Origin of the sequence: Erysipelothrix sp. strain 2 (EsS2-7-Brazil) (assembly GCF_016617655.1) — a bacterium.
Taxonomy (GTDB): domain Bacteria; phylum Bacillota_I; class Bacilli_A; order Erysipelotrichales; family Erysipelotrichaceae; genus Erysipelothrix; species Erysipelothrix piscisicarius.
Map to the genome: position 1 here is coordinate 114958 of NZ_SCFT01000003.1, position 41191 is coordinate 156148.

The 41191-nt window shown below is 37.5% G+C and carries 41 protein-coding genes and 2 tRNA genes (1 of these 43 cut by a window edge); 24 read left to right on the plus strand and 19 right to left on the minus strand.

All coding sequences use genetic code 11. The features are described from left to right. The 7 genes from atpD to EPJ90_RS02485 form a co-directional block, all read left to right on the plus strand. Positions 1-1016 carry the 3' portion of a F0F1 ATP synthase subunit beta gene (gene atpD / locus EPJ90_RS02455; protein ID WP_161637038.1) on the plus strand. Its footprint begins 382 nt before the window's first position, so 1016 of the gene's 1398 nt are visible here — the last part of the coding sequence; its start codon lies off the left edge, out of view; its stop codon occupies positions 1014-1016. After that, positions 1009-1407: an ATP synthase F1 subunit epsilon gene (atpC, locus tag EPJ90_RS02460; protein WP_125164204.1), complete on the plus strand. Its 399-nt coding sequence runs from the start codon at positions 1009-1011 to the stop codon at positions 1405-1407. The genes atpD and atpC overlap by 8 nt, the downstream gene beginning before the upstream one ends. Further along, positions 1404-2744: a TrkH family potassium uptake protein gene (locus EPJ90_RS02465; protein ID WP_161637039.1), complete on the plus strand. Its 1341-nt coding sequence runs from the start codon at positions 1404-1406 to the stop codon at positions 2742-2744. The genes atpC and EPJ90_RS02465 overlap by 4 nt, the downstream gene beginning before the upstream one ends. A 12-nt stretch (positions 2745-2756) precedes the next feature. Continuing rightward, positions 2757-3431, plus strand: coding sequence for a potassium channel family protein (locus EPJ90_RS02470; protein WP_161637040.1), 675 nt, complete (start codon positions 2757-2759; stop codon positions 3429-3431). Between the two features lie 113 nt (positions 3432-3544). Next, on the plus strand, positions 3545-3856 hold the full coding sequence (gene trxA, locus EPJ90_RS02475; RefSeq protein WP_161637041.1) for a thioredoxin: 312 nt from the start codon (positions 3545-3547) through the stop codon (positions 3854-3856). A 62-nt stretch (positions 3857-3918) separates the two neighbouring features. Further along, positions 3919-4221 (plus strand): rhodanese-like domain-containing protein, encoded by a 303-nt coding sequence (locus EPJ90_RS02480; protein WP_161637042.1) that lies wholly within the window; start codon positions 3919-3921, stop codon positions 4219-4221. Then, entirely contained in the window at positions 4218-4466 is a 249-nt protein-coding gene (locus EPJ90_RS02485) for a metal-sensitive transcriptional regulator (RefSeq protein ID WP_003775485.1), read from the plus strand. Before EPJ90_RS02480 ends, EPJ90_RS02485 begins: the two co-directional genes overlap by 4 nt. A gap of 29 nt (positions 4467-4495) precedes the next feature. On the opposite strand, the gene EPJ90_RS02490 is transcribed toward EPJ90_RS02485, so the two are convergent. Continuing rightward, positions 4496-4933 carry a hypothetical protein gene (locus EPJ90_RS02490; protein ID WP_202606000.1) on the minus strand — a complete coding sequence of 146 codons (438 nt, stop codon included), beginning with the start codon at positions 4931-4933 and terminating at the stop codon, positions 4496-4498. Between the two features lie 214 nt (positions 4934-5147). On the opposite strand from EPJ90_RS02490, the gene EPJ90_RS02495 reads away from it, so the two are divergent. Further along, a complete protein-coding gene (locus EPJ90_RS02495) occupies positions 5148-6593 on the plus strand; it encodes a benzene 1,2-dioxygenase (protein ID WP_161637044.1) in 1446 nt (481 codons plus the stop codon). Positions 6594-6617: 24 nt separating this feature from the next. Here the strand turns inward: EPJ90_RS02495 and EPJ90_RS02500 are convergent, their stop codons facing one another. The 4 genes from EPJ90_RS02500 to EPJ90_RS02515 are packed head-to-tail and all read right to left on the minus strand — an operon-like array spanning position 6618 to position 9340. After that, a complete protein-coding gene (locus tag EPJ90_RS02500; RefSeq protein WP_125164828.1) occupies positions 6618-7034 on the minus strand; it encodes a gamma-glutamylcyclotransferase family protein in 417 nt (138 codons plus the stop codon). Next, complete coding sequence (gene pcp / locus EPJ90_RS02505) at positions 7034-7675, minus strand: pyroglutamyl-peptidase I (RefSeq protein WP_003775477.1); 642 nt, start codon at positions 7673-7675, stop codon at positions 7034-7036. Before pcp ends, EPJ90_RS02500 begins: the two co-directional genes overlap by 1 nt. Before the next feature lie 25 nt (positions 7676-7700). After that, on the minus strand, positions 7701-8654 hold the full coding sequence (locus tag EPJ90_RS02510) for a DUF979 domain-containing protein (protein ID WP_161637045.1): 954 nt from the start codon (positions 8652-8654) through the stop codon (positions 7701-7703). Between the two features lie 2 nt (positions 8655-8656). Further along, positions 8657-9340, minus strand: a complete 684-nt coding sequence (locus EPJ90_RS02515; protein ID WP_161637046.1) for a DUF969 domain-containing protein — start codon at positions 9338-9340, stop codon at positions 8657-8659. A gap of 399 nt (positions 9341-9739) precedes the next feature. On the opposite strand from EPJ90_RS02515, the gene EPJ90_RS02520 reads away from it, so the two are divergent. The 3 genes from EPJ90_RS02520 (at position 9740) to EPJ90_RS02530 (ending at position 12651) form a co-directional block, all read left to right on the plus strand. Next, a complete protein-coding gene (locus EPJ90_RS02520; protein ID WP_161637047.1) occupies positions 9740-10972 on the plus strand; it encodes a DUF349 domain-containing protein in 1233 nt (410 codons plus the stop codon). 61 nt (positions 10973-11033) lie between these two features. Beyond that, complete coding sequence (locus EPJ90_RS02525) at positions 11034-12113, plus strand: hypothetical protein (RefSeq protein WP_161637048.1); 1080 nt, start codon at positions 11034-11036, stop codon at positions 12111-12113. Then, positions 12106-12651: a sugar O-acetyltransferase gene (locus EPJ90_RS02530; RefSeq protein ID WP_275065477.1), complete on the plus strand. Its 546-nt coding sequence runs from the start codon at positions 12106-12108 to the stop codon at positions 12649-12651. Before EPJ90_RS02525 ends, EPJ90_RS02530 begins: the two co-directional genes overlap by 8 nt. Before the next feature lie 22 nt (positions 12652-12673). Here the strand turns inward: EPJ90_RS02530 and EPJ90_RS02535 are convergent, their stop codons facing one another. The 9 genes from EPJ90_RS02535 to EPJ90_RS02575 all read right to left on the minus strand — a co-directional run bounded on the left by EPJ90_RS02535 (position 12674) and on the right by EPJ90_RS02575 (position 18246). Next, positions 12674-13420 (minus strand): phospholipase D-like domain-containing protein, encoded by a 747-nt coding sequence (locus EPJ90_RS02535; RefSeq protein ID WP_125164823.1) that lies wholly within the window; start codon positions 13418-13420, stop codon positions 12674-12676. 129 nt (positions 13421-13549) lie between these two features. Then, positions 13550-13930 carry a hypothetical protein gene (locus tag EPJ90_RS02540; protein WP_161637050.1) on the minus strand — a complete coding sequence of 127 codons (381 nt, stop codon included), beginning with the start codon at positions 13928-13930 and terminating at the stop codon, positions 13550-13552. Between the two features lie 14 nt (positions 13931-13944). Next, complete coding sequence (locus tag EPJ90_RS02545) at positions 13945-14469, minus strand: ClbS/DfsB family four-helix bundle protein (RefSeq protein WP_161637051.1); 525 nt, start codon at positions 14467-14469, stop codon at positions 13945-13947. Between the two features lie 17 nt (positions 14470-14486). Beyond that, entirely contained in the window at positions 14487-15203 is a 717-nt protein-coding gene (locus EPJ90_RS02550) for a B3/B4 domain-containing protein (RefSeq protein ID WP_161637052.1), read from the minus strand. Positions 15204-15338: 135 nt separating this feature from the next. Then, the gene (locus EPJ90_RS02555) at positions 15339-15806 is read right to left on the minus strand and encodes a DUF7000 family protein (RefSeq protein WP_161637053.1); all 468 of its coding nucleotides are present in this window, start codon (positions 15804-15806) and stop codon (positions 15339-15341) included. A 107-nt stretch (positions 15807-15913) separates the two neighbouring features. After that, positions 15914-15996: transfer RNA gene (locus tag EPJ90_RS02560), tRNA-Leu, on the minus strand. A gap of 125 nt (positions 15997-16121) precedes the next feature. Beyond that, positions 16122-16889 carry a LiaF transmembrane domain-containing protein gene (locus EPJ90_RS02565; protein ID WP_161637054.1) on the minus strand — a complete coding sequence of 256 codons (768 nt, stop codon included), beginning with the start codon at positions 16887-16889 and terminating at the stop codon, positions 16122-16124. Then, positions 16889-17326 (minus strand): LytTR family DNA-binding domain-containing protein, encoded by a 438-nt coding sequence (locus EPJ90_RS02570; RefSeq protein WP_125164819.1) that lies wholly within the window; start codon positions 17324-17326, stop codon positions 16889-16891. The genes EPJ90_RS02565 and EPJ90_RS02570 overlap by 1 nt, the downstream gene beginning before the upstream one ends. Positions 17327-17412: 86 nt before the next feature. Further along, positions 17413-18246, minus strand: coding sequence for a deoxyribonuclease IV (locus EPJ90_RS02575; protein ID WP_161637055.1), 834 nt, complete (start codon positions 18244-18246; stop codon positions 17413-17415). Between the two features lie 117 nt (positions 18247-18363). Here EPJ90_RS02575 and EPJ90_RS02580 point away from each other — a divergent pair, with 117 nt between their 5' ends. Both EPJ90_RS02580 and pflB read left to right on the plus strand, forming a co-directional pair. Continuing rightward, positions 18364-18885, plus strand: a complete 522-nt coding sequence (locus EPJ90_RS02580) for a type 1 glutamine amidotransferase domain-containing protein (RefSeq protein ID WP_161637056.1) — start codon at positions 18364-18366, stop codon at positions 18883-18885. Between the two features lie 449 nt (positions 18886-19334). Further along, positions 19335-21572: a formate C-acetyltransferase gene (pflB, locus tag EPJ90_RS02585; RefSeq protein WP_161637057.1), complete on the plus strand. Its 2238-nt coding sequence runs from the start codon at positions 19335-19337 to the stop codon at positions 21570-21572. A 101-nt stretch (positions 21573-21673) separates the two neighbouring features. Here the strand turns inward: pflB and EPJ90_RS02590 are convergent, their stop codons facing one another. Continuing rightward, positions 21674-22636 (minus strand): lactonase family protein, encoded by a 963-nt coding sequence (locus tag EPJ90_RS02590; protein WP_161637058.1) that lies wholly within the window; start codon positions 22634-22636, stop codon positions 21674-21676. Between the two features lie 157 nt (positions 22637-22793). Between EPJ90_RS02590 and EPJ90_RS02595 the strand changes: the two genes are divergently transcribed. After that, positions 22794-24173 (plus strand): 6-phospho-beta-glucosidase, encoded by a 1380-nt coding sequence (locus tag EPJ90_RS02595; RefSeq protein WP_161637059.1) that lies wholly within the window; start codon positions 22794-22796, stop codon positions 24171-24173. Positions 24174-24239: 66 nt separating this feature from the next. Continuing rightward, on the plus strand, positions 24240-25025 hold the full coding sequence (locus EPJ90_RS02600; protein ID WP_161637060.1) for a Cof-type HAD-IIB family hydrolase: 786 nt from the start codon (positions 24240-24242) through the stop codon (positions 25023-25025). 11 nt (positions 25026-25036) lie between these two features. On the opposite strand, the gene EPJ90_RS08680 is transcribed toward EPJ90_RS02600, so the two are convergent. Next, positions 25037-25897: an SIS domain-containing protein gene (locus EPJ90_RS08680; RefSeq protein ID WP_161637061.1), complete on the minus strand. Its 861-nt coding sequence runs from the start codon at positions 25895-25897 to the stop codon at positions 25037-25039. Positions 25898-25967: 70 nt separating this feature from the next. Here EPJ90_RS08680 and EPJ90_RS02610 point away from each other — a divergent pair. Beyond that, positions 25968-26055, plus strand: a tRNA-Ser gene (locus EPJ90_RS02610). A gap of 81 nt (positions 26056-26136) precedes the next feature. On the opposite strand, the gene EPJ90_RS02615 is transcribed toward EPJ90_RS02610, so the two are convergent. Together EPJ90_RS02615 and EPJ90_RS02620 are read right to left on the minus strand one after the other, a co-directional pair. Next, positions 26137-27510 carry an MBOAT family O-acyltransferase gene (locus EPJ90_RS02615; RefSeq protein ID WP_161637062.1) on the minus strand — a complete coding sequence of 458 codons (1374 nt, stop codon included), beginning with the start codon at positions 27508-27510 and terminating at the stop codon, positions 26137-26139. A gap of 8 nt (positions 27511-27518) precedes the next feature. Beyond that, positions 27519-28661 (minus strand): DHHW family protein, encoded by a 1143-nt coding sequence (locus EPJ90_RS02620; protein WP_244660368.1) that lies wholly within the window; start codon positions 28659-28661, stop codon positions 27519-27521. A gap of 225 nt (positions 28662-28886) precedes the next feature. Between EPJ90_RS02620 and EPJ90_RS02625 the strand changes: the two genes are divergently transcribed. From EPJ90_RS02625 to EPJ90_RS02640, 4 genes are all read left to right on the plus strand, one after another. Beyond that, complete coding sequence (locus EPJ90_RS02625; protein ID WP_161637063.1) at positions 28887-29960, plus strand: pyridoxal-phosphate-dependent aminotransferase family protein; 1074 nt, start codon at positions 28887-28889, stop codon at positions 29958-29960. Next, complete coding sequence (locus tag EPJ90_RS02630) at positions 29960-30664, plus strand: NTP transferase domain-containing protein (RefSeq protein WP_161637064.1); 705 nt, start codon at positions 29960-29962, stop codon at positions 30662-30664. Before EPJ90_RS02625 ends, EPJ90_RS02630 begins: the two co-directional genes overlap by 1 nt. A gap of 180 nt (positions 30665-30844) precedes the next feature. Continuing rightward, positions 30845-31498, plus strand: coding sequence for a sugar transferase (locus EPJ90_RS02635; protein ID WP_161637065.1), 654 nt, complete (start codon positions 30845-30847; stop codon positions 31496-31498). Positions 31499-31636: 138 nt separating this feature from the next. After that, positions 31637-34894: a glucosaminidase domain-containing protein gene (locus EPJ90_RS02640; protein WP_200542531.1), complete on the plus strand. Its 3258-nt coding sequence runs from the start codon at positions 31637-31639 to the stop codon at positions 34892-34894. A 60-nt stretch (positions 34895-34954) separates the two neighbouring features. Here EPJ90_RS02640 and EPJ90_RS02645 read toward each other — a convergent pair whose 3' ends face one another. Continuing rightward, entirely contained in the window at positions 34955-36700 is a 1746-nt protein-coding gene (locus EPJ90_RS02645) for a M3 family oligoendopeptidase (protein WP_161637067.1), read from the minus strand. Positions 36701-37013: 313 nt separating this feature from the next. Between EPJ90_RS02645 and EPJ90_RS02650 the strand changes: the two genes are divergently transcribed. The 4 genes from EPJ90_RS02650 to EPJ90_RS02665 all read left to right on the plus strand — a co-directional run bounded on the left by EPJ90_RS02650 (position 37014) and on the right by EPJ90_RS02665 (position 40913). Next, complete coding sequence (locus tag EPJ90_RS02650) at positions 37014-37967, plus strand: ABC transporter substrate-binding protein (protein WP_161637068.1); 954 nt, start codon at positions 37014-37016, stop codon at positions 37965-37967. A 300-nt stretch (positions 37968-38267) separates the two neighbouring features. Beyond that, on the plus strand, positions 38268-39224 hold the full coding sequence (locus EPJ90_RS02655) for an ABC transporter substrate-binding protein (RefSeq protein WP_161637069.1): 957 nt from the start codon (positions 38268-38270) through the stop codon (positions 39222-39224). After that, positions 39224-40150 (plus strand): ABC transporter permease, encoded by a 927-nt coding sequence (locus EPJ90_RS02660; RefSeq protein WP_161637070.1) that lies wholly within the window; start codon positions 39224-39226, stop codon positions 40148-40150. Before EPJ90_RS02655 ends, EPJ90_RS02660 begins: the two co-directional genes overlap by 1 nt. Continuing rightward, positions 40134-40913, plus strand: a complete 780-nt coding sequence (locus EPJ90_RS02665; RefSeq protein ID WP_125164804.1) for an ABC transporter ATP-binding protein — start codon at positions 40134-40136, stop codon at positions 40911-40913. The genes EPJ90_RS02660 and EPJ90_RS02665 overlap by 17 nt, the downstream gene beginning before the upstream one ends. The last annotated feature ends 278 nt before the right edge of the window (positions 40914-41191 follow it).

Consider the following 41191-nt stretch of genomic DNA (forward strand, 5'->3'; position numbering starts at 1 on the left):
AAACAGGTATTAAGGTTATTGACTTACTTTGTCCGTACCCACAAGGAGGAAAAATTGGTCTCTTTGGTGGAGCGGGTGTTGGTAAGACGGTTTTAATGCAAGAATTAATTCATAACATCGCAATTGAACACAGTGGTCTTTCTGTTGTTGCGGGTGTTGGTGAACGGACACGTGAAGGGAATGACCTCTATCACGAAATGAAAGATGCGAAAGTTCTTGAAAATACAGTTCTTGTTTATGGTCAAATGAATGAGTCACCTGGAGCTCGGATGCGCGTTGCGTTGTCGGCTTTAACCATGGCTGAAAATTTCCGTGATCAAAACAAACAAGATGTTCTGCTTTTCATCGATAATATTTTCCGTTTTACTCAAGCAGGATCAGAGGTATCCGCGCTACTTGGGCGTATGCCTTCTGCTGTTGGATACCAACCAACTCTTGCAACTGAAATGGGTCAATTACAAGAACGTATTACGTCGACAAAATCAGGATCGATTACATCGATTCAAGCAATTTATGTACCAGCGGATGACCTTACGGATCCAGCTGCTGCCATTACGTTTACGCACTTAGATGCAAAAACGGTATTGGATCGTAATATTGCAGCGCTTGGTATTTATCCAGCGGTTGATCCACTTGAATCAAGCAGTAATCTACTATCGGAAGATGTTGTAGGTGCAGAGCACGTTTACGTAGCAACTGAAGTTCAAAAAATCTTACAACGTTATAAAGATTTACAAGATATTATTGCAATTTTAGGTATGGATGAATTAAGTGAAGATGATAAGTTGACGGTTAACCGTGCGCGTAAAATCCGTAACTTCTTGTCCCAACCATTCTTTGTTGCGGAGACGTTCTCAGGAATTCCAGGGTCGTATGTGCCAATTGCTGACACAATCCGTAGCTTTAAAGCAATTTTAGATGGGGAAGTGGATCACTTACCAGAACAAGCATTCTTGTTCGCATCTACAATTGATGACGTTTACCGTAAGGCAGGCGTAACAAAAGAAAATGTTTAATCTAAAAATAGTTACACCAGAAGGAGCATATCGGAGTGTGGAGATTGATTCCATCACACTCCCAACTTCTGATGGGCAACGCACGGTGCTCCAAGAACATATGGCAATCGTATTGCCAATTGAAATTGGAATTATGTATACAAAATCGAAAGATGGAAGAGAAAATTTTGCAGTTTCGGAAGGGTTGTTCACATTTGAAGACAATCAAGGAACACTTTTGGTTTCTACAATTGAAAGTGAAGAAGAAATTGATTTCCATCGTGCTGAACAGGCACGAATTCGTGCCGAAAAGCGTCTAAATGAAAAGAAAGAGTATGAGGATGGACTTGATTTAAAACGAGCTCAGCTTGCTCTTATGCGTTCATTATCGAGGTTGAGGTTGAAAAAATGAAACGTAAATTTAAAAAACTTACAATTCCTCAATATATTGCACTTGGTTTCGCACTAACAATTTTTGTTGGTGCGACCTTGTTGTCTTTGCCAATATCGAGTCAAAGCGGTCATGCAACCAATTTTTTGGATGCATTATTTACGGCGACATCTGCAGTCTGCGTGACAGGTCAGGTTACACTCAATACCGCAGAACATTGGAACTATTTTGGAAAAACGGTGATCATTACTTTAATTGAAATTGGTGGACTTGGGTTCATGTCAATTATCGTGATGTTTTTTGTCTTTATAGGAAAACGTCTCAATTTGCGTCAACGTCTGATTGTTCGTGAAGCCATAAATACGGATAGTTTATCGGATGCGCAGTTTCTCATTCGTTATATCATTCGCTTTTCGCTCACAATTCAAGCAATTGGAGCATCCCTTTTGGCGATTGATTTTATTCCGAGATTTGGAATATTAAAAGGAATCTATTTCTCTGTTTTCCATAGTATATCCGCATTTTGTAATGCAGGATTTGATTTATTTGGAGACAGTTTGGAAGGGTTCACTCAAAATCCACTTGTAATCCTTACAATTGGTGGTCTTATAGTCGTGGGTGGCTTAGGGTTTATCGTCTGGCGCGATGTGTTATCGTATCGACGAAATCGTAAATTACTTATGCATACCAAACTTACACTGATAACCACACTTTCCATATTAGGAGTAAGTTTTTTACTCTTTTGGTTAAGTGAGAGTCGCAATGGAACGTTTGCGGATTTACCATTCCATATGCAACTTATTAATTATCTCTTTATGGCGATTACCCCGCGTACGGCAGGTTATGCGAATGTTAACTATGCGACGGTTTCGTCAATGGGTATTTTTGTTACAATTCTCTTAATGTTTATTGGTGCTTCAGCGGGTTCAACCGGTGGTGGTGTTAAAGTAACAACCGTTGCTACCATTGTGCTCTTTGTTCGTGCTAAATTAAGAGATGAACAAACACATTTTAAGAATCGATCCATCTCTCATGAAAAAGTAGAGAAGGCGCTCTTAATTGTATTTGCTGGGATTATTATGGTCTTACTTGCTTCACTCATCCTTCTGATTACAGAAACGATACCTGAGCGTTATGGTATTGAATACGTATTGGTAGAAGTATTCTCGTGTTTTGGAACTGTGGGTCTAACCATGGGCCTCACACCAAATCTTACAGTGATTGGTAAAATTGTATTAATCGTATTAATGTTTGCTGGACGAATTGGATTATTAACATTCTTCCTCTCGTTTGGTGGCCGTGCAGAAAAGAAAGAACCGTTAATTCGTTACCCTGAAGGGAACGTCTTAATCGGATAAAGGAGCGAAATAATGACAAATAAAACTGTTGCTATCTTAGGGCTTGGATTATTTGGAGCATCGATTGCGAAAACATTAGCGCGACATAAAGTTGATGTTATTGCGATGGATTCGAAAATGGAACGTGTTGAAGAAGTAGCGAATTTAGTGGAGCATGCAGTCCAAGCAGACTTCACCAAACTTGAACAACTCGAAGCTGCAGATGTCGCAAATGCGGATATCGCAATTATTGCATCGGGAGAACGTTTGGAATCCACAATCCTTGGTGTCCTAAATCTCAAAAAATTGGGCTGTAAACATGTTATTGTGAAAACAAAAAATATGGATTACTATGAAGTTCTTAAAAAAGTAGGAGCCGATCGTGTTGTTTTACCGGAAGTTGAAATGGGAAAAAGACTTGCAAACGAAATTGCGAAACACAGTGTAATTGATGCCTTGCGCATTGATGATCGATACAATATTGTTGAGATTCATGCACTCTCATCATGGTATGGTAAAAGCATTAACGACTTAAATCTTCGTCAAGAATACGGTTTTAATATTCTTGGTATGAAATGTGATAATAATCAAGAATTTCAAATTCTTGTGAGTCCAGAATACAAAGTACGCGAAGGTGATCTTTTCTTTGTATTGGTAGAAGAAAAAGATCTACAACGCTTTAATGATCTTGAAGATCATCATGAATAAGAAAAGGACAATCTTTTAAAAGATTGTCTTTTTTTAAGCAAATGTCTTTACTATTATACCGTAGGGGGTATAATAGTGTCATAAGGTAAATAACCAAAAGGAGTGTAACAATTATGACATTACATATAACAGATAAAGATTTTAAAGAACAAACTTCAGAGGGACTTGTATTTGTAGATTTCTTTGCGGAATGGTGTGGACCATGTAAGATGCTCGCACCTGTTATTGATGAGCTTGCAGATAAATATGAAGGCAAAATTAAAGTAGCGAAATTAGACATTGATGAAAACCGTCAAACAGCAACGGAATTTAATGTTATGAGTATTCCGACAATGATCTTGTTTAAAGATGGCGAACCTATTGAAAAAATCAGTGGATTCCAACCAAAACAAGCACTTGAAAAATACTTAGACAGTAAATTATAATTTATAAAGATATTATATAATGTGGCAAGTGCCACATTATATTTTTTAGGAAGGGTATAACTATGTATAAAACTATTATGACCCCCGAATTAGAATCACAACTTGGTCGCAAAGTGCCTTTAAATATAATTGATGTCCGGGATGAATGGGAATATGAAAGCGGTCATATTGATGGCGCAATCAATATTCCACTGGGTGAATTAAACCGTCACTATACCAATCTTTCGAAAGAGATTACGTACCATATTATTTGTCTTACGGGACATCGTTCTCAAGAGGCATCACGTTTTCTTGCGGACAAAGGATATCATGTTGTGAATGTAATGGGTGGTATGTCGATTTATAAGGGAGCGATGTCACTATGACATGTGAAAAACAATTATTAAACCGTTTAAAACGTGCGGAAGGTCAAATACGTGGCGTTACACGTATGCTTGAAGAAGGAGAGAGTTGTCAGGATGTGCTAGTCCAATTGACTGCTGTTCGATCAAGTGTTGATCGTATCATTAAACTCATAGCCGTAGATAACCTCCTTGATTGTGTCGATGAATCGGGTCGTGATCATGAACGGGTTCAAGATGCAATCAACCTTATTGTAAAGTCTCGTTAAAACACATTTAAATACAAAAACAAAAGCACCTATGCAGTAGGTGCTTTTATTTTACATGTTGTATTATTGATTTCATAACGAGTCCAGATCAGTCCGAGAAGGATTAATACGAGAGAAAGTAATTTGTACGGAAGTCCGGCTAAAGGAAGTGCAATCACAGAGAATGCAATTCCGATATTCGCAAAAAATGCAATAACACAAGGGGTACACCCGTAGGTAAGAATTCCGAAAAGAATGGATACAAAGCTGAGATTTGCTCCTTTACTTTCGATACCTTTGAGATCTACCATTACTGTGTTTAATACCATCAACAGGCCACTGAGTAGGGCCATGAGTAGATTCATAAACACATTGATAATAACGAGATAAATACCATATTCAAGCATCATCTCACGGTAACTGAGGTTGAAAGAATCGATGAGCGTATAGATTCCTAGAAAGAAAATCGTAAACAACGCAAGTTTCATCAAAGACCTCGGTGACTTTAATTTCTGCAATGCTTCATTAAACACATTTGTTCACCTCTTATTATTACATAACCATTATACCACAGGGGGTATATATAAAAAGGAATATGCCTCGAATTACTTATGGATTGAATAATATTTGACATCAACACTTTGGGGTGGTATCTTTTTAGAAAGCGCATTCAAATGCAAGGTGTTTTAAGGAGGCGAAATCATGAAATGCGATCAGATTGAGTTGAAGAGTCAGGAAGATGAACTTCCGTGTAGCTCTAAGAAAAAAACAATAAGTATTCCGAAGGTTAGCGGTCATTTTCTAAGTGGATGTTTTGGTAATGACGTAGGTGTAGATAGGCAGTTATGCATTGCTACAAAACCAAGGTATACAGATTGTGATGGGTCGTATAAACATGATTATTCGAAACCAACGAAGTGTTCAATAAAAAAACAACTGGATGAACTTCATGAATGGTGTCAGGGTAAGATATCGGGGCATTTTACGCCACGCTATCACGTTTTGACGTTTACGCAATTTAATCCTCAAACTAAAACAATAAGTGTACGCAATAATTTTAAGTATCTAAACACGGAACATGCGGTGTTTCGGTCGTGTGTGCTCAAGGATGGGCACAGCATTGAAGGATCAAAGTCAAGTTTCAGCCTGGTTTTAGATGTGGGTGAGACTCAAGAAATAAGTATCGATGTACCAAGTTTTTATGAATTTGATGCGATGTATCATCTAAATCTATACGTTATGGACCCTTATACCGATGAAGCGGTATTGTGTCATCAAATACGTCTGCATCATTTGGTAAAGCAAGAAGTAACAATGTCGGAGGAATTTAAACCGCTATCAGTCGTGGAGACACAAACCCGTTGCACGGTAACAGGTGAGAAGTTCTCGTTATCGTTTGATAAAGAAACAGGTTTTATGGACTCATACCGATACGATGGGGATGAAATGCTTTCACGACCGATGTCTTTGTTGTGTAATCGTGGTCCCATGAATTATGAAGACAATGAGCATTGGAATACTTTTACACATGCGTGGGCGCAGGAAGGCGTTAAATCGTCAGCACAGCATTTTTCTATTGTAGTCGTTAATGATTCAAGAATTCGGATTACAACACGTAGTGTGCTTGTAAACGGGTCTGTGGCCCATACGGTTTATAAGATCTTTGCTGATGGACGTATTTGGGTGCGACAAACCTTTAAACCGGCAAATCACTCAGGACTCTCAATGATTGGAATTGAAATTCCATTAAAGCGTGCTTATGATACCTTGGCGTATTTTGGAAAAGGACCCCATGCAAATTATAAAAATCTAAACGATGAATTGGGTTTTGCGGTTTATCATGAGTCCCTTGAACAAGAGGTAAGCTCAAAGACATTTCGAAATCATACACAGGTGTTTTGGGCGTCCCTAACGAATGCATCGAGACAAGGACTCATGATTAAGTCGGATCGAGTACCGTTAAATGTTGGGGCACGCAGAGCACTTGATCAAAGTGTGGAATGGATTGTAGCGGTTGATGTAGTTGGATGGCTCTCGAAGCATGATCCGCAATTTCTAGATGTACATCGTGAATATCATTATGAATTTGAATTGATTCCTGTTTTAAAGGGACAAGAAGATGCGTATTATAAAGTAAAAATGATATAAAAAAACATGCCGATAAGGCATGTTTTATTTTTCTAAGGCTTTGAATGCTCTCCAACTTCCTTCCGGAAGAAGAATTGCTTCATGAAACCGAACATCATGATCTTTAAGGTTATAGAAGTAAACACCGAGCTCTACGGTTTCACCATTTTCTTTGGTAATGGTAGAGGGGATGCGCTTATACTCATCATCATCACGGCCATTAAACCCTTCCATTGCATCAATATCATCGATGATAAGACTGAGGTCTTTGACTGTAATGATTTCACCCCAAACCTTTGTGTCGCCTTCTTGAAGAAGCGCGGGATATCCTTTATAAGGCATATCGTACAAGGTTCCAAGAACATATGCTTTTTCAATTGAAACAACATGTCCATCGACATATTTATTATAATTAAAAAACCCTTCCATTAAAGATCCATAAACAAACATTTGATTATTCATTAGCTGATTGCGCCACCTTGAATCTTATGATCTTCTTTAACGGTTACAGCTGTTGCGATACACACTTCTAAACCTTTAGCGATTTGTTCTAAGGTTAAACTTGGTGCAGTAGGCTTGTCCATAACTTGTTGTGTTGCGAAAGGAACATGAATAAATCCACCACGAACATTAGGATATTTTTTATCAACAAGATAAAGCAATCCGTACATCAGGTGATTGCATACAAAGGTACCCGCAGTGTTCGAAACACTTGCAGGAATTGATGCTTGTTTCATATTCTCAACCATTGCTTTGATTGGCAAGGTAGCGAAATATGCTGCTTTACCATCTTCAAAGATTGTTTCATCAATAGGTTGATTCCCTTCGTTGTCTTTGATGCGTGCATCATCTTGGTTGATGGCTACACGTTCTGGTGTAACCCCAAAACGATTTCCAGCTTGACCAACACAGATGACAATGTCAGGTTGATGTTTAGCCATCGCTTCATCTAATACCTCAACCGATTTGTTGAAGACGGTTGGAACTTCGAGTTTAAGTACTTCGGCCCCTTCGATTGTATCAGGGAGTAATTTAACTGCTTCATAAGCAGGATTCATTTTTTCCCCACCAAATGGATCAAAACCTGTAATTAAAACTTTCATAGATACGTCCTCCTTCAATAATTAATTAGAAAGCTAAGAAATACATCAAGAAGATATGGATTACGAGCATAATAAGAGCCATAGGTGCTTGATATTTAATAATAGAATATTGTGATTTTGTCTCAAGTAAAGCAGCAGGAACAATATTGAAGTTCGCAGCCATGGGTGTAAGTAAAGTACCACAGAACCCTGCTGTCATTGCAAGCGCACCTGCAATGAGTGGGTTTGCACCTTGAGCAAATACAAATGGAATCCCAATTCCAATTGTAATAACGGTAAATGCCGCAAACGCATTTCCCATAATAATAGTAAAGATGGCCATACCAACACAGTAAGCAACAACACCTGCAAAGATGTTTCCATTAGGAATAAAGCTACCAAGTAGTGTTGCGATAAGATTTCCGACACCTGCAGTTGTGAAGACAACGCCAAGCGCTGAAAGTAATTGTGGCAAGATGCTGAATGAACCCATTGTACGCATGAGACGCGTTGCATCATTGACGACCCCTTTAGGTTTTGTTTTTGTAATAATAAAGGTTGCGATTAATCCACATGCTGCAGATAATCCAATTGCAATATACCCTAAAACACCAGCACTAACACCGGGCGCAATTTTGGGTAATACAAAGGAGAATAAGAATGCTCCAATTGCAATAAATACAGAAGGAATAAAGATTTTAAATCCAATTCGATCTGATTGTTCATCACGGAAATCTTGAGAAATTTGCTCAATATCTCCAATATTAACCGTCTTCATAAATGAAAGAACTCCAAGTGCTAAGACAAGTAATCCATTAATATTATTAGGAATATATTTACCTAACATAAATAGTACGGCTAAAATAATCCAAAATGATGCGGCACCGTATTTACGGTTATCATCAATATTGCGGTATGCTGAAATCGCTGTAGCGATAAAAATACATCCGACAATCATATACCACATTTCTAAGAATAATTCCCAAAAATTTGCTGTCATAATTATTTAGCCCCTTTCTTAATACGGCGATCTAACAGAACTGTTTGAACGCCTCCAAGTACTAGAGCAATTACAAAGACTGGAACGCTCCAAAGTGCAATGCCTTGGTGTGTTACGTCATAACCTTGTTCAACCAGTGTTTCAACAATTAAGATAACACCACTTGCATAAGGAAATAAGTTTTGACCAAAGAAGTTACCATAGTTTTCAGCGGCAGCAGCCCCTGCTTTAATTTCTTCTTCCTCGGCAACCGTAAGTGCAGAACCTTTTTCTTGAATTCCAGCACCTTCAGCCATTGGATGAATGAGTGGACGGACAAATTGTGGATGTCCTCCTAAACGTAATGCGCCAGCAGCGGCAGCTTGACGAATTAGTTGGTAAACCCAAATTACACGTCCTGCTGTAAGAACTTTCATTTTCTGAATTAGTTTTACAGCTTGTTCTTTTAATCCATAACGTTCACATACCCCAACTACTGGTAACGTTAGGACAAAGATTGTTAAACCACGGGACTTAACAAAGTTAGAACCCAATGTTTCTAAAATCTCGCCAAAGTTCATACCACCAATTAACGCGGTAACAACGGCAGCGACTAAAACAACAGCGATTGAATCAATTTTCATTGCAAATCCAACAACAATAATAAGTACTCCAACTAGGAGCCAAAGATTAACAGTATCGACCATACACTTCTCCTCTCGTATAGATTTAACTATACGTAAGATTATAAAATGAAACAGGATTCATTACAACTATAAGACGTCGGTATTTTTATGATTGAAGCCATCAACTTCCAAAAACCAACTTATTTTCATGAATATATGCGATAAAAACTAATCACAAATCAAAGAATTGAGGCTTTAAACAGGGAGTATTTAACGGTTTCAGCGATTTTCAGAGTGGAATGCGTGATAAACTGAAAAAATTAATCAAAATAAATGTAAGAAATCGAAAAACGCGCGTTTGCACACATGATTTTCACGTTTCAATCACATATAAATGATATGATTTATTAGATAAAAAAGAAGTGTTTTACACTACGTATGAATTGCGTATGATAAAATATTTTTATTGATAAGAAAGAGGTGTTCGACATTAACGAGAAACAAATTAATGAGACAGAAGAAGTAGTAGAAAAGGAAGTAAGAGAGCCTGAATTTTCACGACATGATTTTGGCTGGGAAAGTCTTGCTTCTGTGGAAACGTCTCGACAAAACCAATTAATTTCAGAAGTATACAGTGTTATGAGTACAGGGGATGATGAACGTATTGAGTTTGTCAAGAAAGAGTGGGAATCTTTATCAGAAGAAGGAATCGATGAAGATTTGGAAGAAAAATTTAAAGCAGCACTTGATCAATACGAACATCGTCAAGAACGACTTGAAAGTGCACGTGCAATTAAAAAAGACTTGATTGAACAAGCCGATCAATTAAAAAAATCTACAGACTGGAATAAAACTGCAGTTAAATTACAAGAACTTCAAAAACAATGGAAAGAAGCAGGGTTTGCAGGTCAAGATGTTGATCAAGAACTTTGGGAAAAATTCCGTGCAATTAATGATGAGTTCTTTGATGCTCGCAGTGCTCATTTCGAAGAGATGACATTGCTTCGTAAAGATGCGAAAGCATTGAAAGAAGCCTTAATTGAAGAAGTCGAAGCTATTAAAGATTCAACGGAATGGAAAGAAACATCCGATGCAATGCGTGATTTAATGACACGTTGGAAAGAAGCTGGCTTTGCGGGACGTGAACATGAAGACCGTCTATGGGAAGTGTTTAATGGTCATCGTCAAAGTTTCTATCAAAAGCAACGTGAATTCTTTGACGGATTGCGTGCAGAACAAGATAGTGCTCGTGAGAAAAAAGAAGTGATTATTGGAAAAGCAAAAGCGCTCGTGGAATCATTCAATGATGCAACGACACGCGAAAATATGGAAGCGTTGTTTAATGAATGGAAAGAGGCAGGTCATAGTGGACGTGATCATGAGCCAAAACTATGGGATACCTTTAGAAGCATTCAAGACGATTTCTATGCACGCATAAAAAATCGCGATTTTAATCAACAAGAATCCCGTCGTCATGAAATTGAAGAAGAACTTGAACTTCTTGATGTACGTTGTGATGCTTTAGAAGAACTCAACGAAAAAATTAAAATTAAGATTGCGAGTCTAGAGGGACAAGCACAAACCAATGATTCTGAAACGTTACAAGAAGAAATTTCGGGTCTTAAAAACAACTATGAAGAAAATGAAGCGAAGCTCGATGAATATGTTCGTGAACAAGCAAAACTTCAAAACGAATTAAATCGGATCTTCTAGGATTAACCACTCTTGCATGAGTGGTTTTTTTATGGTCTAATAAACATGAAAAGAGGATTCTATGAAAAATAAATTAATGAAAGCAACGTTAGTTTTTCTTTGTGCATTTTTAGGATTTGCAGGGGGTCATATGGCCCAAAAATTATCTTTTACCTACAGTATGGGGCCCCTTAATATTTTTCTCGCTTCAATGGGGTTTATCATACTCAGTTTTGTCATTCATATTGTGATGCATGAAACCGGTCATCTTATTTTTGGACGCATCACCGGTTATCAATTTATCTTGATCCGTTTTTTTTCCATTACTTTGATTAAAACGGATCAGGGTTATCAATTAAAGTCGTTAAATATTCCAGGAACAGCAGGGCAATGTTTAATGATGCCACCCAAAACGATGAATGAACCATTTCCAACGCAACTTTATAATCTAGGCGGAATTATTACCAATGGAGTGATTGCTTTAGTGTCCTTAGGTGTACTCTTGGTTGTGCCCGTTGGGCCCTATATGCAAATATTCCTAACACTACTCATCTTACTTGGGATTTTCGCAATTCTGGTTAATGGGCTCATCATGGAAGATACACCCAACGATGGTTATAATGCTTCATTATTGAGACATCGACCAGAATTGCGTCCTTATTTCTGGTTACAACTCTATGTTATTGGCATGAAGGCACTTGGAAAAGGGTATGATGAACTTGATCCTCATCTCCTTCAATCGATTCCACTTCGTGATTGCGACAATCCGATTGGACTCACAGCACAGCTTATTTATATCGAATCGCTATCATCAAATCGTGAACGTATTGCGGCATATGAAGCTCTTCAAGAAATGAATATGATTCCACTTCAAAAAGTTTTGGTTGAGATTGATCATGCTTCGTGTTTGATGTTGGAAGGAGAAATCGTTGAACCGACCCCCATGATGAATACAATTGTAAAGAAAATAAAGGGCAATCCGGATTGTCTTAAGTTTGAGTATTTAAAAGCGGTTGTGGTTGATAAAAACCCAGAACGTGGTGCTCATATCCTTGCTACATTTTTAAAGGATACCAAACATTACCCTTATCGTCATGATGTAGAATTAATCTATAAAGAACTCATGGATTTCGAAGCGAAACAAAACCATGGAAATGTTTGAGAAAATGATTCGCGGGGAGATGTATCGAAGTGATGATCCAACCTTAATGCAACTGAATTTAAAGGCATTGACGTGTACGATTCGAGCCAACTTGGAACCGAGCGGAGCGCTAAGATCAGAAATCTATCGTGAGATTTTAGGAACAACTCCGGAAACCTTTTGTATTTGTCCGGGATTTGCGTGCGATTATGGTATAAATATCCATCTGGGTAATCATTTTTTTGCGAATCATAACTGTGTGATGTTGGATGTCTGCGAGATCCGATTTGGAGATCATTGTATGTGCGGACCAAACGTACAGATTTATACTGCAACACATCCAATCGATCCTACACAGCGTAATTCTGGGTGGGAGTATGGAAAACCGGTAACAATTGGAAATAATGTCTGGTTGGGCGGGAGTTGTGTGATTTTACCTGGTGTTTCATTGGGAAATAATGTCGTGGTTGGTGCGGGTTCAGTTGTGACACAAAGTTTTGGTGATAATGTCGTCATTGCGGGAAATCCCGCGAAAATCATTCAAACGAATGCATATTAAAAAAGTCCGTATTCGGACTTTTTTAATATGCAGGTTCTTCAAAATATTGTTTTCCAATCTCATTAAAATAAAACTGTTGATATTCTTTGTCGTTTAAGAGGGAATCAATATACCGATGTAAATCGTCTACCTCATTTTTTTGATGAATGCTCATGCAGGATTCATAATTTGTATAAAATCCATTTTTTGTAAAGTTCAACGAACCGATAAATGCGATATCATCCACAAGATACAGCTTCGTATGAAGTTTTTGATAACGATTTGTTTTCCAAATTGCGATGGGCATTTTAGGTTCGTAACCATAACTATAAATAGGGGTTTTATGAACTCGATCAAAGTATTTAAAATTTGCAGCGAATAGCAAGATAACTACACTGATTTCAAACCAAAAACCGACACTACCTTTAAGCGTTATGGCATGAGCCAAAATGATGAAATTAACAAAACACCATCCAAGAGCAATCAAACGACCCATCCGTTTTTTTCGAAGTGCATCATCACTTTGAGTACGCGTTTGAGTAAAGAGGGAACGCGCTAATTCTTGATTTGCTTTTTGACCTTGTTTATAATCCCAGGTAAATACTAAACCTGTTGTAATACCCGATTGATGTTGCTGAATCAACTTCTCGACATATTCCTTATTAACATAAGGGGATACAATTTTAATTGTATGTTTGCTTTGATTAAATCGGGCCATAATTTCTTTTCCGGCACCTTTACCAATATAAAGATCGCCATCGACACGATTTAAATTTAAATGATTAGACACAATAAATCTCCTTTAGTAACGATACACATCATAATTAAGGAACGAAATACTTACAAGATTACGCGTTCAATCGCACAAGAAGTGGGTACTAAAAGGGCAAAAATTGCGATAGATTCAATATAAAAGCCATCATACGATGGCTTTATGTTTAACACGTTTAAGTAGTTTTTGTGCATCAATTATATCGAATTCATTCGCATCGATATAAAGGAGATTGGATAACGTCTCTGTTTCAGTAAAATCTAATTTTGGACGGATCCGTTTCAGTGCTTTTTCAATTCTATGAATTTGATCAAAGGGATCCAATGCATCATTTGTTATTATCTCTTTACAAACAATATAATGGTAGAGCAATTCCATCTGATCTCGTTTTGGAAACAATTCGAGTAAAACCGTTTGAATCATCGCTTTCTGTTGATCGCCTCGTGGAAAGATTTTCTTCTGATAGTTTGCGCGATCGTGTTCGAGGACTTCTTTAGGACGAAAATTAAACCAATCCTCAATACTCATGGTATCACTTCCTTTTAATCTATTATATCACGCTTCAACGCCTTATAATGCTTTCTCAATTTTTTTAGAGCCCAGTCATAGTGGGATGAAGTGCCACTAATAAAATAGGCACCTAATGTTGTTGTTTTGGTGAAAGGATAAACCTTACGATCAAACAGGGATTCTTGGGAATGTTGAGGAATTAACGCTACAATTTCTGTGTGTGTTTTTTTGAGTTCTTGAAGCGCCGCGTCCAAAGATGTGTTTTGATATGCTTCCCAAATTTTTTGATTGAGTTCAGGGGTCGTTTTCCATGTATATCCTTTTGCAGGGATATCTGGCATTCCGTTTTCAACGACACCAACCTGGTACCATCCAGCGAGCATCTTATGCCACTCAATAAGATGACATAAAACATCGCGTAAATTTCGATCTCGATCCTCAAGTACAAATGTCGCATGGCGTTCTTGCTCGCTTAAGGCATCAATATAGCTCATGAGTTTATTGAAATTTAGGTTTGCTGCTTCTAGTAGTGCTTCTTTTGTTTGTGGACGTGCCATTATGATTCTCCTTTTAGTTATTCGAGGTCTAGGATTACATTATTCCGGTCCATAATAACATGTTTAACGGATCCGTCAAGATACTTCTCAACACATGTTGCAAGGTGTTGAGTAGCCTTTTCTAAATCGTCACGACGTGTTGGATCGACACACTCAATAATTAAGAATGCATTCGTTGTGTCATCTGTTAACATGGTTCGTTGACCATCACGCCAATTCCAACAACGACAGACCGCACCAACATCATCAACGTATGCGATTTCGCCAGGGAGGGTATTGTCAGGTTCCAAATCGCCAAGTGCTATAAAGTGATCATCACCTTGAGTTTTTATTAACTGTAACGAACCTACAAAGGTATCGATGTCTTCTCCACCGCAAGGAAGGCCATAAGTCAGCGAGATTCCATTATATATATCGACAAGGGGATTAATTGATCCAACCCCATTTCCCTTTGAGACACGCTTTAATAAAGCCTCAATCGATACACGTGCTCCTTTCTTGGTTTTAAATTTTTGATATGCATCACGCCAAACTGCAATGACATCATTTTGACTCAAAACATCTTCGGTAAGATACTTGTGAGCGTCATGATGACTCGCTTCAAGAAATTTAGTAATTGCATTCATAGATTCAGGGTTGATATCCTTGTTTCGGACATTGTGTGCGAGCACAATCCCAAAACAAGCGTCAGGAAATAAAGACCAAAAATCATCGGATATAATAAATTGTTTCATGGAAGTACCTTCTTTCTATATGCTTATTATAGTACACCGGTGCGAGGGTGTGCTTGTAAATGAAATGAAAAAAGAAAAACCATGTTCTAAAACGGCTCAAAATAAAAAAACTTGATCGTGTATCAAGTTTTTCACTTAGAGATAAGCGTGCATTAGAGCATAAGCACGAGGAACCTTTTGGAGAAGGTTTTGTGTGAGTGCGTCAAGATCTTTAAAGTTCGGATGCGTCTCCAAATCGATTGAGACAATAAACCACTGAGGCATCTCCTTTAAACTATTCAAGGGGGACGCTTTAAAGACATCCCAATATTTTTTTTGAATCGGTTTTGTTCGTCCCATAAGCCAAAGCTCAAACTTCATTTCTTGATGATTTAAGATAAGGCCTAACTTTAAACCCTTTGAACGAAGAAAACTATCATCGAAATAAAAATAGGTGTAATCAAGATAGCCATTCAGGACAGATTTCGCTGTGAATGAATCAAGTTTGAAATTGCGCTGAATCGCACTCATTGTGTCAATTAGAAATTTATACGTTGAAGGTATGTCGTTTTTATTGATGCTTTCTTGGTATCTAAGGATTCGTTGGTTGATCGAAAGTTTCATTGTGCTCTCCTTTTCACCAACTATAACAAATTCTTATTTTGAAAACAATTAGAGACCATTCCGGCATAAAAAAGTCATTACCGAAGTAATGACTGTGATTTAATAATTGGTGCGGGCGAGAGGACTCGAACCTCCATGCCGAAGCGCTAGATCCTAAGTCTAGTGTGTCTGCCAATTTCACCACGCCCGCGTATTCACTTTGTATTGCTAATAGATTATAACAAGCCATTTCTAAGAAAGCAATACCCAAATTCAATAAAAATTAAAAAAGATTAAAAATATAAAAAAAGCGGTTAAAAACCGCTTGAAGAGTGATTATACGTATACAATTTTAACTTCACCGAGTGTTACATCGCCATTTAAAGTTAATGTTGGACCATCAACGACCGTATTACGGTGTGGATCGTTTACACTTGCCAATGTATTATCGATATTGTTTATGACATTAATGTTATAAGGGATAAACAATTTCACTTGACCAAACGCGCAATTTACGTCAAGTTGTGCACCTGCTGGATTAAACTGTGCTTGGTCGAAATAGATTGACAATGAAGCAAATGTATTATCAATATATCCACCTGTAAAGTTCTTTGAACGAATATAACGCGTGCGATCGGTAAAAATTGCTTCGATATTTATAAAGTCGGCGTGATCATCATCCCAATAACCGGAACGGTTATGTTGTGTCCCAGTATGGTACTCATAATGATTGCCATCTTCGTCTGTGGCATAGGTTGTACTTTCACGGTATGATTCATACTTCTTAAAATTTACCTGACGTTTACGTCGTTTAAAAATTACTGAAAGACCAATTGCTAAAAACGTACTTGCCCAAAACAACATGCCACCATTCCCATAAATATTAAAATATACACGGTTAATCCAAAGTGCCAAAGTAAGTGGATAAATTATCCCAAAGAAATTTAATTTAGGCATGTTTGAAATTGCGAAAGCAACAAGCGCCACTGTAAAGGCAATTTTAAAGACATTAGGTCCGAAACTATAAAGGTTAAAGGCACTGCCAAATAACCCAAATGCAAGTAATACGAGTACAAATCCCCAAAAATAATCATTTTTCTTCATTAAATGCTTTCCTCCTTTAATCGTTTTTTAATCTGTTGGAAATACATGCGTGAAACATACGTTATTTTATGACTGCCATAAAATTGAACACTTCGGGAAGAGGTGATATTACGCTCGATGGAATCGATTTGATTCAAATTCACGATGGTCGACTTTGATGCTCTCATAAATGAACTGGGAAGAGATGATTCTAATTCATATAAACGATAGTGTGTTCGAAATGAATCTCTGGCTGTATGCGCGTACACAGCATCATCCTCTGTTTCAAAAAAACATATATCATTGAGATTGATCGATATATCTTTCCCACGGTGACTTGCGTGAATCGATTGTGTTTCCAAATTTTTAATTAATTTCTCAATCTGCGGTGTCATTTCACGACATTCCAAAACAACATCGTCTTCAAGTTTTGGATTGATAATAACCTTAATTTTCACGGATGTTCCTCCTGATACTATTATAAATAATTATCGTTGATTCGAAATAAAAAAGGATCAAGATGTCATAAATAAGTGGTAAGTTGTTATTTACGTAGAGATCTTAGAAGTTCAATCTCTGCCTTATAACCATCATTATCATCTTGTGGGGTTTCAAGATAAAAAGGAAGATGACGTAATTTAGGGTGATTGATGATTTTCTCAAATGTCTCCAAACCGATGGACCCTTGACCAATTTTTTCATGACGGTCTTTGTGGGATTTAAATGGATTTTTGCTGTCGTTGAGATGAATTGCATAAAGCTTATCCAATCCAACAACGTTATCAAAGTGTTCTATAACCCCATCTAAATCATTAACAATATCATACCCTGCGTCATAGATATGACAGGTATCCCAACATACGCCAATCTTTTCTTTGACCGTTACATTATGAATGATTGCTGCAATTTCTTCAAACGTACGTCCGACCTCAGTTCCTTTGCCCGCCATCGTTTCAAGTAAAACTATGGTTTCTTGAGTGGGATCTAAGACACGATTTAACATATCAGAAATCATAACAATCGCGGGTTCAACGCCTTGTCCGACATGACTTCCCGGATGGAAGTTATAAAGACTTCCCTTGATGTGGCTCATACGAGACAAATCATCAAGCATGAGTTCTTCTGCATAATCACGCGTATAATCCTTATTACTGCATGGGTTCATGGTATATGGAGCATGAGCAAGGATATGTTTGAAATGATTTGCTTTGATTAACGTATTAAGCTTTCCGAGATCCTCAAGATTGAGGGGTTTTGCTTTTCCGCCGCGAGGACTTCGCGTGAAAAACTGAAACGTATTGGCATCAATACGAAGTGATTCATGTCCCATTGCTTCATAACCTTTCGCAAATGAGAGATGACAACCAAGATAAAACATAAAAATTCCTCCTTATATATATGTATCGTAACAAGATGTCTCTAAGACTACAATCTTTAAGCAAATAACTATACATTCAAAAGGGATATTGATAGGGTTTATATAAGAGGTGATGACATGGAATTAAGTGGAAAACGCGTTTTAACCCTTGTAAGTGATGATTTTGATGACTTAGAATTATGGTATCCAATCCTTCGGCTTCGTGAAGCAGGTGCTCATGTTGATGTTGCTGCTGAAGCGTCAGCGAAGACCTATCGTGGAAAATATGGGCTATCGGTTGTAAGTGATTTAGCATTTCATGATGTGGATATTACAACTTATGATGGGCTTGTAATTCCTGGAGGATGGGCTCCAGATTATTTAAGACGATTGGATCCTGTGCTTGACTTTGTGAAGTACATGGATTCCCATAAAAAAGTTATTGGACAAATATGTCATGCGGGCTGGGTACTCTCTTCAGCAGGGGTCTTAACGGGGAAAACAGTGACCAGTACGCCTGGGATTAAGCATGACTTAATGTATGCCGGTGCACATTGGGTTGATGAACCTGCAGTTCGAGATGGGCATGTTGTTTCTGGGAGACGTCCACCGGATCTACCAATTTATTTACCAATGTTGATTGAAGCACTTAAGGACTGATTTTATATCAGTCTTTTTATTTTAATTGAAACAATCTTGCTTTTAAATCTTTAAATCTATAGATAAAGCAATACATTCTTAATGAATAACATTAAAACCATACTTAAATCGTCTCTCGCTTGTCGATAACACGAACAGTATAGAGCAATATAGTGCTAATTGGTGCGAGTGAGTTTGTGAATTGGGTATACAATTCGAAAAGGTTTTCATTTGAACGAAGTTCACTTAGAAGTGAGTATTTTTGATTTCCAAGTGGTGTAATTAATTTTGTGAAAAAAGTCTGTGAATTCGCAAACTAGTATGATTTGAAGCAATTAAGCACAAGTGTATACCAGAACGTGCCTAAAAAGGATGTGAAAAATAAAACGTATTGTACTAAGTTTGATATAATATGCGTGTAATACAAATAAGATATTGGGAATCAAACCCGAGAATAAGGAGGTATCTTAATGTATAATCAATGGAAAGGCTTCAAAGGAAGCTATTGGAAAGAAAACATTGATACTCGTGATTTTATTAAAAATAACTACACAGAGTATACTGGTAACGATGAGTTCTTAGAAGGACCAACTCAAAATACGTTGGATCTTATGGAACAACTTGAAGAAATGAATGCTGTACAACGTGAAAAAGCTGGCGTTTACAACATGGATACAAAAATTGTATCAACTGTAAGTTCACACGGTCCAGGTTACATGGATAAGGATAAAGAGCAAATTGTTGGGTTCCAAACAGATGAACCATTAAAACAAGCATTTATTCCTTTCGGTGGAATTGGAATGGCTGTGAAAGCTCTTGAAAGTAATGGTTATGAACCCGATGAGGAGTTAGTACATATCTTTACAAAATGGCGTAAAACACACAACCAAGGGGTATTTGATGTTTATACACCAGAAATGCGTGCAGCACGTAAGAATAAGATTATTACTGGTCTTCCAGATGCTTACGGACGTGGACGTATTATTGGTGATTACCGTCGTATTGCTCTTTATGGTATCGATCGTCTTGTAGCTGGAAAGAAAAATGATTTAGCACATACAGGTTATAAAACAATGACTGACGATGTCATTCGTCTTCGTGAAGAAATTAGTGATCAAATTCATGCGTTAGCAGAAATTAAAGATATGGCTGCAGCTTATGGATTCGATATCTCACAACCTGCTGGAAATGCAAAAGAAGCAGTTCAATGGTTATACTTTGGTTACTTAGCAGCAATCAAAGAAAATAACGGTGCAGCGATGTCAATTGGACGTATCTCAGCATTCCTTGATATCTATATCCAACGTGATTTAGACAATGGTGTGATTACTGAAAAAGAAGCTCAAGAACTTATTGACCACCTCGTAATGAAACTACGTATGGTTAAATTTGCGCGTACACCTGAATATAATGCACTATTTAGTGGATACCCAATTTGGGCAACATTATCAATCGCAGGTATGGGATTTGATGGACGTTCGCTCGTTACAAAGACAGACTTCCGTTTACTTCATACACTCATTAACATGGGACCTTCACCAGAACCAAACTTAACAGTTCTTTACTGTAAAGAATTACCAGAAGGATTCCGTACATTTGCTTCACGAATTGCTATTGAAACATCTTCAATTCAATTTGAAAATGATACATTACTTCGTGAAAAATGGGGTTCAGACGACGTTGCGATCGCATGTTGTGTATCCGCTACTGTAATTGGTAAAGATATGCAATTCTTTGGAGCACGTGCGAACTTAATTAAATGTTTACTTTACGCTATCAACGGCGGTATTGATGAAGTGACAAAAGCACAAGTTGGACCACGTTTACGTCCAATTACTTCAGAATACTTAAACTTTGATGAAGTTAAAGTTGCTTACCAAGACATGATGGACTGGTTAGCTGAATTATACGTAAATACATTAAACTCAATTCACTACATGCATGATAAATATGCTTATGAAAAAGCACAACTTGCATTAATGGATTCCGATCTTAAACGTACGTTTGCAACTGGTATTGCAGGTATTTCACACGTTGCTGACTCCTTATCAGCAATCAAATACGCTAAGGTTAAGACGATCCGTGACGAAAAAGGTTTAGTTGTAGATTATGAAGTCGAAGGAGACTTCCCTAAATATGGTAATGATGATGACCGTGCAGATGATCTTGCAAACTGGGCATTACAATACTTCATGGGACAAATCAAACGTCACCATACATACCGCAACTCAACACCAACATTAAGCTTGCTTACAATCACATCAAATGTTGTTTATGGTAAAGCTACAGGTAATACACCTGATGGACGTGGACAAGGTGTTCCTTTAGCACCTGGTGCAAACCCATCATACGGTGCAGAAAAGAATGGTTTATTAGCTTCATTGAACTCAACAGCTAAATTAGACTATAACTGTGCACTTGATGGTATCTCAAATACACAAACAATTGCGCCAATTGCAATGGGTAAAACTTCAGACGAACGTATCGTAAACCTACGTGGTATTATGGACGGTTACTTCGCACAAGGAGCTTACCACTTAAACGTTAACGTATTTGATAATGCACTTCTTGAAGATGCGATGGCCAATCCATTGAAATACCCTAACTTAACAATTCGTGTATCCGGTTATGCTGTTCGATTTGTCGAACTTACAAAAGAACAACAACTTGATGTTCTTATGAGAACGGCTCACGAAAGAACGGTTTAATTTATAATTAATTAAGCAACAATTAAAAATCACGCCTATACCGCGTGATTTTTTTGTATGTTGAAAAGACATCGCATGATCACGATGTCTTAGGTTAAAGATTATGAGATGAAAAGGACTGAGACACATTCGGGAGCGTAAACATCTGATTGGAGTAATGTCAGCATGCCAGTCTCGTGATTTCTTGCGTATAAGGTGAGATTGTTGGTATCGCGGTTTGCGCAAACCAGGTATTTATCATCTGGACTAAGGGCAAAATCACGAGGATGTTCACCAAAGCTTGAAATATTTTGAATGAATTCAAGCTGGAGCCCGTCTTGACTGATTTTAAAGACTGTGATGGAGTCGTGACCACGGTTGGATACATAGAGATAGTTTCCGTCTTTAGAGATTCGAATTGCAGCTGCAGATCGGATTGCATCAATTTCTGGCAATGCATCAAACACACCGTGCTCGATAAAATCAAATCCGTCATCTTCTAAAACCGTAACATGACATGTATGCTCCGAAAATAGATAGAGAAGTGGTAATTGTGGATGAAAGGCAAGGTGACGCGGACCAGACCCTTCGGGTGCCTTATAAGTTGCGATTTCATTCATGAGTTCGTATTTACGAACTGTATCCAACCCCAGATCGCAAACATAAACAAATTCCGTATTGGGCTTCTTGTTTACGAAATGGGCATGCGATCCGTCTTTATACTCAATTTTTTTAAAGACTTGATGATTCTTATAAACATTGACACGTCCTTTATGGTAATTTGCGTCGTAAATTTGATCTTCGTTTTGATCGTATGCAACATAACATGGTGCAGGTCCAGGCTCGGTGAAAGACTCAAGCAACTCGGTGTTCACGCTAAGATACTTCCATGTCGCAATTCCTGCTTGATTTTCTTTTTGATAAACGCTAAAAAGCGTTTGCGTGGATGGATCGTAGTCAAGATAAGTTGGGTTTTCTACGTCCGCAATGTGCGTTAAATTATGTAAACGATCATTGATTAGATCGATCTCATAAATTCCTTTGCTTTCAGATTTTGTATAAGTTCCAAGTAATATTTTTGTCATAAAACCCTCCTAAATGAATTATACCATAAGAATTTGGAATTTAATTTCATACTTAACGTCGTAAAAAACACTTAAATGAAACTGAAAATCATCTTTGATTCAGTTGGTTGTGAGATGGTTTAAGTCGAGATACAATTTGGGTACTTAGGAGGCGGCTATGACTAAAAAAATAAAGATTGTTACGATAGGTGGTGGCAGCAGCTACACACCGGAGTTAATGGAAGGTTTCATCAAACGATCCGATCAAATCGATATCTCAGAATTGTGGTTGGTCGATGTTGAAGCGGGAAAAGAAAAATTAGAAATTGTCGGCGCAATGGCTCAACGTATGGTTGAGGCAGCAGGTCTTGACTGGAAAGTAAAATTAACACTTGACCGTCGTGAAGCGCTCAAAGATGCGGATTTTGTGACGACACAATTTCGTGTTGGACAACTTGAGGCAAGAAAACGTGATGAACGTATTCCCGGGAAATACGGATCATTGGGTCAGGAAACAAATGGGGCAGGCGGAATATTTAAGGCATTTCGAACCATTCCTGTAATTCTTGATATTATTCACGATATGGAAACATTATGTCCCAATGCATGGCTTATAAACTTTACAAATCCAGCAGGGATTATAACGGAAGCAGCAATTAAATGGGGTGGATGGAAACGTACGATTGGTCTTTGCAATATCCCGGTTGGATGTACAAAAATTAATCATGAAGCGATGGGATATGATGAAGACGCGAATGTCTTGTTTGAAAAATTTGCGGGGATTAATCATTTTCACTGGCACCGTGTTTGGGATAAAGATGGAACAGAAGTAACGCAAGAATTAATTCAGCGTTTGTTTGATCCTAACAGTGCATTTTCAAAAGTACAAGAAGTAAAAAATATCACACCAATACCGTATAATCTTGATCAACTCCATGATTTAGGGATGATTCCTTGTTCTTACCACCGCTATTATTATATTGCGCGGAATATGACAGAAGAGTTTATGGAAAATTGGTCAAATCATAAGACACGTGCTGAAACCGTTCAACAAACCGAAGCGGCTTTATTTGATTTATATAAAGATCCAAATTTAAATTATAAACCTGAAGAGCTTACACAACGTGGCGGTGCGCATTATTCTGATGCAGCATGTCAATTAATCGCATCCATCCATAATGACTTACGTACGGTGATGACGGTAAGTACTCAAAATAATGGAACCATTACGGATTTACCTTATGATTGTGTTGTGGAGGTAACCAGTGTAATTACCTCGCATGGTGCAGAACCGTTTAACTGGGGTTCTTTTGCTCCTTCCGCACGCGGTCAATTACAAATGATGAAAGCAATGGAAGAAACGGTGATCGAAGCTGCAGTTACGGGTAATTATGCGAAAGCGGTTCAGGCATTTACAATTAATCCGATGATTCAAGCAGGGCATTATACGACAGACATGCTTCATGAAATGCTTGTGGCCCATAAAGATTATCTGCCTCAGTTTGCAGATAAAATTGCGGAACTGGAAGCTCAAGGCGTTAAATACATCGCCGATTAGAAATTAAATTGCTATAATGGACAGGAGGCATTGCCTTCTGTTTTTTTATGAAAGTTGAGGAAGTATATGATTAAGTTAATTGCGACGGATATGGATGGGACACTTTTGGACGCAAATCATGAATTAACACCATCAATGCGAGCAAAGATTCTTGAATTACGTCACCAAGGGATTAAATTTGGGGTTGCGACGGGCAGACCCATGGATTCCGCAGTCTTTGGTATACCCGATATTGCAGAATTATTTGATTTCGCAATCTGTGATAACGGAGGATTTGTGTATGATTTTGCGGATGGTGAGATTCATGAACAATTTCCGTTAAGCGGAGATTTAATTCGTGAAATTTTGGATACCTTTATGCCAATGGGAGGAAATCCGGTATTAACGGGACCTGGCAAGTTATACACAGAGTTTGAGGATTTTTATAATATTGAAGTCCGAACCCATATTGATTTGGAATATGTGGACGTCCGTTCAAAGGTTTTAGATTCACATGCAAAGATTATTTTTAGTGGAGAACCAGAAACCTTAGCACGTATTGAGGCTCATGTTCTTGCGAATCCAGATCCAAGGTATGTTGCATTTTACTCCCAAAAAGAGTTGATTGAGTTTATGGATCCACGGATTAATAAGATGGTAGGGCTCCAATACTATATGGATAAATATGGTATTACAGCGAAAGAAATTATGACGTTTGGTGATAACAATAATGATTTGCATATGATTGAGGATGCAGGTCATGGTGTTGCAATGGAGAACGCTACACCAGCTGTAAAGAACGTTGCGGACGCGATATGTGGTTTGAATTCTGAAGATGGTGTCAAACGATATCTGGATCAATACAAATTTTAAAAAGACTCCAATCAAAGGTGATTGGAGTCTTTTTTTATGTACCAGGGGTGTTTCTCAATAATCTCTTGATTTTTCTCATAATCAATTGCAAAGATTAGCGCATAAATAAAATCCAAAACCAGTTGCATCGAGGTACGCGACGAGAAGGAGGCCATCTTGGTTACAAGTTCTTCTTGTGGTGAGACATGAACAACTTCTGTGGCATATGCGCACAAGGGGTTGATTAAAGGACCGGTAATGAGAATATAAGGGATGTTTCGCTCTACTAAAGAATCGACAACCGTTTTGTTATGCTCGTTTTGACCGTAATAGGAAATGATGAGTGCAATACTGTCGAGCGGTTGGGTGTGGGCCTTGAGCGATTGGAAACCTAAAGATGTTTCGAGATTGCAATCAAGTTCAATACGGAATAATTTATATTGGAAATCCTGTGCGAGAATTAACGATTGTCCCGACCCATAGAGATAGATGTGTGGTGCGTTGTAGATGCGATGTGCAATACGTTCAAGTTGTGTAAGATCAATATGATTATAGGTGTCATTCATAGATTGGTAATTAAGGGATAAAATAGATTGAACAATTTCTGCACTTGATTGATTGTTTTGAAAGGGGACATCGTCGCGAATGCGTGTTTCTGTAATTGAAAACGAACTTAATTCGCTCGCGAGTTTAACTTTAAAATCACTAAACCCCTCTGTTTTCATTTTACGACAAAAACGAGTAATGGTTGATGCGCTTGCGAATGTGATTTCTGATAACTCGTGGATTGTAAGCTGGGTTACCTGTTGCGGATTTTCAAGGATATACTGCGCAATTTTCGATTCTGTATCGGAAAGTTGCGTACTGTTTTTGATTCGATTGATAAGTAGCACAAAGAAAGCCTCCTTTTTGTATATTATACATTGTTTTCTGTTTAATTATTATGTATAATAAGTAAGCACTGGAGAATTGGCCGAGTGGCTTAAGGCACCATCTTGGAAAGGTGGCGAAGTGAAAGCTTCCGTGAGTTCGAATCTCATGTTCTCCGCCAAATTTAAATGAATCTACTTAATGAGTAGAAATAAAAAAAGAAAGACCCCTATCACATGGGTCTTTTTGTTTCTTTCGAGGGTTAAAATTGTTGGTAAATAAAGGCCTTAAATGAACTTGTAATGACAAAGATAATTCCGAGTATAAATAATCCTACGATTAGAATCATACTTGCTATCTGTTGCCATTTTATTTCACTCTCGCTCCATCGCGTAAAGAATGTTGAAACGATTGGCGTGCAAAATAAAATTGCAAGGACCCAATCGAGTGGGCGTGATAGGACATACGTTAGAATTTGTTTAACGCCGATTTGATTCATATCCCAGATGAACATTTTCGAGATAAAATCGAATGCTTGTTCAAGGGAGGAGGCACGAAAGAAGACCCAACCAATATTAATTAAGAGTAAGGTAACAAGATGCTGGATAACACGTGGTGTTTTCTTTAGCATATCACCCCATACATTGCGTTCTAAGATGATAATTAAGAAGTTGAAGCATCCCCAAATAATAAAGTTAAGGGAAGACCCGTGCCAAAAACCGGTAATGAGCCAAACTATTAACATATTTAAATAAGTGCGTGTTGGTCCTTTGCGATTGCCGCCAAGTGGAATATAAATATAGTCTTTGAACCATCGTGTAAGGGTGATATGCCATCGTTTCCAAAAATCACTAAATGAGGTTGCGAGGTAGGGGAAATTAAAGTTCTCAGGAAGGTTAATTCCCAACATTTCACCAATTCCCAATGCCATGTCAGTATAGCCTGAAAAGTCGAGATATAATTGAAGCATAAAAGCAATGGAACCAAGCCATGCTGTTCCTGTAAAGAAAGCAGTTGTATAGAGGCCTTCATAAACTTTTGAGGCGATTAATCCAAAATTAGCAGCTAAATAAGCTTTCTTAAATAAACCGATTGTGAAGCGGGTAAAACCATTATAGAGCATGTCACTGGATACCGCATGATCATCGATCTTAGTTTCATCATATCTTAAAATCGGACCGGAAGTGATAGTCATAAACAACATAAAGAAAGCACTAAATTTGAGTAAATCTGTTTCAGGCTTACGGTTTCGATAAGTGACATCAGCCAGATATGCAATCCCTTGGAATGTATAGAAAGAGATTCCAAGAGGAGCCATGATTCCTTCTAAAAATGTAAGATTTGTTGTTGCGATAAAAAGTGGTTTATACTTAAAGAAAACCAAGACAAGGATATTTACGCTAATAGTGGTGATAAATAGAACCTTATTAGGATTTTTATGTAAGATTGATGCTGCATAAAAATACGTTAGCATCGATATGATAATAATCAACAACGGAACAAGTCCGAGATAACTGATAAAAATTAAATTGAGGATTGCGAGCAGTGAAGTTTTGTATTTTCCGTGCGTAGCAAGGTTTATAAGAACTGCAAGCGGAAGAAATATAAATAAAAATGTATAACTTGTGAGGGGCATGGTATCTCCTACTCCTTTTCAACTAAATTGAGCTGTGTATTTCGAACAAAGACAACTGCATCAAACTTATTTTTTTCAATGTATTCGAACACATTACCTTTATAAGACCGTAAATCCAGAGAATGAACTTCATTGAAATCATAAATGGCAAGGTATTCGAGTGCATTGGTGAATGAGTCTCCGATAAAGAGTATTTTAGGTAAATGATCACGCTTTGTCTGGATAATCGTATTCGCCTTATCGCCATTCATAAAATTACTATAAAGTGAGATGTTTTCATCTTCGATCATAACGGGTTCATCGGATGGCGAACCGTTTTCATAGCGTCGATACTCTGGTAGGGATTGATCGAGCGGTTTATAATAGTAAAAGACCTCGCCTTGTGAATAACTTGTATCGGCCATTGTCCGAGAATTGTTGCCAATAAAAGGACTGTGGTAGTCAATGCGTTCATAATGATTGAGTGGTCTTGCTTGAATGCGTGTGTCGCTTAAGGTAGCAATAAGTTCTTGATAGATTAATAACGATGCATCGGCGGTATAATGATTGTCGGTTTTGTAATACGGCTCAAGCAAATTGTTTTCAGAAAAAACATTGGAGCCAGATATGGACCGAATATGTTCCGCTTCGGCACGTGTACGAAGTGCGTGATTGTAGTTTAATTTATGGACAGTATTTGTTGCAAAATAATTAGGGAAGAGGTCATGGTGATAATCGAACTTTTGTGGGATATCAATAAAAATAAATCGACCACCCAGATGTTCTGTGGCATCCTTCATGCTTTGTAGATTCGATAAGGGTTTTTCAAAAGATGCTTCTAACGAATTTAAAGTTTGTTCTTGATAATCTTCAAATTCCAAAAGATAACCAGATTTGCTGATAAAATGATTCTTTCGAATTGACTTCAACAAATATTTATCAATTTTGGAACTTGATTTCAAAATGTGATCCCGAAACACAAGTTGATCAAGTGAATATGTTTCGAGATTGTCGAAGAATGTTCCATCGACTATGGTTGGAATATCGGCAGTTGGAAACTGGGCAAGATTTCGATATTCTAACGCTGAACGAGATCGATCGGGACTTAATATTGAGACAACTGAAATCATCAACATCAAACCTAAAGTAATTACTACAATATATTTTTTCAAGACAGTGATACCTCCTTGTATCAAAAATGGGGATTAACGGTCTCTCAATTATATACCAATTCAATAAAAATTAGTATTAATGCGGTCTCATCGGAAATAATTTGTATTTAAGAATTTTATTAGATTCGAAAATAAGGTATAATAGTGTTGTTTAATATATAAAGTTTGATTGTTTTCGTCGATGTTGCTTAATAAATATATGATGATACAATTAAGGAGGAAAATATGCTTAATTTTACAGTTGGGCCGGTCATGATGCGTCAAGACATAATGGATGTTGGTGCTGAGCCTGTTCCATACTTTAGAACACCTGAATTTTCAGATGTTATGTTGGAAAATGAATCAATCGTTAAGGAAATTTGCGGTGCTCGAGATGAAGACAAAGTAGTGGTCTTAACGGGATCGGGTACAGCTGCTATGGATGCAGCAATTGTGAATTGCGCAAAGGAAAACGATAAGTTTTTAATTGTTAATGGCGGCTCTTTTGGAGCTCGTTTTTGTGAAATATGTTCTGTTTATGATGTGAATTTTGAATCCATTGATTTAGATTTTGGTCAAAGTTTGACATCATCTGATTTAGAACCTTATGAGAATGCTGGATTTACAGGATTTCTGGTGAATTTAGATGAAACATCTTCAGGTGTTTTATATGATATCGATTTAATTTCGGCGTTTTGTAAACGTAATAATCTATTCTTGATTGTGGATGCAATCAGTGCGTTTTTAGCGGATGAAATTATGATGGAGAAGTCCAATATTGATATTCTCATTACCGGGTCTCAAAAGGCTTTAGCATTGCCTCCAGGACTTTCAATTCTTGTGTTGTCTGAAGATGCTCAACGACGTGTCGATGAGAACAAACGTCCATGCTATTACTTAGATTTAAAGAGTGCACTATCAAATGCGAAGCGGGGCCAAACACCGTTTACACCGGCTGTTGGTATTGTTTTGCAACTGAATCTAAGACTTAAACAAGTTAAGCAAGATGGCATTGAACAAACAATTGGAAATACAAGAGCACTCGCAATGTCATTTCGATCAAAAATTGAAGATTACGGTTTCAAGTGTGTGACCAATTCTAGTTCGAATGCAGTAACGGCGCTTTTTGTTCCAGAAGGTAAATCAGCAAAAGAAATTTTTACGGTTCTAAAGGATGAATATGAAATCTGGGTAACACCGAGTGGTGGTGTTTATGCAGATTCTGTTTTAAGGGTTTCGCACATTGGTGAAATCACTCAAGAAAATATGGAGACATTATATAATGCGCTCGATTCACTTAAAGAAAGAGGTATAATCTAATGAAATTAGTATTATTAGCAGCAGGAAGAGGAACTCGTATTAGCCGTTATTTAGAAGGAAGACCTAAATGTACTGTTGATATCGGGGGACAACCACTTATCGAATACACAATTGAATTATTCAATAAAAATGGCATCAACGATATTGCAATCGTATTAGGATATGAAGGTCAATACATTCGTGAAGCACTTAAAGGTAAAGATGTTAAGTTTTACTATAATCCATTCTATGACGTAACAAACAGTGTTGCTTCAATTTGGTTTGCGAAAGATTTCTTTGAACCAGAAGAAGATGTATTAATCATGAATGCGGATGTATTCTTGGAACAAAAAACTCTTGATATTATCTTAGCTGAGAAAAAATCACCGGTATTGTTCTCGGATGATACTCGTAAAGAAGAAAGTGATTACAAATTCTACTATGAAAATGATATCCTCATCAAACATGGTAAGGAATTAACAGGGGATGATATTACTGGGGAGTATGTTGGGATTGCGAAATTATCTTCAGACTTCTTACCTGAATTCTTACAACGTTTAGAAATCTTAATTGATTCGCAACAACATGGATTATGGTGGGAAAATATTTTATATTCCATGATCGAAGAACAACCAATTCATGTGAAAAATGTTGCGCCAAATTTCTGGGGTGAAGTTGATTATATTGAAGACTATGAGCGAATCATGGCTTTTATTAAAAAATAACAAAAATAATAGTTTGGGAGAGAGAATCGAAAGATTCTTTTTCTTTGATTCGATTTTACAACCGACACATAACCTTGTTAGCATATGTCGAATATGCTATAATTGACCTGTTTGTAAAATATAAAAAAGCAGTGTTTATTAAGCAATAAACATTCTGTTAAGATAATGAGGATGAAAAATATGATAAACAACAACTCCGATGCTCGTGAAAATATAGAATTAATGGAAAAGTATCAAGAGTTTAAGAAAAAACACCCATACGTTTATTTAAAACGATTTTTTGATCTTATCTTAACACTATTGTTTTCACCAATTATTATTATAATTGTTGTGATTTTCGCAATTATTGTTAAGGTGGATTCTAAGGGGCCAGCTTTCTATACACAGCAACGTGTAGGGCAAGCTGGTAAGGAATTCAAAATCTATAAATTACGTTCGATGCGTGTTGATGCAGAGGTCAATACCGGGGCTGTGTGGGCCGAAAAGAATGATCCACGCATTACGAAAGTAGGACGTTTTATTCGCAAGGTTCGTATCGACGAATTACCACAATTCTTAAATGTTTTAATTGGAGAGATGAGTATAATTGGTCCTCGTCCAGAGCGTAAAGATTTAACGGATCAATTTGAAGCGGAAATACCTGGATTTAAAGAAAGACTCCTTGTTAAGCCGGGAATTACAGGTTGGGCTCAAGTTAATGGAGGCTATGACATTACACCTGCTGAAAAACTTGTGTTTGATCGTGAGTATCTTGATGCGTTTTCGTTTAAACAAGATGTCGTGATTATTTTTAAAACAATTCGTGTGGTTCTTACAGGCAGTGGCGCACGTTAAAGCACTCGCAAGAGTGCTTTTTTAATTATTTGGTGGATTCGTGGTAAAATTAAGATTAATTAATATATGATTATTGGATAGAACGGTTTTAATGGATTGGAATCGTTTATAATAGGAGTGCCGAGGAGGGTTGTAGTGATGAAAAGTAAAAAAATGCTCGCGTTGTTATTGTCGCTGGTAATTCTTGTAACGTCTGTTACGTATAATACGTTTGCTTTTGATGAACGGTTAAATACAGATGTCACCCAAGAAGTTGATGTAAATCAAAAAATGGAATTTGAAAAGGAGTCTGAGACTACGGAAGGTGAGGCATCATCAGAAGTTGAAGAACAAGAACGCCCAGAAGTTCAAGAAATAAAACCGGAAGTTTCTTCGAAAATTCCTGTTCAGTCATTGAGCTCTGTTGATAAACTTTGTGTTCAAAATGGTTGGATTCAAAAAGGGTCTGCTTGGTATTACTGTGAAAATGGAAATCCAATTAAAAATTGGAAAGAAATTGGCGGTTTCTGGTATTTCTTTAAACCAGATGGTGTGATGAAGTCGGAAGTTTGGCACCAAAGTGGGAACGAATGGTATTATTTTAGTAAAAGTGGAAGTGCAGTCAAAGATGATTGGGCTCAAATTGGTGGATATTGGTATTTATTTGATGCGAAGTCAGTCATGCTTAAAGATCAGTGGACGCAGTCCGGAGGTCATTCTTATTACCTTGATTCAGAGGGACGCGCAGTGAAATCGCAATGGAAACAGGTGGGGGATTCTGCCTATTATTTTGATGCATCCAGCCACCTCATTCGTGAAACCAGTGCATCACATACGTATTCAGTGAAAAAAATACAAGATGACGGCAGTATCGCACCCGGAAAACCAAGTTTTGTAAGCAATAGTCTGACTGAGGCGATTGGAAAAATGAACCAAATGGGAAGTGGCTATGTTGTTACGTCAAAGGATGGGTTAAGCCATTTAGGGATTGTCGCAATGAGTTCTGGATATGCGCATTCACTTCCAGATCGAAAAGGTCTAATTAAAGATCTTGCAAGTAGTGAGACGCTTAAAATTTATGATAATCGTAATCTTTCAGGATCTGCAATGACATATATATCAAGCAATTACAAAATGCAATATAAAGGAACTGAGTTGACAGATTCAGGGAAACCCGTAATTCGTGTTAATATTCAAGGTGCGGAAGGGTATGTTGATTTTAATAAAGTTGACTTAATTCCAATGTATTATGTTGATAAAAAGATTCCTATTTATTTAGGTGGGAATCTTAATGATGATGGGTACCGTAAAGTAGTTTCTCCAGACTACTATTGGGTGAAAAATGGTGAAATGTCACTGTACTTCTCTCAAACGTACGCAAACAGTGGTGAACAGGGGATAACTTATGCCCAAGCACCATCATGGCTTCCTGAATCGGGGAACCCTTATTACTCAGAAGATGGAGTACACTTTTTTAGTGACAAAGAACTGAATCGACCAATGATGGATGGCAATCAACCTGGGGAATTTTATGCATATTATCAATGGCTCCCCGTTCGAAGTTTTTCAAATATAGGGGCCGACGATTTAAATGCTCGTCTTCGTTATTTGGATAAAACTGATTCAATAATGTATGGAAATGAACAAGCATTTATTGAAAGTGGTCATCTCTATGGAATGAATCCACTGCTTTTATTCGCACAGGCTGCGCATGAATCTGCATATGGTACATCGTGGCTTGCGAAAAATAAGTTTAATTTATTTGGATGGAATGCTGTTGATTCTGATCCAAGTCAAGCATTGGCCTATACAGGTGTTTATAATAGCATTAATTATCATATGTCAAAGCAATTAAGTTCTTACTTTGATGTTGGGGAGTGGCGCAATGCGGGACTTAGTTTTGGAAATAAAGGATCGGGAATCACAGTAAGGTATGCATCAGATCCCTTCTACGGTATTAAAGTAGCGGGTATTGCGTATACCACAGATCGAGCTGCTGGCTTTAAAGATCATAATGGTTATGATTTAGCGCGGATTAAAAATCAAACAAGTACGTCCGTATATAAAGGCTCAAGCACTCATTCGGGGGTCTATTATGCGACGAACTCGGGTCTAAATGATCAAGTAGTTATCAATCTTGGTGAGGCATCGGGTTATATGAAGACTTATCTCTCAATGCCTGTTGTGAATGGTTCGGTATCTGTAAAGGCGATGCCTGTTGATTTACCTGCAAATCTGGGTTATATTGTTAATAATGCGGTAAATAAACTTAAAGCGAATGGTGTCAAAAAGGCGAGTGCCCCAAATTTACGTGTGACTGTTGCGGACACGTCCAAGAAATATACAGTTAAACAAGATCTTAACATGCGCAGTGGTTGGGGGACATCAAACCGGATCTTAGCTACAATTCCGGCAAAAACGATTGTTCAAGCATATCCGACTACAAATGGTTGGGCTAAACTTGTTTACAATAATCAGATTGGGTATGTTTCTCAAGATTATCTAACGACTGAATCAATTCCAACCGCTCCTAAAAAGGGTTGGATTAAAGAAGCTTCAAAATGGTATTATTACGAAAACAATAAACCGGTAAAAGGGTGGCGTGAAATAGGTGGTAGTTTTTACCTCTTTAATAATAGCACTGGAGTGATGTATGCAAACACCTGGACTAAGGATGCATCAGGCCGTTGGAGTTATCTCAATGCGGATGGGAAGGCATTAAGAAATGAATGGTTTAAATCTGCAGGGAAATGGTATTATGCAGCTAATGACGGTAAGATGCTTCGATCAGGTCTTCACCTCATAAAAGGTTCGTGGTATGAATTTGGTTCAGATGCTGATATGAAACTCAATAAATGGGCTAAAAATTCAAAAGGAAAATGGCATTATCTCAATTCAAGTGGTGCTGCTGTAAAAAATGCATGGGTTAAAGTGAGTGGAAAATGGTACTATGCTGATGCAAACAGTGAAATGGTCACGGGATGGAAAAAAATCAATGGAAGTTGGTACGTCTTTGATTCCAGTACAGCAATGCTTGCGAATCAATGGTATAAAAATGCAAGTGGGTCATGGTCTTATGTTTCAGGATCAGGGGCTGCGTTAACAAACCAATGGACAAAGTCAGGGGGTAAATGGTACTACTTCTTAAGTCATGGCGGAACTGCTCGCGGCATTCATCGCATTGGTGGTTCGAGTTATGCATTTGGTACAGATTCTGTAATGTATGCGAATCAATGGGTTAAACTGAATCAAAAATGGTATTATGCCACAGGTTCGGGTGCACTTCAAAAGGGTTGGATTAAATTGGGCGGTTCTTGGTATTATTTAAATCCAAGTGATTGCGTAATGATATCAAATACAACAATGACCATAAATGGAACGCGTTATCGCTTTGATCGTTCAGGTCGCATGCTCTAGTATAAAAAAACCATAATCGCTGTATGTGATTATGGTTTTTTTATAGAATTTTTTAAGATATTATTGCGTTAATGCGATAAACATTTCAATTCGGTCAGCTGCAACTTGTAAACTGGATTTCCAGAATTCAACATCCGTAACATCGATGTCGGCTTGTGCTGCGACATCTTCACATGATGATGTTGTTGTTGCTTTAAGGAGATTGCGGTATGCAGGGACAAATGCATCCCCTTCTTTTTCAAATTTAGCATAAAGCCCAAGAGCAAACAAGCCACCAAATGCATAAGGGAAGTTATAATAACTTAAACCACCACTGTAGTAATGACCTTTACATGCCCACATATATGGATGATACGTACTTGCGTCTAAACCATCTCCATACGATTGACGTTGTGCTTCAATCATGATTTCTTTTAAATCTTTAGGAAATAAGAATTCAGATTTACGACGTTCGAAGACCTCGGATTCAAACTTAAAGCGGGATAAAATATCAACAATAATTTGCGTTAAATCTTGAAGTGAGTTTTCAATTAATACGAGTTTTTCTTCGTCGCTTGACACTTTTAAGGCAGCGTTGAAAACGATATTTTCACAGAATGTTGAAGCAGTTTCTGCGACCGGCATCGAGTAACTTGTATTGAGAATAGGCAAGTCTTCAATCATCATGCCATGGTATGCATGCCCTAATTCGTGAGCAATCGTAACGATATCAGAAATAGAACCATCAAAGTTTGTAAGGACATAACTCTGTTTTATTTGAGATTGATTACTGCAGAAGGCACCGCTGCGTTTTCCTTCACGCGGTAAGAAATCAATCCATGCATCTTCATAAGCTGTTTTTGCCATGTTTGCAAGATCATCGGAAAATTCCGCAAAACTAGTAAGAATCATTTCCTTAGAATCTTCGACTGTATAAGTCTTAGGGTTTGTGGTTTCAAAAGGTGCGAAGAGATCATACCAAGGCAATCCATTCTCATAATTCATCAGGTGCGCTTTATGTTTAAGATACTTTCTAAAGACTGGAAGGTACGCTTCGATTGCTTCCATCAATGCATCGAGGGTGGCCTTGCTCATCCGTGAATCGAAAAGTGTTTTATCCAATGCGGATTCGTAACCTCGTAAATCAGAAATAGTATTCACGGTTCCTTTAATGCTATTAAGTGCAAAGGCAATCGAATCATCCATTTTTTCATACAATTCAAGTTCTTTATAATAGGCATCCTTACGAATCTTTGGATCATGTGAGTATGCGAGATTTCGAATTGAAGCCATAGTGTGCTTTTCACCATTAAACTCAATTGTCGTCATTGATGTTAAATGTCCAAACAATTGATTCCATGCACTGGCACCATTAATATTCAACTTAGCAATTACCTCTTCAACATCTGGGGATAAGTTGTGTTTGCTGAGGTCAATCATTTCTTGCAAGATAAATTCGTGTTCTTTAACTAAGGCACTTGCTTTAACCCATTGTGGGAAAACGTCTTTTGAATCAGCCATAAATTGACTAAATAACGCATAAGCGCGTGATGTTTCACTTAGAATATTCTGAAGTTGCCCCATGTAACGATTGCTTTCATTATCGCTTGCATTTGCTGATATTTGCAAACTGGCGAAACTCACTAATGAGTTAGCGAGGGTGTTGAGTTCTGAGTCAAGCGTTAAAAATGACTCGAGATCTTCACAATCTTTTAAATTGGGTGCGAGGTCGTTCATTGACTTAATAATTGTTTTGAGCTTTTCTACATCTGCAGTGTAGGTTGCATCATAGCCCTTGTATAGAGCATCTAAATTCCATGTATACATAGTGATATGGTTCTCCTTTAAAATATACCAAAATTATACCACAATAATGTAAAGGTGTTACATATTTATGAAAATACAGGTTAAATTATCAGAAAAATATTGAAACCATTTTCATATTATGTTAAAGTTTCTTTACAGAAAGGTTGGTGTCCTATGACCAACGAAAATCATAAACAAAACAGCACTTTCTTTAACTTTAGGTAAAGGTTAATATCGCTACACGATATTAACCCTTTAGTCTTGGTTAGTAGAATGTAGCTGAATACCTTTAAAAAGCTGCATTCGCAGCTTTTTTTGTTTGAAGGAGGAAAAGATGAAAAAATCGATGATTATCTGTATGCTTTTAGTTTTATTAAGTGGGTGTGTGAATGCAAATCCAGAAAAATTATATACGATTGGTGTTTTACAGTTTGCGGATCATCCTTCCTTGGATGCGACGTATGAAGGGATGAAAGAAGTCCTTGATAAGACGATAGGGTCGGAGCATTATCGTATTATCTATCAAAATGCACAGGGTGAAAATAGCAATAATGAATTAATGGCTCATGGGTTTGTATCGCAACACGTTGATTTGATATATGCCATTGGAACAAACTCGGCCCAAAGTGCGAAAAATGCGACAGAAGGTACAAGTATTCCGGTTGTATTTAATGCCGTTACCGATCCGGTTGCGGCAGGCCTGGTCGATTCTATGGATTATCCAGGATCATCAGTCACAGGGGTTAGTGATCAAGCACCTATTAAAGAACAATTAGCGTTGATAAAGATGCTTTTACCTCGAGCGAAACGGATGGGAATTGTTTACAACATGGGTGAAATTAATTCCATAACGCAAGTTGAGGTGATTTCCTCGTTAGAGAAAGAACTCGAAGTGGTTGCGGTTGGAATAACAAACATGCAGGAATTACCGATTGCAACTCAACAATTAGCCGAAAAAGTCGATGTTATATTTAATATAACGGATAATATGGTTGTGGCTTCAACTGCGAACATTGTAGATATTGCGTCAAAATACGACGTACCTGTATTTGCATCAGAAGATGGACAAATCAACGAAGGTATTCTAGCTACTGAATCCTTGAGTTACGATAACCTTGGCGAGCATGCAGCAGAATTAATATATCAAATTCTTGTGGAGAAAAGCGATCTCAATAAGTTGCCGGTTTCAACGTCAAACAAGACAAAATTATTTATAAATAAACAGGTCGCTAGTCAGTTTGGAATAGAAATTCCATCTGACCTTGAAAATCGAAATGAGCTAAAATGAAACAATATTCATCATTCTGTAAGAAATGAATAAAAATGAAAAAACTACTTGCATCTCAAAAATATCAGTGTTATGGTTGTTAAGAAAGGTTGGGTATTCCAATGAACAATATAAGTAAAATCAATCAAGCCCAACAATGGAGCTACTATTATTATTTTAGTTAATCAGTTAATATGCCGTGTGGATATTAGCTGTTTTGTGTTACTAAAATCTACAGGCTCCCATTAATCTCATACCATTTTAACAAAGCCGTGTAGATTTATGTACATGGCTTTTTTGTTGGATAATGGAGGAGAAAATATGAAAAAAGTATTAATGATCATAATAAGTGCAGTGCTGCTTACGGGATGTATGAGTGGTGAACAAAATGAAATTAGAATTGGTGTGATACAGTGGGCGGAACATCCGGCACTTTCGGATTCTTTGGATGGATTTAAGATGGGGTTGGATGCTACTGGGTTAACAGAGAAAGTTTCTTTAGAAGTGAAAAATGCGAATGAAGATGTTGGGACGGCTAACCTTATCGCAAATCAATTTGTACGAGATGCTGTTGATTTAATTTTTGTAATTGCAACTCCAGCTGCTCAAGCCGCTATGAATGCGGTAGACGGCACCGATATCCCTGTGATTTTTAGCGCGGTATCGGATGCGAAACAGGCAGGATTGGTGGATGATCTCGCTCACCCAAGTGGAAACTTAACGGGCGTCAGTGACTTACCCCCATTGGATACACAAGTAGCGTTGATTCAAGAAATAATGCCAAATGCCAAAAATATTGGGATATTATACAATACGAGCGAAATTAATAGTAGAAACCAAATTGATGAGGTGCGAAACATTGCCGCTAAATTAGGTATGAAGGTCAATGAAAAAGGTGTAAGTCAAGCGAATGAAATCGCAATTGCTGCACAACAATTAGTTCAAGAAACCGATGTGATTTATATCGTCAATGACAATATGATTGCTTCGGCTACTGGATTAGTTGTTGACACTGCTAATAGTGTAAACAAACCAGTCTTTATGGCTGAGGTTGGGCAGTTTGATCAAGGTGTTTTAGCTTCAGAATCTGTAAGTTATAAATATCTTGGTGAAAAAGCAGGGGCGATGGCTTATGAAATTTTGGTAAATAACGTGACCATTGCATCACTCCCTGTTTATGTTTCTGAGAAAACGGAGTTGTATGTTAGTGAGGCTGTAGCATCAAAATTGGGTATTCAGATACCTGATTCGATACGTGAAAGGGCGGTAAATCAATAATGGGTGTTCTAAATTCAACGTTTATTTCTGATATTTTAATTCAAGGATTTCTATATGGCATTTTGTCCATGGGAGTTCTTATTTCTTATAAAATTTTGGATATCCCGGACTTATCGGTGGACGGAACGTATCCATTAGGTGCAGCGGTGAGTGCAATCTTGATTCTTAATGGCCTGAATCCATGGATGGCTCTTTTAATATCAACCATAGCGGGTGCAACGGCCGGAATTGTTACTGGTTTATTCCATGTTAAATTCGGAATTTCCTCACTACTCAGTGGTATATTAGTGATGACGGGACTTTATTCTATAAATCTTGTAGTTGCTGGAGGGAAACCCAACATTCCCCTTTTTAAATTTGAAACCATCTTCTCAACTCAATGGTTGGAAAAACTCGGTGCACCTCCGTTTTTAATTAATAATTTCCAATTAATTGTAATGGTTATTCTAGTTTTAGGCATCAAAGTAATTATTGATCAACTTCTCACGACTAAAACAGGTTACTTACTTAAAGTAACGGGAGATAATGAGCAACTTGTGACCACATTGGGTCACAATGTTGGACTTGTGAAAATTTTTGGCTTGGCATTGGCAAACGCAATCGTCGCTTTCAGTGGTGGTTTGGCAGTTTCGGTGAATAAATATTTTGATATTTCATTAGGGACTGGTATGGTGGTTTTAGGGCTTTCGTCCGTTATCTTAGGTACGACAATCTTGGGGCGAACAAAATTGAAATCGACCACCATGGTTATCTTTGGTGCGATTGTATACCGCTTGATTGTAGCACTTGCAATTCGAATGGGAATTGATGCTCAGTTTATGAAACTCATCACTGTTGTGATCTTTATTAGTGCAATAATGTTGAATAAAATTAGGCTTCCAAAATGGAAAAACGCAAAGGAGAAACACGATGTTACAACTCAATAAAATAACAAAAACATTCAACCAAAGTACCCCAATGGAAACAACGCTTTATCATAATTTAAATTTAAGTGTTGAGAAGGGGGAGTTTATCACGATAATTGGTTCGAATGGAAGTGGTAAATCTACATTATTAAACTTAATTTGTGGCCAGATTAATCCTGATAAAGGCACCTTAACATTTGGAAATCGTGACCTTTTAAAAATGAAAAATCATCAGCGCTTTAAGACCATTTCTCGGGTTTACCAAGATCCGATGGCTGGAACGTCACCTTCGCTCACAGTTTTAGAAAATCTATCGCTTGCCTCGAATAAAGGAAAACTTATGAGTTTAACGAAAGCAATCAATCATAAACATGAAGCAGAGTTTGTCAATTTATTGAGATCATTGAATCTCGGACTTGAAGATAAGCTTCATGTGAAAGTGGGTCAACTTTCAGGTGGACAGCGACAAGCACTGTCCTTGCTGATGGCATTGATGAATAATCCAGATCTTTTATTACTTGACGAGCACACCGCTGCTTTAGATCCGAAAAGTTCAGAGTCGATTATAAAACTTACGCAAAATATGGTTGCTGAACGAAACATTACGACAATCATGGTGACGCATAATTTACAGCACGCACTTGATTATGGATCGCGTTTATTGATGTTTCACAATGGAAATATAATTCGTGATATCGCTCATCCCGAAAAGGAGCACCTCACAAAAAAAGATTTGTTAGAAATGTTTGCGTCTTATGATGATGCTTATATTGAAACACTTTAAGGCAGAAATGCCTTTTTTAACTTATAGTTCATTAATCACCGGGTTGCCTATATATAAGTAAGAAAAAATTTATGATTCGTGATGTAAAAGACCGAATTAAAATAAAACAAAATAAAGTGAAAATAGTGTTGACGGTGGATAAAGAGGGTGGTATTATATACAAGCGCTAAGGGAAACCGAGTGCAGAAAATGGTCTTTGAAAACTAAACAGGAAACGTCAATTTCAAAAAGAAATACGGATAAATAAATAAACAAAACTCGTCAGAGTTAAAAAGAGA

What these genes read in the sequence shown, in the direction of transcription:
- EPJ90_RS02575 (WP_161637055.1), bottom strand. Translation starts at nt 18,246, where the DNA reads ATGTTTTATCTTGGTTGTCATCTCTCATTTGCGAAAGGTTATGAAGCA.
- EPJ90_RS02640 (WP_200542531.1), top strand. Translation starts at nt 31,637, where the DNA reads ATGAAAAGTAAAAAAATGCTCGCGTTGTTATTGTCGCTGGTAATTCTT.
- EPJ90_RS02555 (WP_161637053.1), bottom strand. Translation starts at nt 15,806, where the DNA reads ATGAAACTTTCGATCAACCAACGAATCCTTAGATACCAAGAAAGCATC.
- EPJ90_RS02530 (WP_275065477.1), top strand. Translation starts at nt 12,106, where the DNA reads ATGTTTGAGAAAATGATTCGCGGGGAGATGTATCGAAGTGATGATCCA.
- EPJ90_RS02645 (WP_161637067.1), bottom strand. Translation starts at nt 36,700, where the DNA reads ATGTATACATGGAATTTAGATGCTCTATACAAGGGCTATGATGCAACC.
- EPJ90_RS02540 (WP_161637050.1), bottom strand. Translation starts at nt 13,930, where the DNA reads ATGAGTATTGAGGATTGGTTTAATTTTCGTCCTAAAGAAGTCCTCGAA.
- EPJ90_RS02650 (WP_161637068.1), top strand. Translation starts at nt 37,014, where the DNA reads ATGAAAAAATCGATGATTATCTGTATGCTTTTAGTTTTATTAAGTGGG.
- EPJ90_RS02630 (WP_161637064.1), top strand. Translation starts at nt 29,960, where the DNA reads ATGAAATTAGTATTATTAGCAGCAGGAAGAGGAACTCGTATTAGCCGT.
- EPJ90_RS02550 (WP_161637052.1), bottom strand. Translation starts at nt 15,203, where the DNA reads ATGAAACAATTTATTATATCCGATGATTTTTGGTCTTTATTTCCTGAC.
- EPJ90_RS02615 (WP_161637062.1), bottom strand. Translation starts at nt 27,510, where the DNA reads ATGCCCCTCACAAGTTATACATTTTTATTTATATTTCTTCCGCTTGCA.
- EPJ90_RS02510 (WP_161637045.1), bottom strand. Translation starts at nt 8,654, where the DNA reads ATGACAGCAAATTTTTGGGAATTATTCTTAGAAATGTGGTATATGATT.
- pflB (WP_161637057.1), top strand. Translation starts at nt 19,335, where the DNA reads ATGTATAATCAATGGAAAGGCTTCAAAGGAAGCTATTGGAAAGAAAAC.
- trxA (WP_161637041.1), top strand. Translation starts at nt 3,545, where the DNA reads ATGACATTACATATAACAGATAAAGATTTTAAAGAACAAACTTCAGAG.
- atpC (WP_125164204.1), top strand. Translation starts at nt 1,009, where the DNA reads ATGTTTAATCTAAAAATAGTTACACCAGAAGGAGCATATCGGAGTGTG.
- EPJ90_RS02495 (WP_161637044.1), top strand. Translation starts at nt 5,148, where the DNA reads ATGAAATGCGATCAGATTGAGTTGAAGAGTCAGGAAGATGAACTTCCG.
- EPJ90_RS02515 (WP_161637046.1), bottom strand. Translation starts at nt 9,340, where the DNA reads ATGGTCGATACTGTTAATCTTTGGCTCCTAGTTGGAGTACTTATTATT.
- EPJ90_RS02545 (WP_161637051.1), bottom strand. Translation starts at nt 14,469, where the DNA reads ATGGCACGTCCACAAACAAAAGAAGCACTACTAGAAGCAGCAAACCTA.
- EPJ90_RS02500 (WP_125164828.1), bottom strand. Translation starts at nt 7,034, where the DNA reads ATGAATAATCAAATGTTTGTTTATGGATCTTTAATGGAAGGGTTTTTT.
- EPJ90_RS02655 (WP_161637069.1), top strand. Translation starts at nt 38,268, where the DNA reads ATGAAAAAAGTATTAATGATCATAATAAGTGCAGTGCTGCTTACGGGA.
- EPJ90_RS02660 (WP_161637070.1), top strand. Translation starts at nt 39,224, where the DNA reads ATGGGTGTTCTAAATTCAACGTTTATTTCTGATATTTTAATTCAAGGA.
- EPJ90_RS02625 (WP_161637063.1), top strand. Translation starts at nt 28,887, where the DNA reads ATGCTTAATTTTACAGTTGGGCCGGTCATGATGCGTCAAGACATAATG.
- EPJ90_RS02665 (WP_125164804.1), top strand. Translation starts at nt 40,134, where the DNA reads ATGTTACAACTCAATAAAATAACAAAAACATTCAACCAAAGTACCCCA.
- EPJ90_RS02590 (WP_161637058.1), bottom strand. Translation starts at nt 22,636, where the DNA reads ATGACAAAAATATTACTTGGAACTTATACAAAATCTGAAAGCAAAGGA.
- EPJ90_RS02580 (WP_161637056.1), top strand. Translation starts at nt 18,364, where the DNA reads ATGGAATTAAGTGGAAAACGCGTTTTAACCCTTGTAAGTGATGATTTT.
- EPJ90_RS02465 (WP_161637039.1), top strand. Translation starts at nt 1,404, where the DNA reads ATGAAACGTAAATTTAAAAAACTTACAATTCCTCAATATATTGCACTT.
- EPJ90_RS02490 (WP_202606000.1), bottom strand. Translation starts at nt 4,933, where the DNA reads ATGAAACTTGCGTTGTTTACGATTTTCTTTCTAGGAATCTATACGCTC.
- EPJ90_RS02595 (WP_161637059.1), top strand. Translation starts at nt 22,794, where the DNA reads ATGACTAAAAAAATAAAGATTGTTACGATAGGTGGTGGCAGCAGCTAC.
- EPJ90_RS02565 (WP_161637054.1), bottom strand. Translation starts at nt 16,889, where the DNA reads ATGAAGAAAAATGATTATTTTTGGGGATTTGTACTCGTATTACTTGCA.
- pcp (WP_003775477.1), bottom strand. Translation starts at nt 7,675, where the DNA reads ATGAAAGTTTTAATTACAGGTTTTGATCCATTTGGTGGGGAAAAAATG.
- EPJ90_RS02525 (WP_161637048.1), top strand. Translation starts at nt 11,034, where the DNA reads ATGAAAAATAAATTAATGAAAGCAACGTTAGTTTTTCTTTGTGCATTT.
- EPJ90_RS02470 (WP_161637040.1), top strand. Translation starts at nt 2,757, where the DNA reads ATGACAAATAAAACTGTTGCTATCTTAGGGCTTGGATTATTTGGAGCA.
- EPJ90_RS02480 (WP_161637042.1), top strand. Translation starts at nt 3,919, where the DNA reads ATGTATAAAACTATTATGACCCCCGAATTAGAATCACAACTTGGTCGC.
- EPJ90_RS02485 (WP_003775485.1), top strand. Translation starts at nt 4,218, where the DNA reads ATGACATGTGAAAAACAATTATTAAACCGTTTAAAACGTGCGGAAGGT.
- EPJ90_RS02635 (WP_161637065.1), top strand. Translation starts at nt 30,845, where the DNA reads ATGATAAACAACAACTCCGATGCTCGTGAAAATATAGAATTAATGGAA.
- EPJ90_RS02600 (WP_161637060.1), top strand. Translation starts at nt 24,240, where the DNA reads ATGATTAAGTTAATTGCGACGGATATGGATGGGACACTTTTGGACGCA.